Source organism: Kineococcus lubricus (genome assembly GCF_050871965.1).
Lineage (GTDB): Bacteria > Actinomycetota > Actinomycetes > Actinomycetales > Kineococcaceae > Kineococcus.
Window position 1 is genome coordinate 113,299 of sequence record NZ_JBJLSK010000010.1, and the last position, 41,212, is coordinate 154,510.

The 41,212-nt window shown below is 75.7% G+C and carries 39 protein-coding genes (1 of these 39 cut by a window edge); 21 read left to right on the forward strand and 18 right to left on the reverse strand.

Annotated elements, in window-relative coordinates; translation table 11 throughout:
* Positions 1-21: the 5' end (the start) of a DEAD/DEAH box helicase gene (locus ACRYRX_RS09680; protein ID WP_432511648.1), read on the reverse strand. Its footprint begins 1,527 nt before the window's first position; only the first 21 of its 1,548 coding nucleotides appear in the window; the start codon lies at positions 19-21; the stop codon falls past the left edge of the window.
* A 309-nt stretch (positions 22-330) separates the two neighbouring features.
* Here ACRYRX_RS09680 and ACRYRX_RS09685 point away from each other — a divergent pair, with 309 nt between their 5' ends.
* From ACRYRX_RS09685 to ACRYRX_RS09700, 4 genes are read left to right on the forward strand one after another with little or no spacing between them, the layout of a single operon-like run.
* On the forward strand, positions 331-1,395 hold the full coding sequence (locus ACRYRX_RS09685) for a FecCD family ABC transporter permease (protein WP_432511649.1): 1,065 nt from the start codon (positions 331-333) through the stop codon (positions 1,393-1,395).
* Between the two features lie 23 nt (positions 1,396-1,418).
* A complete protein-coding gene (locus ACRYRX_RS09690) occupies positions 1,419-2,528 on the forward strand; it encodes a FecCD family ABC transporter permease (RefSeq protein WP_432511650.1) in 1,110 nt (369 codons plus the stop codon).
* 37 nt (positions 2,529-2,565) lie between these two features.
* Positions 2,566-3,429, forward strand: a complete 864-nt coding sequence (locus tag ACRYRX_RS09695; RefSeq protein ID WP_432511651.1) for an ABC transporter ATP-binding protein — start codon at positions 2,566-2,568, stop codon at positions 3,427-3,429.
* A 45-nt stretch (positions 3,430-3,474) separates the two neighbouring features.
* Positions 3,475-4,413, forward strand: a complete 939-nt coding sequence (locus ACRYRX_RS09700) for an NAD(+)/NADH kinase (protein ID WP_432511652.1) — start codon at positions 3,475-3,477, stop codon at positions 4,411-4,413.
* Here the strand turns inward: ACRYRX_RS09700 and ACRYRX_RS09705 are convergent.
* Positions 4,410-5,270 carry a hypothetical protein gene (locus ACRYRX_RS09705; RefSeq protein WP_432511653.1) on the reverse strand — a complete coding sequence of 287 codons (861 nt, stop codon included), beginning with the start codon at positions 5,268-5,270 and terminating at the stop codon, positions 4,410-4,412. The two genes, ACRYRX_RS09700 and ACRYRX_RS09705, sit on opposite strands and share 4 nt — an antisense overlap.
* A gap of 112 nt (positions 5,271-5,382) precedes the next feature.
* On the opposite strand from ACRYRX_RS09705, the gene ACRYRX_RS09710 reads away from it, so the two are divergent.
* Complete coding sequence (locus ACRYRX_RS09710) at positions 5,383-5,745, forward strand: PRC-barrel domain-containing protein (protein ID WP_432511654.1); 363 nt, start codon at positions 5,383-5,385, stop codon at positions 5,743-5,745.
* A 17-nt stretch (positions 5,746-5,762) separates the two neighbouring features.
* Here ACRYRX_RS09710 and ACRYRX_RS09715 read toward each other — a convergent pair whose 3' ends face one another.
* From ACRYRX_RS09715 to ACRYRX_RS09730, 4 genes are all read right to left on the reverse strand, one after another.
* A complete protein-coding gene (locus ACRYRX_RS09715) occupies positions 5,763-6,815 on the reverse strand; it encodes a hemolysin family protein (RefSeq protein ID WP_432511655.1) in 1,053 nt (350 codons plus the stop codon).
* Positions 6,812-8,179, reverse strand: coding sequence for a hemolysin family protein (locus ACRYRX_RS09720; protein WP_432511656.1), 1,368 nt, complete (start codon positions 8,177-8,179; stop codon positions 6,812-6,814). The genes ACRYRX_RS09715 and ACRYRX_RS09720 overlap by 4 nt, the downstream gene beginning before the upstream one ends.
* A 142-nt stretch (positions 8,180-8,321) precedes the next feature.
* Entirely contained in the window at positions 8,322-9,143 is an 822-nt protein-coding gene (locus ACRYRX_RS09725) for an alpha/beta fold hydrolase (RefSeq protein ID WP_432511657.1), read from the reverse strand.
* A 4-nt stretch (positions 9,144-9,147) separates the two neighbouring features.
* Positions 9,148-10,602 (reverse strand): GuaB1 family IMP dehydrogenase-related protein, encoded by a 1,455-nt coding sequence (locus tag ACRYRX_RS09730; protein WP_432511658.1) that lies wholly within the window; start codon positions 10,600-10,602, stop codon positions 9,148-9,150.
* A gap of 117 nt (positions 10,603-10,719) precedes the next feature.
* Here ACRYRX_RS09730 and ACRYRX_RS09735 point away from each other — a divergent pair, with 117 nt between their 5' ends.
* From ACRYRX_RS09735 to ACRYRX_RS09755, 5 genes are all read left to right on the forward strand, one after another.
* A complete protein-coding gene (locus ACRYRX_RS09735; RefSeq protein WP_432511659.1) occupies positions 10,720-11,499 on the forward strand; it encodes a response regulator transcription factor in 780 nt (259 codons plus the stop codon).
* Positions 11,496-12,674: a sensor histidine kinase gene (locus ACRYRX_RS09740; RefSeq protein WP_432511660.1), complete on the forward strand. Its 1,179-nt coding sequence runs from the start codon at positions 11,496-11,498 to the stop codon at positions 12,672-12,674. The genes ACRYRX_RS09735 and ACRYRX_RS09740 overlap by 4 nt, the downstream gene beginning before the upstream one ends.
* A gap of 137 nt (positions 12,675-12,811) precedes the next feature.
* Positions 12,812-16,624 carry a multifunctional oxoglutarate decarboxylase/oxoglutarate dehydrogenase thiamine pyrophosphate-binding subunit/dihydrolipoyllysine-residue succinyltransferase subunit gene (locus ACRYRX_RS09745; protein ID WP_432511661.1) on the forward strand — a complete coding sequence of 1,271 codons (3,813 nt, stop codon included), beginning with the start codon at positions 12,812-12,814 and terminating at the stop codon, positions 16,622-16,624.
* Positions 16,625-16,754: 130 nt separating this feature from the next.
* Positions 16,755-17,357 carry a GDSL-type esterase/lipase family protein gene (locus ACRYRX_RS09750; RefSeq protein WP_432511662.1) on the forward strand — a complete coding sequence of 201 codons (603 nt, stop codon included), beginning with the start codon at positions 16,755-16,757 and terminating at the stop codon, positions 17,355-17,357.
* 9 nt (positions 17,358-17,366) lie between these two features.
* Complete coding sequence (locus ACRYRX_RS09755; RefSeq protein WP_432511663.1) at positions 17,367-18,089, forward strand: uridine kinase family protein; 723 nt, start codon at positions 17,367-17,369, stop codon at positions 18,087-18,089.
* Here ACRYRX_RS09755 and ACRYRX_RS09760 read toward each other — a convergent pair.
* Positions 17,995-18,750 carry an AAA family ATPase gene (locus ACRYRX_RS09760; protein WP_432511664.1) on the reverse strand — a complete coding sequence of 252 codons (756 nt, stop codon included), beginning with the start codon at positions 18,748-18,750 and terminating at the stop codon, positions 17,995-17,997. The genes ACRYRX_RS09755 and ACRYRX_RS09760 overlap by 95 nt on opposite strands.
* Before the next feature lie 168 nt (positions 18,751-18,918).
* On the opposite strand from ACRYRX_RS09760, the gene ACRYRX_RS09765 reads away from it, so the two are divergent.
* From ACRYRX_RS09765 to ACRYRX_RS09775, 3 genes are read left to right on the forward strand one after another with little or no spacing between them, the layout of a single operon-like run.
* A complete protein-coding gene (locus ACRYRX_RS09765) occupies positions 18,919-19,845 on the forward strand; it encodes an ABC transporter substrate-binding protein (RefSeq protein WP_432511665.1) in 927 nt (308 codons plus the stop codon).
* On the forward strand, positions 19,842-20,813 hold the full coding sequence (locus ACRYRX_RS09770) for an amino acid ABC transporter permease (RefSeq protein WP_432511666.1): 972 nt from the start codon (positions 19,842-19,844) through the stop codon (positions 20,811-20,813). Before ACRYRX_RS09765 ends, ACRYRX_RS09770 begins: the two co-directional genes overlap by 4 nt.
* Entirely contained in the window at positions 20,810-21,583 is a 774-nt protein-coding gene (locus tag ACRYRX_RS09775; protein ID WP_432511667.1) for an amino acid ABC transporter ATP-binding protein, read from the forward strand. Before ACRYRX_RS09770 ends, ACRYRX_RS09775 begins: the two co-directional genes overlap by 4 nt.
* Positions 21,584-21,627: 44 nt before the next feature.
* On the opposite strand, the gene ACRYRX_RS09780 is transcribed toward ACRYRX_RS09775, so the two are convergent.
* From ACRYRX_RS09780 to ACRYRX_RS09800, 5 genes are all read right to left on the reverse strand, one after another.
* Entirely contained in the window at positions 21,628-22,632 is a 1,005-nt protein-coding gene (locus tag ACRYRX_RS09780; RefSeq protein ID WP_432511668.1) for an iron-containing redox enzyme family protein, read from the reverse strand.
* Positions 22,629-22,862, reverse strand: coding sequence for a CDGSH iron-sulfur domain-containing protein (locus tag ACRYRX_RS09785; RefSeq protein WP_432511669.1), 234 nt, complete (start codon positions 22,860-22,862; stop codon positions 22,629-22,631). Before ACRYRX_RS09785 ends, ACRYRX_RS09780 begins: the two co-directional genes overlap by 4 nt.
* Entirely contained in the window at positions 22,862-23,524 is a 663-nt protein-coding gene (locus tag ACRYRX_RS09790; protein WP_432511684.1) for a HemK2/MTQ2 family protein methyltransferase, read from the reverse strand. The genes ACRYRX_RS09785 and ACRYRX_RS09790 overlap by 1 nt, the downstream gene beginning before the upstream one ends.
* A gap of 164 nt (positions 23,525-23,688) precedes the next feature.
* Positions 23,689-24,627, reverse strand: a complete 939-nt coding sequence (locus ACRYRX_RS09795; RefSeq protein ID WP_432511670.1) for a PDR/VanB family oxidoreductase — start codon at positions 24,625-24,627, stop codon at positions 23,689-23,691.
* Positions 24,620-25,405, reverse strand: a complete 786-nt coding sequence (locus tag ACRYRX_RS09800; protein WP_432511671.1) for an MOSC domain-containing protein — start codon at positions 25,403-25,405, stop codon at positions 24,620-24,622. Before ACRYRX_RS09800 ends, ACRYRX_RS09795 begins: the two co-directional genes overlap by 8 nt.
* Before the next feature lie 64 nt (positions 25,406-25,469).
* Between ACRYRX_RS09800 and ACRYRX_RS09805 the strand changes: the two genes are divergently transcribed.
* Positions 25,470-25,988, forward strand: a complete 519-nt coding sequence (locus ACRYRX_RS09805; protein WP_432511672.1) for a DinB family protein — start codon at positions 25,470-25,472, stop codon at positions 25,986-25,988.
* A 58-nt stretch (positions 25,989-26,046) separates the two neighbouring features.
* A complete protein-coding gene (locus tag ACRYRX_RS09810) occupies positions 26,047-28,179 on the forward strand; it encodes a methyl-accepting chemotaxis protein (protein WP_432511673.1) in 2,133 nt (710 codons plus the stop codon).
* On the opposite strand, the gene ACRYRX_RS09815 is transcribed toward ACRYRX_RS09810, so the two are convergent.
* On the reverse strand, positions 28,161-29,030 hold the full coding sequence (locus ACRYRX_RS09815; RefSeq protein WP_432511674.1) for a YhjD/YihY/BrkB family envelope integrity protein: 870 nt from the start codon (positions 29,028-29,030) through the stop codon (positions 28,161-28,163). The two genes, ACRYRX_RS09810 and ACRYRX_RS09815, sit on opposite strands and share 19 nt — an antisense overlap.
* Positions 29,027-30,028, reverse strand: a complete 1,002-nt coding sequence (locus ACRYRX_RS09820; RefSeq protein WP_432511675.1) for a GlxA family transcriptional regulator — start codon at positions 30,026-30,028, stop codon at positions 29,027-29,029. The genes ACRYRX_RS09815 and ACRYRX_RS09820 overlap by 4 nt, the downstream gene beginning before the upstream one ends.
* A gap of 101 nt (positions 30,029-30,129) precedes the next feature.
* On the opposite strand from ACRYRX_RS09820, the gene ACRYRX_RS09825 reads away from it, so the two are divergent.
* Positions 30,130-30,402: a hypothetical protein gene (locus ACRYRX_RS09825; RefSeq protein ID WP_432511676.1), complete on the forward strand. Its 273-nt coding sequence runs from the start codon at positions 30,130-30,132 to the stop codon at positions 30,400-30,402.
* Between the two features lie 4 nt (positions 30,403-30,406).
* Here the strand turns inward: ACRYRX_RS09825 and ACRYRX_RS09830 are convergent, their stop codons facing one another.
* Positions 30,407-31,540: a type IV pilus twitching motility protein PilT gene (locus ACRYRX_RS09830; RefSeq protein WP_459115392.1), complete on the reverse strand. Its 1,134-nt coding sequence runs from the start codon at positions 31,538-31,540 to the stop codon at positions 30,407-30,409.
* 101 nt (positions 31,541-31,641) lie between these two features.
* On the opposite strand from ACRYRX_RS09830, the gene ACRYRX_RS09835 reads away from it, so the two are divergent.
* On the forward strand, positions 31,642-31,716 hold the full coding sequence (locus tag ACRYRX_RS09835; RefSeq protein ID WP_375791718.1) for a 50S ribosomal protein bL37: 75 nt from the start codon (positions 31,642-31,644) through the stop codon (positions 31,714-31,716).
* A gap of 67 nt (positions 31,717-31,783) precedes the next feature.
* Here the strand turns inward: ACRYRX_RS09835 and rsrA are convergent, their stop codons facing one another.
* The 3 genes from rsrA to ACRYRX_RS09850 form a co-directional block, all read right to left on the reverse strand.
* A complete protein-coding gene (gene rsrA / locus ACRYRX_RS09840; RefSeq protein WP_432511677.1) occupies positions 31,784-32,050 on the reverse strand; it encodes a mycothiol system anti-sigma-R factor in 267 nt (88 codons plus the stop codon).
* Positions 32,047-32,670 carry a sigma-70 family RNA polymerase sigma factor gene (locus ACRYRX_RS09845; protein ID WP_432511678.1) on the reverse strand — a complete coding sequence of 208 codons (624 nt, stop codon included), beginning with the start codon at positions 32,668-32,670 and terminating at the stop codon, positions 32,047-32,049. Before ACRYRX_RS09845 ends, rsrA begins: the two co-directional genes overlap by 4 nt.
* Before the next feature lie 169 nt (positions 32,671-32,839).
* Entirely contained in the window at positions 32,840-33,697 is an 858-nt protein-coding gene (locus ACRYRX_RS09850) for an SOS response-associated peptidase (RefSeq protein WP_432511679.1), read from the reverse strand.
* 76 nt (positions 33,698-33,773) lie between these two features.
* Here ACRYRX_RS09850 and ACRYRX_RS09855 point away from each other — a divergent pair, with 76 nt between their 5' ends.
* From ACRYRX_RS09855 to ACRYRX_RS09870, 4 genes are all read left to right on the forward strand, one after another.
* Positions 33,774-34,304, forward strand: coding sequence for a DoxX family membrane protein (locus ACRYRX_RS09855; protein WP_432511680.1), 531 nt, complete (start codon positions 33,774-33,776; stop codon positions 34,302-34,304).
* A 66-nt stretch (positions 34,305-34,370) separates the two neighbouring features.
* Positions 34,371-35,729, forward strand: coding sequence for a 3-phosphoshikimate 1-carboxyvinyltransferase (aroA, locus tag ACRYRX_RS09860; protein ID WP_432511681.1), 1,359 nt, complete (start codon positions 34,371-34,373; stop codon positions 35,727-35,729).
* Positions 35,726-36,793, forward strand: a complete 1,068-nt coding sequence (gene rsgA / locus ACRYRX_RS09865; protein WP_432511686.1) for a ribosome small subunit-dependent GTPase A — start codon at positions 35,726-35,728, stop codon at positions 36,791-36,793. Before aroA ends, rsgA begins: the two co-directional genes overlap by 4 nt.
* A 111-nt stretch (positions 36,794-36,904) precedes the next feature.
* Positions 36,905-41,212, forward strand: a 4,308-nt coding sequence (locus tag ACRYRX_RS09870; protein WP_432511682.1) for a serine/threonine-protein kinase, incomplete at its 3' end; no start/stop codon positions are given.

A 41,212-nucleotide genomic window follows, 5' to 3' on the forward strand; every position in this document is an offset into this window, starting at 1 on the left:
GCGGGACGCGGACGAGTTCACGGGGTGCCTTCCGGTGGGGGTCACGACAGGGTCGGCCGTGGTGCCCGACCGCACCCGTGGACCACCGGGGGACCTGCGCCCGTCGCCCCGCTCGCGGGGCCGGGCTGAACACTCGACCGCGGTCACCGCGTGGTGACCGCCGGCGACCACCTTAGTCGTCGCCTCACCCTGCCCATCGGCAGGTGCGGCCCCGGGCAACAGCCCGGGCCCGGTCCGGCTCTCCCGCGGGCCCTCCGCGGACCCCCGGTCGACCGCCCGTCCGACCGCCCGGTCCCCCGCCGAGGCGTGGAGAGGCTACCCTCACTCGTCGTGGCTCCCACGACCAGCGCGCCGCCCCCGGCGGCGGTCCCCGCCCGCCCGAGACCGGCTCCGCGCCGGGGCGTCAACCGCCCGGCGGCCTTCGCCGTCGCCGTCGGCCTGCTCGTGCTGGCGGTGCTGGCCAGCCTCGCCGTCGGGTCCCGGCAGATCCCGCTGGGGACCGTCCTGGACGTCCTGCGCGGCCTCGGCGCCGGTTCCCAGGACGCGCTGGTCGTGCAGGAGCTGCGCGTGCCCCGCACCCTGGTCGGGATCGTCGTCGGCGTGGCGCTGGGCCTGTCCGGGGCCCTCATGCAGGCCCTGACCCGCAACCCGCTGGCCGACCCGGGCCTGCTGGGCGTCAACGCCGGCGCGGCGGCCGCCATGGTCACCGCGCTCAGCGTCTTCAGCACCACCTCGCGCTCGCAGCTGGTCTGGGCCTCGATGGTCGGGGCGGCGGTCGTCTCGGTCGGCGTGTACGTCCTGGGGGCCACCGGCCGCGGCGGGGCGACCCCCGTGCGGCTGGCCCTGGCCGGGACCGCGATCTCCGCGGCCCTGTACGCCTACACCACCGCCCAGGTCCTGCTCGACACCCAGACCTTCGACCGGTTCCGCTTCTGGCAGGTCGGCTCCCTCGCCGGGCACGACCTGACGGTCTTCCGGCAGCTGCTGCCGTTCTTCGCCGTCGGCACCGCGCTGGCCCTCACCCAGGCCCGGCCGCTGAACGCCCTGGCGCTGGGCGAGGACTCCGGCAAGGCGCTGGGCGCCCACGTGAACCGGACCCGCGTCCTGACCGCCGTCGCCGTCACCCTGCTGTGCGGGGCCGCCACCGCGACCGCCGGCCCGATCGCCTTCGTGGGCCTGGCCGTGCCCCACCTCGTCCGCGCCCTCACCGGCCCCGACCAGCGGTGGGTCCTGCCGTTCTCCTGCATCGTCGCCCCGGCGCTGCTGCTGCTCGGCGACGTCGTCGGCCGGGTCGTGGTCCGGCCCGGTGAACTGGAGGTCAGCATCGTGACCGCCCTGCTGGGGGCCCCCGTGCTGGTCGCCCTCGTCCGCCGCCGCCGGCTGGCCCAGCTGTGAACCGCCGGCGACCCCCGCGGCTCGTGGCCGCCGAGCCCCCGGCGCGGGTGGACCGCGAGTCCGTCCGCCTCCCCCGCCAGCGCGTCGCCGACCGGGCCCGCCGGGGCCGCACCGTCCGCGCCGGGTCGGGGTTCTCCGTGCGCGTGGAGGGCCGCACCCTCACGGTCTGCCTCGGGCTGCTCGTCGCGCTGCTGGCCGTCGTCTCGGTCAGCCTGACGACCGGCGACTACCCCGTCACCGTCCCCGACGTGCTGCGGACGCTGATCGGCCGCGGCGAGCGCGCCGACGAGTTCATCGTCCTGGGGCTGCGGCTGCCGCGCGTGGTCACGGGCCTGCTCGTCGGCTGCGCCCTCGGGGTGGCCGGGGCGGTGTTCCAGCTCGTCACCCGCAACCCGCTGGGTTCCCCCGACGTCATCGGCTTCACCTCCGGTGCCGTCACCGGTGCGCTCGTGGTGCTGCTGGTGCTGCACTCCGGCGGCTGGGCCACCTCCTTCGGGGCCCTCGTCGGCGGCGGGGTGACCGCGGTGCTGGTGTACCTGCTCTCCACCCGCGGCGGCGTGCAGGGCTACCGGCTCATCCTCGTCGGGATCGGCGTCTCGGCCGTCCTGCAGGCCGCGAACAACTACCTGCTGACCCGGTCCCGCGTGGAGGACGCCCAGCAGGCCCAGGTGTGGATCACCGGGTCCCTCAACGGCCGCGGCTGGGAGCAGGCCACCCCGGTGGGGATCGGGCTGGCCGTGCTGCTGCCCGTCCTGCTGCTGGCCGGGCGCTCCCTGACCCTGCTGGACCTGGGCGACGACGCCGCCCGGGGCCTCGGCGTCGACGTGGGCCGCACCCGGCTGCTCGTGCTCGTCATCGGCACGGCGCTCACCGCGCTCGCCGCGATGGCCGCCGGGCCGATCGCCTTCGTCGCCCTCGCCGCCCCGCAGGTCGCGCGCCGGCTCACCGGGGCCGTCGGTCCCGGCCTGGTCGCCGCCGGCCTCACCGGTGCGCTCCTGCTGCTGGTCAGCGACTTCACCGCCCAGCGCCTGTTCGCCCCGACCCAGCTGCCCGTCGGCGTCATGACCGGCGCCGTGGGCGGCCTCTACCTGGCCTACCTGCTCGTCGCCCAGTGGCGTCGCGGCCGCGGCTGACCACGACGGCCCACGCAAGGCTCACGAAAGGACCCCCATGAGCACCGGCAACCGGCTGCGCGGCGAGAACCTCACCCTGGCCTACGACGACCGCACCATCGCCTCCGACCTCGACATCGAGATCCCCGACGGCTCCTTCACCGTCATCATCGGGCCCAACGCCTGCGGCAAGTCGACCCTGCTGCGGTCCCTGGCGCGCATGCTCAAGCCGAAGGTCGGGAAGGTCTTCCTCGACGGCGAGCAGATCCACTCCCTGCCCAGCAAGGAGGTGGCGCGCCGGCTCGGGCTGCTGCCGCAGACGGCGACGGCCCCCGACGGGATCACCGTGGCCGACCTGGTCGCCCGGGGCCGCTTCCCGCACCAGAAGCTGCTGCGCCAGTGGTCGCGCGACGACGAGCGCGCGGTCGACGCCGCGATGGCGTGGACGCAGGTCGCCGAGCTCGCCGACCGCACCGTCGACGAGCTGTCCGGGGGGCAGCGGCAGCGGGTGTGGATCGCGATGGCCCTCGCGCAGGAGACGCCGATCCTGCTGCTGGACGAGCCGACGACGTACCTCGACATCGCCCACCAGATCGAGGTCCTCAACCTGTGCGCGCAGCTGCACGAGGAGCAGGACCGCACGATGGTCGCGGTCCTGCACGACCTCAACCACGCCACCCGGTACGCCACCCACCTGGTCGCCCTGAAGGCCGGGCGGGTCATGGCGCAGGGCGACCCGGCCGAGGTGGTGACGGCCGAGCTCATCGAGGAGGTCTTCGGCCTGCCCTGCGTCGTCATCCCCGACCCCGAGACGGGCACGCCGCTGGTCGTCCCGCGGGCCCGGACCAGCCGCCTGGGCCGCGACTCCCTCGCCGACGCCGCCGGGCGCGGGGCCGGGCGCGGCGTGCGCGAGTCGGCCTGACCCCCGCGCTGCGGTCCGGGGCCGGGGGCGTTTAGCGTGTCGCAGGTGCCCTCCCGACACCTCGGCCGCCTCGGTCTCGTCGTGCACCCGGTCCGCGACACGGTCGAGCAGGCGCTCCTGGTGCAGGCGTGGGCCCGTGAGCACGGCAAGGAGGTCGTGGGGCTGCGCACCGACGCCGCCCGGCTGCCCGGGTCCGTCGCCCTCGTGGGCGTGGAGGAGTTCGCCGCGACCGTCGACGCCGTCGTCAGCCTCGGCGGCGACGGGACGATGCTGGGTGCGCTGCGCCTGCTCGTCGGGCGCGCGGTGCCCGTCCTGGGCGTCAACCTCGGTCACCTGGGCTTCCTCGTGGAGCTCGAACCGCGCGAGCTGCCCGGGGCGCTGGAGCGGATCGCGGCCGGGGACTTCACCGTCGAACCGCACCTGTGCCTGCGCACCGAGCTGCGCACGGGCACCGAGCACCGCGAGGCGGTGGCCTTCAACGACATCGCCCTGGCCCGCACCCCCGGGCGCGGGACGGTGACGGCCGCGCTGTCGGTCGCGGACCAGCGCATCGGGTACCTGCGTTGCGACGCCATCGTCCTGGCGACCCCGACCGGGTCCACCGCGTACAGCTACGCCGCCGGCGGCCCCGTCGTCTCCCCCGGCGCCGACGCCCTGCTGGTCACGCCGGTGGCGCCGATGTCCGGCATCGGCCGGCCCATCGTGCTGGGCGTCGACGAGCCGGTCCGGCTGGAGCTGCTGGAGAAGTCCGGGCCCCCCGTCGTGGAGGTCGACGGCATCGCGGCCGGTGAGCTGCCGCCCGGGTCGGTCATCGAGCTGCGCGTCGAGCGCGACGCCGGCCACGTCATCCGCCTCGACTCCGCCGGGCACGGGCGCCGGGCGCGCGTGAAACTCAGCCTGCTCGACCTGCCGCTGCTGCCCGAGGAGATGCTCGAGCTGGTGCCGGAGGAGCTGCGGCCCAGCGAGACCACCCGCTCCCGCTAGGGAGCTGCGGTCGCCGTCCCCGTCGGCGCGGCGAGCGCGTCGTCGCCCGCCGCCGCCTTCGCGTCCGCGGTGGCCGTCTGCGCCCCGGCCGCGGACCCCGTCGGGGAGGCCTCCTGGGTCGACCGGCCGGTGGCGGTGGCCGTGGCCGACGCCGAACCGGTGGCGGTGCCGTCGCCGGTGGCCGTCGGCGAGCTCGTGGCGGTGCCGGTGGCGGTCGCGGTCTCCGTGGCCGTGGAGGTCTCGGTGCTCGTCGCGGTGGCGGTGCCCGACTCGGTCGCCTCGGACGTCGCGGTGCCCGTCGGCGTGGACGCGGGCGTGGGCGTCGACCGCGGCAGCTCGTTGCCCAGGATGCCCCGCTCGACGGTGGTGGAGGTGGTGCCGCCCTGGACGGTGGCGGCGACGCTGGTCCCGCTCACCGACTCGAACACGAAGATCCCCCCGACGCTCAGCACGAACGCCACGACCCCCAGCACCACGGCGTGCCGGGCGCGGAACCGCCGCCGCGGCGGGGCGGGCAGCGGGTCGGGCCCCGGCGCGGGCTCACCCTCGCCGACGGGCGGCTCGGTGCGGTCGGGGTGCTCGTCCTGCGCGGGCGGGACGGGGCCGGTGCGGCGCTCGCGGGCGCGGCGGGCCGCCTCCAGGACGCGTTCGCGGCTCACGTTCAGGTAGTGCCCGTAGATCGCGGCCGCCGTGGAGGCGATGACGCTGCCGAGCGCCGCCCCGACGAGGGTGCCGTACGTGCCGAGGCTCTTGAGGCTGGCCAGCGCGAACGCCGACGTCACCGCCGCGCCCGCTCCGCCGGCGATCTGGAGCCAGTTGATGGTCAGGGTCGTCCGCTGGGGTGTCTGCTCGCTCATGCCGTCGCCATCGTCTCACCCGGGACGGGCCGGTCCTGGCCGGGCGGCGGGAGGGTCCTGTGAAGGAGGGCTCGCGTGGCGGGCCGGGCACGGCTCGTCCACAGTGAGCGGCATGACGATCCTCGTGCAGGACCTGAACCAGTGGAAGGGCGCCCCCGTCGTCGACGTGAGCGACGCGAAGATCGGCACCCTGGCCGCGGTGTACGTCGACGCGGCCACCGACGAGTGGCTGTTCGCCGCCGTGGAGACCGGCGTCGTGGGGTTCAAGAAGGCCGTGCTCGTGCCCCTCGAGGGGGCGGCCGTGGGCCGGCACGACCTGCGGGTCGCGCACTCGAAGGAGACCGTGAAGGCGGCTCCCGCGTTCGGCACCGACGACGAGCTCGGCCCCGACGACGAACCGAGGGTGTACGCCCACTACGGGATGGACTACTCCCCCGCCGCGACGCCCAGCGGGCGGCGACTGGCCCGGCGCTGAGGGCCGCGCGCCCGCGGTCAGCCGCGGGCGCGCTGCATGGCGTCGCTGACCTCGCCGACGAGCTCCTCGAGGACGTCCTCGAGGAACACCACGCCGATCACGGTGCCGGCCTCGTCCACGACCCGGGCCAGGTGGGCGCCGGTGCGGCGCATGGCCGCGAGCGCGTCCTCGACCTCCTCCCCGGCGCCGAGCGTGCCCAGGGCGCGGATCCGCTTCTCCGGCACCGGTTCGGCGTACCGGTCGGGGTGCTCGGCGGGGTCGGCGTACAGGATGTCCTTCAGGTGCAGGTACCCGTGCAGGTCGCCGTCGGCGTCCAGCACCGGGAAGCGGCTGAACCCGGTCCGCGCGACGAGGGCCTCCACGTCGGCGGGGGTGGCGCCCAGCGGCAGCGTCCGCAGGTGCTCCAGCGGGACGGCGATGTCGCCCACGCTCCGGTCGGAGAACTCCAGGGCGCCGGTGACCAGACCGCCGGAGTCGTCCAGCGTCCCCTCCCGGCGGGACTCGGCGACGATGGACTGCACCTCCTCGACCGTGTACGCGCTGGAGACCTCGTCCTTCGGCTCGACCCCCAGCAGCCGCAGGATCGCGTTGGTGAGGGCGTTCAGCGCCCGGATGAGCGGCCCGGTGACGCGGCCGATGGCGACCAGCGGCGGGGCCAGCAGCAGCACGGCCCGGTCGGGGCCGGCGATGGAGAGGTTCTTGGGGATCATCTCCCCCACCACGACGTGCAGGTACGTCACGATCGACAGCGCGATGACGAGCGCGACGGGGTGGACGAGGAACTCCGGCAGGTGCGCGGCGTGGAACGCCGGCTCCAGCAGGTGCGCCAGGGCGGGTTCGGCCACGGCCCCCAGCCCCAGCGAGCACAGCGTGACGCCGAGCTGGCAGGCCGCGAGCATGAGGGAGACGTGCTCCATGGCCTGCAGCGCGGACCGGGCGCGGGCGCTGGTCTCGGCGAGCGGCTCGATCTGGCTGCGGCGGGCGGACAGGACGGCGAACTCGGCGCCGACGAAGAACGCGTTGCCGAGGACGAGCAGGACCGCCAGGGCCAGGGCCGCCTGGTCGCTCACGAGGTGCCTCCGGGTCGGGTCGGGGCCCCGGCGCTGCGCGCGCCGGGGACGGGCCGGGCCGGGGCCGGCGGTTGCGGCCGCAGCCGCAGCCGCTCGACGCGGCGGCCCTCCATCCGCGCGACGCGCAGCACCGCGCCGTCGACCTCGACCTCGTCACCCACGGCGGGGATGCGGCCCAGGCGGGACATGACGAACCCGCCGACGGTCTCGTAGGCGGGGTCGTCGGGGACGTCGACGCCGGTGGCGTCGCGGACCTCGTCGGGGCGGGCCAGGCCGGGCACCGTCCAGGAGGCGTCGCGGTGCTGGCGCAGGCCCCCGCGGTCGCGGTCGTGCTCGTCGGAGACGTCCCCGACGATCTCCTCGACGAGGTCCTCCAGGGTCACGACCCCGGCGGTGCCGCCGTACTCGTCGACGACCACGGCCAGCTGCAACCCCTTCTGCCGCAGCTGGAGCAGCAGCGGTTCGAGGGTCAGGGAGTCGGGGACGCGGCGGGCCTGGGCCATCAGGGCGGCGGCCGGGACGTCGTGGCGGCGCTCGGGCGGGACGGCCACGGCGGCCTTGAGGTGGACGACGCCGCGCACGTCGTCGTCGTCGTCGCCGGTGACGGGGAACCGCGAGTGGCCGGTGGTGCGGGCCTTGGCGACGACGTCGGCGGCGGTCTGGTCCAGGGTCACGACCTCCATCCGCACGCGGGGGGTCATGACGTCGGCGGCGGTCTGGTCCCCGAACAGCAGCGACCGGCTGATGAGGTTCGCGGTGCCCTCGTCCAGGGTCCCCAGGTCGGCCGAGCGGCGCACGAGGGCGGCCAGTTCCCGCGCCGAGCGGGCCCCGGACAGCTCCTCCTGGGGTTCGACGCCGATGCGCCGCAGGAACCAGTTGGCGCTGCCGTTCAGGACGCGGATGAGGGGGCCGGTGAACCAGGTGAAGCCCCGTTGCAGCGGCGCGACGACCCCGGCGGTGGGCAGCGGGACGGACAGGGCGAGGTTCTTGGGGACCAGCTCGCCGACGACCATGGAGAACACCGCGGCGACGACGACGCTGACGATCCCGGCGACCGTGTCGGCGGGCCCGGGGCCCAGGCCCAGCCCGGTCAGCGGCCCGTTCAGCAGCGCGGCCAGGGACGGTTCGGTGAGGTAGCCGAGGAGCAGGGTGGTGAGGGTGATCCCGACCTGCGCGCCGGACAGCTGCGTGGACAGGGTGCGCAGCGCGGGCAGGACGCCGGCGGCGCGGCGGTCGCCGTCCTCGACGGCCTTCTCGACGGTGAACCGGTCGAGGGTGACGAAGGCGAACTCGGCCGCGACGAACACGGCGGTGCCGAGGGTGAGCAGGACGCCCACGAGCAGCAGCAGCCACTCGGTCAGCACGGGGGGACTCCCGAGCCGGTGGCGGTGGGGGGGTCCGGGTCGGGCCGGGGATCTGAGCTCATGACTCCGCCGATGGTAGACGGTGGCGCCCCGCCGGGCAGCCGGGGAGGCGCCGTCCCGGGGCGTGGTCCGGGGCGGGGTCTCAGAACAGCGTGTCCCCGGCCAGGAACGTCTCCAGCGGGGTCACGCAGCGGCGCGCGGCCCGCAGCAGCGAGTCGTGGCCGCACCCGCCGGCGACCAGCGCCGTCGCGGTCGGCACGGCGGCGGCCATCGCGTGGGCGGCCTCGGCGAAGTAGGCGGGTGAGCGCTCCCCGGTGAGCAGCAGCGCGCGGGCGGGCAGGTCGGCGTAGACCTCGGCGGGCCCGTCGAACTGCAGGCCGGCGCGGGTCTCGGCCAGGACCTGCGGCAGCCGCGCGGCCGTGGAGCGGCCCCACTCGGTGCGGGCCAGGACGCCGCCGAGGAGCCGCTGGACCCGTTCGGAGCGGACGGCCTGCAGCGAGGACGTCCGCAGGTGCCGGTCCAGGTGGGCCAGGGCCAGGTCGGGCGAGCCGGTCGCCAGCGCCCGGGCGGCCTGCTCGATGGCCTCCTCGGGCACCGACCCGTCGATGGGCAGCACCGCGTCGTACACGGCGACGCGGTCGACGCAGCGCTCGAGCAGCCCGGCGGTGGCCAGCAGCGCGACGAGCCCGCCCAGGCCGTGCCCCAGGACGAGCCGGGCCCCGGTGCGGGTCAGCACCGCGCCCAGCAGCGCGACGTCGTCGGCGACGGCGTACCGCGCGCCGCCGCGGCCGGTGTGCTCGCGCTCGTAGCGGTGCACGGTGAACCGGGCCGCGAGGCGGTCGGCGAGGCGGGCGTAGTCGGCGGCCGCGCGGGTGCCGTGCACGAGGACGAGGCCGGGACCGGTCCCGGTCGTGGTGACGTCCACGGGCGACCCGTCGGCCCGGCGCACGCCCTCGAGGATCAAGCGGTCACCACCCCGCGGGCAGCGGGCGACCCTCGTCGTAGCCGGCCGAGGACTGCAGGCCGACGACGGCGCGCTCGGCGAACTCGGGCACCGTGCGGGCGCCGACGTAGGTGAAGGAGGACCGCACCCCGGAGGTGATCTGGTCCAGCAGGTCCTCCACGCCGGGCCGGTGCGGGTCCAGGTGCATGCGCGAGGAGGAGATGCCCTCCTCGAACAGGCCCTTGCGGGCGCGCTGGAACGGGGAGTCGGCGCGGGTGCGGGCCGCGACGGCGCGCGCGGAGGCCATGCCGAAGCTCTCCTTGTACTCGCGGCCGTCGGCGTCGACGGCGAGGTCGCCGGGGCTCTCGTGGGTGCCGGCGAACCAGGACCCCACCATGACCTGCGAGGCGCCGGCGGCCAGGGCGAGGGCGACGTCGCGCGGGTGCCGGACCCCGCCGTCGGCCCAGACGTGACCGCCCAGCTCGCGGGCGGCGGCGGCGCACTCCAGGACGGCGGAGAACTGCGGGCGCCCGACGCCGGTCATCATCCGGGTGGTGCACATGGCGCCGGGACCCACTCCGACCTTGACGATGTCGGCGCCGGCGGCGAGCAGGTCGCGGACCCCCTGCGCGGTCACGACGTTCCCGGCGACCACGGGGACCTGCGGGTCCAGGGCGCGCACGGCGCGCAGGGCGTCGAGCATCTTCTCCTGGTGCCCGTGCGCGGTGTCGACGACGAGGGTGTCGATCCCGGTGTCCAGCAACGCCTTCGCGGTGGCGGCGACGTCGCCGTTGATGCCGACGGCCGCGGCGACGCGCAGCTTCCCGCGCGCGTCGAGGGCCGGGGCGTAGACGGTCGAGCGCAGGGCGCCGGTGCGGGTCAGGGCGCCCACCAGCACCGGCCCGTCGCCGTGGTCGCGCACGACGGGGGCGAACCTGCGGCGCGCCTCGTGCAGCGCGGCGAAGGCGGCCTCGAGGTCGTCCTCGACGGCGGCGTCCACGGTGACGGGCTCGCGGCTCATCACGGTGCCGACCTGGGTGAAGCGGTCGACGTCGGCGCAGTCGGCGGGGGTGACGACGCCCAGGACGTGGCGCCGCTCGTCCAGGACGACGGCCGCCCCGTGCGAGCGCTTGGGGATGAGGGCCAGGGCGTCGGCGACGGTGTCGTGCTCGTGCAGCACGACGGGGGTCTCGAAGACGGGGTGGCGGTCCTTGACCCAGGCCACGACCTCGGCGACGACGTCGAGGGGCAGGTCCTGGGGCAGGACGGCCATGCCGCCGCGGCGGGCGACGGTCTCGGCCATCCGGCGGCCGGAGACGGCCGTCATGTTGGCGACGACGACGGGCACGGTGGTGCCGGTGCCGTCGTGGGTGGACAGGTCCACGTCGAGGCGGGAGGTCACCTGCGAGCGCGACGGTGCGAGGAACACGTCGTTGTAGGTGAGGTCGTGCTCGGGCTGGCGGCCGTCGAGGAAGTGCACGCGCACAGCCTAGGACGGCTGGCGGCGGCGGAGAGGGTGTGCAGGGCTCGTGCACACCGCGGGCGGGGCGGTCGCGGCCGGGGCCGGGGTACCGGGGTCGGTCCTACGCTGGCGCTCATGAGCATCGGAACCCCCTCGGCCCAGGGCGGGCCCGGCGGCCAGCCCGGTCCGGCGACCCCGCCGCGCACGGCCGTGGTCGTCGAGGACGAACCCACGATCGCCGACGCGGTGGCCCGCCGGCTGCGCGCCGAGGGCTACGCGGTCCAGACCGCCGGTGACGGCCCGGCCGGGGTGGAGCTGTGCGAGCGGGTGAACCCCGACGTGGTCGTGCTGGACGTCATGCTGCCGGGGTTCGACGGCCTGGAGGTGTGCCGCCGGGTGCAGGCCTCGCGGCCGGTGCCGGTCCTGATGCTCACCGCGCGCGACGACGAGACCGACAAGCTCGTGGGCCTGGGCGTCGGCGCGGACGACTACATGACCAAGCCGTTCTCGATGCGCGAGCTGGTGGCCCGGGTCAACGGCCTGGTGCGCCGGGTCGAGCGCGCCCGCGCCCTGGTCGGTGCCCCGGAGCCGGCGTCGGAGGCGATGCGCTTCGAGGTCTCCGACGGCGAGCTGGAGATCGACCGCGCGCAGCGGCGCGTCCGGCGGGCCGGTGCGGAGGTCCACCTGACGCCGACGGAGTTCGACCTGCTGGTCTGCCTGGCCGAGTCCCCGCGCACGGTGTTGACGCGGGAGAAGCTGCTGGAGGAGGTCTGGGACTGGGTCGACGCCTCGGGCACCCGGACGGTCGACAGCCACGTGAAGGCGTTGCGCCGCAAGCTGGGGGCGGACCTGGTCCGCACGGTCCACGGGGTCGGGTACGCGTTCGAGCCGGCCGGCGGCCAGGAGGCCCCGTGACGGGTCCGCAGCCGCGGCCGCAGCCGCAGGAGCCGGTCGGGACGGGGCTGACGGGCCCCATCCCGATCAGCGGGGCGGCGCACGACGCGCGCGTGCGGGCGGCCAAGGCCGCCGACCGGACGGCCACGCGCCGGCCGTGGCCGGACGTGCGCCCGCTGGACCCGGTGCACTCGATCAAGACGAAGCTGGCGCTGCTGGTGGCGGCGTCGGTGACGATGGCCTCGCTGCTGGTGTGGGCGGGGTTGCGGCTGGCCGAGATCCACATCGGCCCGCGGTACACGCTGCCGGCCTCGATCGTGGTGACGCTGGTGTTCACGCAGCTGCTGGCGCGGGGCATGACCTCGCCGCTGCGGGAGATGACGGCGGCGGCGCGCGCGATGGCGCGGGGGGACTACTCGCGGCGGGTGCGCTCGACGTCCAGCGACGAGGTCGGGGAGCTGGCGGACGCCTTCAACCGGATGGCCGAGGACCTGGAGGCGGTGGACCGCGAGCGCCGGGAGCTGGTGGCGAACGTGAGCCACGAGCTGCGGACGCCGGTCTCGGCGCTGCACGCGGTGATGGAGAACCTCGTCGACGGGGTGACCGAGCCGGACCACGAGACGCTGAACACGGCGCTGGCCCAGACCGAGCGGCTGGGCCGGCTGGTCGAGCAGCTGCTGGACCTGTCCCGCCTGGACGCGGGGGCGGTGGAGCTGGACCGGGAGTACCTGGAGCTGGAGCCGTTCCTGGGGCAGGCGACGCGGGCGATGTCGATGACGGGCCGGGACGTGGAGTTCGTGCTGGACGTGGACCCGCCGGGCCTGGAGGTGCTGGTGGACTCCGCGCGGCTGCACCAGGTCGTGGCGAACCTGCTGGACAACGCCTCGCGGCACTCCCCGCCGGGCGGGAAGGTGTTCGTCTCGGCCCGCGCGGTGGGCCAGGTCGTGCGGATCACGGTGCAGGACCAGGGGCCGGGGATCGCCGACGCCGACCGCGAGCGCGTGTTCGAGCGCTTCCAGCGCGGCAGCGCCCGCACGGACGGCGGGACGGGGCTGGGGCTGGCGATCGCGCGCTGGGCGGTGCAGCTGCACGGGGGGACGATCCGGGTGGCGCCGACGCCGGAGGAGGGCGGGTGCCGGATCGACGTGCACCTGCCGCGCTTGCTCGACGAGACACCCACCGTCACCGGACGGTGACGGTGGGTGTGACCACGGTCACGGGTCCTCCTCCGGCGCGACCGCAGGGCGGCGGGCGACCGCATACCACACCGGGATAGGGTGGTGGGGCGCCCGCAGTCGGAGAAATCACGAACGAGGAAGAAGGCGACACCGCCGTGCCTCAACAGCCCTCGCACCACGAGGACAAGATCGCAGCGACCTTCGGTCCGAACGAATGGCTCGTCGACGAGCTGTACGAGCAGTACAAGGCCGACAAGAACTCCGTCGACCAGGCGTGGTGGGACTTCTTCGAGGACTACTCCCCCGCCGACAACCCGGCCGGGACGACCCGGTCGGTGGCGCCGGCGGCCAACGGCAACGGCAACGTCAACGGCCAGGCACCAGCGCGGCCGGCCGAGGCGCCCGCACCCCAGGCGCAGCCGAAGCCCGAGCCGAAGCCCGAGGCGAGGATCCAGGTGCAGCCCGAGGCGAGGACCGAGCCGGTGCCGGCACCGAAGACCGCCCCGGGGCCCGCGGCGCAGGACGCACCCGCGCCCACCCCCAAGCCCGTGGCCGCGCCCGCGCCGGCGGCCGAGCCGCAGCCGGCCGCCGACGTCGTCTCCCCGTTGCGCGGCCCCGCCGCGCGCGTGGTGACCAACATGGAGGACTCCCTCGAGGTCCCCACCGCCACCAGCGTGCGCGCGGTCCCGGCCAAGCTGCTGGTCGACAACCGCATCGTCATCAACAACCACCTCAAGCGGGCCCGCGGCGGCAAGGTCTCCTTCACCCACCTCATCGGCTTCGCCGTCGTCGAGGCGCTGGCGGCCATGCCGTCGATGAACGCGGCCTACACGACCGACGCCAAGGGCAAGCCGGCCGTCCTGCAGCCGGCGCACGTCAACCTCGGCATCGCGATCGACCTGCCCAAGCCCGACGGGTCGCGCCAGCTCATGGTGCCCGCGGTCAAGGAGTGCGAGACCAAGAACTTCGCCGAGTTCTGGAGCGCCTACGAGGACGTCGTGCGCCGCGCCCGCGGCGGCAAGCTCACGGCCGACGACTTCGCCGGCACCACGATCAGCCTGACCAACCCGGGCACGATCGGCACCGTCCACTCGGTGCCGCGCCTGGTCAAGGGGCAGGGCGCGATCATCGGCGTCGGCGCGATGGAGTACCCGGCGGAGTACCAGGGCGCCAGCGAGGAGACGCTGACCCGCCTGGCGGTCAGCAAGGTCATCACGCTGACCTCCACCTACGACCACCGCATCATCCAGGGCGCGGGCTCGGGCGAGTTCCTGCGGATCGTGCACACCAAGCTGCTGGGCGAGGACGGGTTCTACGACCGCGTCTTCCAGGCCCTGCACATCCCGTACCAGCCGATCCGCTGGACGCCGGACATCTCGATCAGCCACGACGACCAGATCAACAAGACCGCGCGGCTGGTCGAGCTGATCCACGCGTTCCGGGTGCGCGGGCACCTCATGGCCGACACCGACCCGCTGGAGTACAAGCAGCGGATGCACCCCGACCTCGAGATCGAGACCCACGGCCTGACGCTGTGGGACCTCGACCGCGAGTTCCCCACCGGCGGGTTCGGCGGCAAGGCGCACATGAAGCTGCGCGACGTCCTCGGCGTCCTGCGCGACTCCTACTGCCGCACCGTCGGCATCGAGTACATGCACATCCAGGAACCCGAGCAGCGCAAGTGGATCCAGGACCGCGTCGAGCGCCCGTACGCCAAGCCGACCGCGGCCGAGCAGCTGCGCATCCTGCGCCGGCTCAACGCCGCCGAGGCGTTCGAGACGTTCCTGCAGACGAAGTACGTGGGCCAGAAGCGGTTCAGCCTCGAGGGCGGGGAGTCGGTCATCGCCCTGCTGGACGGCCTGCTCTCGCGCGCCGCCTCGGCCGGGATGGACGAGGTCTGCCTGGGCATGGCCCACCGCGGCCGGCTCAACGTCCTGACGAACATCGCCGGCAAGAGCTACTCGCAGGTGTTCCGCGAGTTCGAGGGCATGCAGGACCCGCGCACGGTCCAGGGCTCGGGCGACGTGAAGTACCACCTGGGCACCGAGGGCACGTTCACGGGCGAGGACGGCGAGCAGACGAAGGTCTACGTCGCCGCGAACCCGTCCCACCTCGAGGCGGTCGACCCGGTGCTGGAGGGGGTGGCGCGCGCCAAGCAGGACCGCATCAACCTCGGCGGCGCCTCGTTCCCGGTGCTGCCGGTCCTCATCCACGGCGACGCCGCGTTCGCCGGTCAGGGCGTCGTGGCCGAGACGCTCAACCTGTCGCAGCTGCGCGGGTACCGCACGGGCGGCACGGTGCACGTCGTCATCAACAACCAGGTCGGGTTCACCACCGCCCCGGCGTCGTCGCGCTCGTCGTTCTACTGCACCGACGTCGGCCGGATGATCCAGGCGCCGATCTTCCACGTGAACGGCGACGACCCCGAGGCGTGCGTCCGGGTGGCGCAGCTGGCGTTCGAGTTCCGCCAGGAGTTCGACAAGGACGTCGTCATCGACATGGTGTGCTACCGCCGCCGCGGTCACAACGAGGGCGACGACCCCTCGATGACGCAGCCGCTGATGTACAACCTCATCGAGAAGAAGCGCTCGGTGCGCAAGAGCTATACCGAGGGCCTCATCGGCCGCGGCGACATCTCCGTCGAGGAGGCCGAGGAGGCGCTGCGCGACTACTCGGCGCAGCTCGAGCGCGCGTTCGCCGAGACCAAGGGCACCGTCAACGGCGGCTCCGGCGACGGGGACAGCCGCGGCGGGCTGGAGAAGCCGTCGGCGCAGGAGGCCGACGAGCAGAAGCCGGTCCAGGCGCGCGAGACGGCCGTCGACGCGGCCGTGCTCAAGCACATCGGCCAGGTCCAGGCGAACCCGCCGGCCGGTTTCACCGTCCACCCCAAGCTGCGGCAGCTGCTGGACAAGCGCGAGCAGATGTCCACCGAGGGCGGCATCGACTGGGGCTGGGGCGAGCTGCTGGCCTTCGGTTCGCTGCTCATGGAGGGCACCCCGATCCGGCTGTCCGGGCAGGACTCCCGCCGCGGCACGTTCGTGTCCCGGCACGCGGTGCTGACCGACCGGGTCACCGGCGAGGAGTGGACCCCGCTGCTCTACCTGGGCCGCGAGGGTGCCGAGCAGGCGAAGTTCTGGATCTACGACTCCCTGCTGTCGGAGTACGCGGCGATGGGGTTCGAGTACGGGTACTCCGTCGAGCGCCCCGACGCGCTGGTGCTGTGGGAGGCGCAGTTCGGCGACTTCTTCAACGGCGCGCAGACCGTCATCGACGAGTTCATCGCCGCCGGTGAGCAGAAGTGGGGCCAGCGCTCCTCCGTCGTGCTGCTGCTGCCGCACGGCTACGAGGGCCAGGGTCCGGACCACTCCTCGGGCCGGATCGAGCGGTTCCTGCAGCTGTGCGCCGAGGACAACATGACGGTCGCGGTCCCCTCGACCCCGGCCAGCTACTTCCACCTGCTGCGCCGCCAGGCCTACGCCCGGCCCCGCAAGCCGCTCATCGTCTTCACCCCGAAGTCGATGCTGCGCCTGAAGGCCGCGACGTCCAGCGTGGAGGACTTCACGACCGGGACCTTCCAGGAGGTCATCGGCGACCAGGGCGGGCTCGACCCGGCGGGCGTCGACCGCGTGCTGCTGTGCTCGGGCAAGGTCTACTGGGACCTCGTCGCCGAGCGCACCGCCCGCGGGGACACCCGCACGGCGATCGTCCGGCTCGAGCAGCTGGCCCCGCTGCCGGTGCAGCAGGTGCTGGCGGTCCTGTCCCGGTTCCCGAACGCCGAGCCGGTCTGGGTGCAGGAGGAACCGGCCAACCAGGGCGGCTGGTGGCACGTCGCGATGGGGCTGTTCCCCTCGCTGGCGGCCAAGCTGCGGCTCGTCTCGCGGCCCGCGTCGGCGTCCCCGGCGGCCGGTTCGGCCAAGCGGCACCAGGCCGAGCAGCGCCGCATCGTCGAGGAGGCGTTCGCCCGCTGACCGGCCCCGTCACCAGGACCCCGTCACCCGTCGCGGGTGACGGGGTCCGTGCGTGGGAGCGACTATCCTCGCCCCGACACCCCGCCCCCCCACGACCGAGGAGCACCACCCGCGTGAGCGAGGACCTGCAGTGAACGGCCGCTACGACGTGCGGGTGTGCCTGATCGGCGACGAGTTCGTGACCGGTGTCGGGGACCCCCGCGCCCTGGGCTGGGTGGGCCGCGTCTCGGCCCGCACCCCGCGCGAGGACCGCGACGTCACGTTCTTCCCGCTCGGCGTCCCGGGCGAGACGACCACCGAGCTGAACAACCGCTGGCGCGAGGAGACGTCCCGCCGGTTCGTCGGCGGCGACGAGCACCGCCTCGTGGTGGGCCTGGGCCACGCCGACCTGGACGCGGGCACCACCCTGGCCCGCAGCCGCCTCAACCTCGCCAACGTCCTCGACGAGTGCGAGGCGCGGGGCCTGCCGACCCTCGTGGTGGGCCCGACCCCGGTCTCCGACGCCGAGCGCAACGAGCGCATCGGGGACCTGGCCGACGCGTTCGCCGACGTCTGCGCGCGCCGCCGGATCGCCTACGTCGACACGTTCTCCCCGCTGCTGGAGCACGAGGACTGGTACGCCGACCTCGCCGCCTCCGACGGCGTCCACCCCGGGCAGGCCGGGTACGGGCTGCTGGCGTGGCTGGTGCTGCACAGCGGCTGGTACGACTGGCTGGGCGTCCCCCAGCCCTGAGGCGGCCCGGTGCACCTGCTCGAGGGAGAACCCGCCGCGGGCCCGTGGCGGCCGGCGTCGGTCGGCGACGTCCTGGACGCGCTGGGGACCGGCGTCGTCGCGGTGGACGGGCGCAGCGCCTCGGGCAAGTCCACCCTGGCCGGCCTGCTGCACGCCGAGGCCCGGCGCCGGGGCCTGACGTCGGTCGTCGTGCACACCGACGACCTCGCCTGGCACCACTCGTTCTTCGACTGGGCCGACCTGCTCGTCGAGGGGGTGCTCGCCCCGCTGCGGCGGGGCGTGGGCGTGGCGTGCACCCCGCCGGGCTGGGCCCCGCACGGGCGCAGCGGGTCCGTCGACGTGCCCGCCGGGACCGACCTCGTCCTCGTCGAGGGCGTGGGCGCCGGGCGCCGCGAGGCGTCGGCGTTCCTGGACGCGCTCGTCTGGGTGCAGTCCGACCACGCCCTGGCCCGCGTCCGCGGCCTGGAGCGGGACGTCGCGTCGGGCGTCAACGGCGACCGCGCCGCGGCCGAGGCGTTCTGGGACGAGTGGGAGCGGGCCGAGCAGCCGTTCCTGGCCGGCCAGCGCCCCTGGGAGCGGGCCCGGCTGGTCGTCGCGGGCACCCCCGTGATCGACCTGGCCCCCGGGCAGCTGGCGGTCAGTCCAGGACCCGGCGCCAGTAGCGCTCCGGGGCGTCCAGGAAGAACCGCCAGTCCCGGACCAGCGGCAGGTCCTCCCACCCGGCGGGCGTGATCCCGTCCGGGCCGACCTGGAGGATCCGCGCCCCCGGCAGCGCCGTCAGCAGCGGGGAGTGCGTCGCGCACAGCACCTGACGGCCCTGCGCGGCCATCGCCGCGAAGGACCGCCCCAGGAGCAGCTGGTTGGTGAACGACAGCGCCGACTCCGGCTCGTCGAGCAGCAGCAGCCCCACCTGCCGCATCCACGCCGCGTCCAGCACCTCCAGGAACGACTCGCCGTGGCTGAGGTGGTGCAGGTCCGCGTGGGCCGGCGAGCCCACGTCGTGCAGCCACGAGTAGAAGCGGTGCATCGTCTCGGCGCGCAGGAAGAAGACCTCCCGCCGGCGGGCGGTGCCGCGCACCACCTCCAGCCGGTCCCCCAGCCCCGAGGCGTCCACCGGGGGCCGGTCGCGGCCCGGCGCGTGCCGGCGCAGGCCCCCCTCGGCGTGCACCCCCAGGGCCTGCCCGACCGCCTCCACGAGCGTGGACTTGCCCGCCCCGTTCTCCCCGACCAGGAACGTCACCCCGGCCGGGACGTCGAGGCCGGTGGTCAGCAGCTGCGCGACGGCCGGGACGTCGTCCGGCCAGCGCCCGGGCTCCACGCGGGTCCCGGCGGCCGGTCCCACGCGGCGCAGCAGGCGGTCGGAGGGGCGGGCGGGGCGGCCGGGAGGGGTCACGGGCCCAGCGTGCCCGCTCGCTCGGACAGTCCCGGCGGGACCGTCCCGGAGCACGTCCCGTGTGACGACCGGGTGACGAACCGGTTTCGGGAGGTGCGCGGTGCGCGGACGCGCGTTCACCTGGTCCACACTGTCCACGCTCCACACCCGTACCCCGGAGGTCCCCCCGTGTCTGCTCGTCCCACCACCCGCCGCCGGCTCCTGGGCGCCCTCGGTGCCCTGACCGTCGCGGGCCTGACCGCCGCCGGCTGCGGCTCCGACACCCTCTCGGGTGACGCCGCCAGCAGCCCGACCACCACGGCCGGCGCGACCGCCTCGGCCGACGCCGCGCTGAAGGCGATGCTGCCGCAGTCGGTGCAGGACTCCGGCGTCCTGCGCGTCGGCACGAACGCCGAGTACGCCCCCAACGAGTTCCTCGAAGGCACCACCGTCAAGGGCATGGACATCGACGTCATGAACGCCGTCGCCGCCAAGCTCGGGGTGCGGGCGGAGTTCTCCGACGCCAGCTTCGACACCCTGCTCACCGGGGTCGTCAGCAACCGCTACGACGCCGCGATCTCCTCGTTCACCATCAACGCCGAGCGCGTGGCGCAGGTGAACATGGTCCAGTACTTCGAGGCCGGCACCCAGTGGGTCGTCGCCAAGGGCAACCCCGACGGCATCGACCCCGACGACGCCTGCGGGAAGATCGTCTCCGTCCAGACCGGCACCACCCAGTCCGACGACGACCTGCCCGCCCGGCAGCAGGCCTGCACCGACGCCGGGAAGCCCCAGATCCAGGTCCTGTCGTTCGACTCCCAGGAGGACGCCACCACGGCCGTCGTCCAGGGCCGCGCCGCCGCGATGCTGGCCGACTCCCCCGTCGCCGCGTACGCCGTGGAGCAGACCGGCGACGAGCTGGAACTGGCCGGCGAGGTCTACGACTCCGCGCCCTACGGCATCGTGGTCCCCAAGACCGAGACCGGCGCCGCCGAGGCGATCTCCCAGGCCCTCGCCGCGATCGCCGAGGACGGCACCTACGCGGCCGCGCTGGCGCCGTGGGGCGGTGAGAACGGCGCCGTGACCGAGTTCCCGGTCAACCCCGCCGCGTCGTGACGACCTCCGGTCACCAGGACGAGGAGGAGCGCCCCGGCCGCATCGACGCGGTCGAGGTGCGCCACCCGTGGCGCTGGGTGGCGCTCGCGGTCATCGCGGTGCTCGCGCTCATGCTGCTGCACCTGCTGCTCACCAACGACAACTTCGACTGGCCGTTCACCCTGGAGGTGATGAACCAGACGATCGTCATCCGCGGCTTCCTCGTCGGGACCCTGCTGACGACCGTGTGCGCCATGGTCATCGGGATCGTCGGCGGGGTGCTGCTGGCGATCCTGCGGTTGTCCGACAACCGGGTCCTGTCGTCGGTGTCGTGGGTCTTCACCTGGTTCTTCCGGGCCGTGCCCCGCTACGTGCTGCTGTCCATCACCGGTGGTCTCGGGGCGCTGTTCGCGACGGGCCTGTCGATCGGCGTCCCGTTCGACTTCCTGCTCACGCAGTGGTTCGGCACCCCGGACCTGCGGCTGCTGACGGTGTCGCAGACGACGTTGTTCGCCCTGTTCGGCGGGGTCTTCGGCGGCATCGTCGGGCTCGGTTTCTCCGAGGCCGCGTACATGGCCGAGATCGCCCGCGCCGGCCTGCTGAGCGTCGACCGCGGCCAGCACGAGGCGGCCGAGGCGCTGGGGATGTCCAAGCGGCTCGCGATGCGCCGGGTGATCCTGCCGCAGGCGATGCGCGTCATCGTGCCGCCCACCGGCAACGAGGTCATCGCCATGCTCAAGGACACCTCGCTGCTGGCCGCGATCCCGGTGTCCACCGAGCTGTTCTTCCGGGTCAGCCAGATCAAGAACCGGACGTTCGAGGTCATGGCCGGGAACATGGCGGCCGTCGCGTACTACCTCATCGCGACGTCGATCCTCATGGTCGGGCAGTACTTCCTGGAGAAGCGGTTCAGCCGCGGGTACGGCACCGGGCCCGCGCGGCGCACCACGGCCGCCGGGGTCGCGATGGGCCCGGGGGGTGCGAAGTGAGCGAACCCCTGGTCAAGGCGCGCAACGTCCACAAGAACTTCGGCCACGTCGAGGTGCTCAAGGGCATCGACCTCGACGTCCACGCCGGGCAGGTCGTGTGCCTGCTCGGTCCGTCGGGGTCGGGCAAGACGACGTTCCTGCGCTGCATCAACTCCCTGGAACGCATCGAGGCCGGCCGCATCTGGGTCGACGGCGAGCTGGTTGGGCTGGCCGAGCGCGGTGGGCGGCTGCACCGCCTCACCGACAAGGAGATCGCGCGGCAGCGCCGGGACATCGGCATGGTGTTCCAGCGGTTCAACCTGTTCCCGCACATGAGCGCGCTGGAGAACGTCGTCGAGGCGCCCGTCCGGGTCCGCGGGGAGTCCAGGGCGCAGGCCCGGCGGCGGGCGCTGGAGCTGCTGGACCGGGTCGGCCTGGCCGACCGGGCCGCCAACTACCCGGCCCAGCTGTCCGGCGGGCAGCAGCAGCGCGTCGCGATCGCGCGGGCGCTGGCCATGCAGCCCAAGCTCATGCTGTTCGACGAGCCGACGTCGGCGCTGGACCCCGAGCTCGTCGGGGAGGTCCTCACCGTGATGCGGGAACTGGCCGCGGACGGCACGACGATGCTCGTGGTGACGCACGAGGTCGCCTTCGCCCGCGACGTCGCCGACCAGGTGGTGTTCATGGACGGCGGGGTCGTCGTCGAGCGCGGGGCGCCCGCGGACGTCATCGCGAACCCGCGCGAGGACCGCACCCGGTCGTTCCTCGCGCGGATGCTCAAGGACGCGTAGCGGACGGTCCTCCCGCACGCCGGGCCGGCGTGCGGGAGGGGGTCCTAGGCGTCCAGGGGGCGGGTCAGCGCCGACTCCCCCGCCGCCCAGCGGGTCATCACGTGCTCGCCGAGCAGGTCGTCGATGAAGGTCGCCGCCTGCATGCCGAACACGACGTCGGCGGCCATCCGCGGGTCGTCCTGCACCAGCGGCGCGATGATCCGGTGCCGCACCACCTGCTCGTGGACGGCGTCCGCCTCGACGTGCTCGGCGTAGAACTCCACGGTGGCCGGCCCGCACCCCAGGCGCTGCGCGGCCGCCACCAGCCGGGCCGACCCCGGCGACGACGTCAGCTCCACCACCGCGAACTGCCCCACGAGCGCGCCGCGCAGGTCGCGGTGCAGACCGGCCAGCGACATGAAGTTGACCTCGGCCAGGACCGGGGCGGGCGCGTGGTCCAGGTAGGAGCCGTACTCGTCGCTCAGCCCGAGCTCGAGCATCATGTCGCCCCACAACCGGGCGTGCATGCGCTCGGGGCGGCCGGCGCCGTACTCGTCGTGCTCGACCGTGACCAGTGCGGCCTTGGCCTCCCCCTCCAGGCGCGGGATCACCCACGCCTGCGGGTCGGCCTCCTTCAGGTGGTACGTCGAGCGCAGCGCCACGTACTCCCGCAGCTGCCACAGCTCCCCGCGCCGCCGCAGGTGGTGCGAGACGCCCCGCGCGGCGGGGTCCTCGGTGACCAGCGCGGCGATCGCCGCGGTCACGTCGTCCCCGCCCGGGACGGCGGCCCGCAGGGCCTGCAGGAACCGCAGCTCCAGCACCCGCCGCAGCGCCAGCAGGTCCGGGTCCCACTCCAGGTCGGCCGCGACCCCGGCGAACCCGCGGTAGTGCAGCTCGTAGCAGGCGTACAGGGCCAGCTGCAGGTCGTCGCCGAACGGGTCGGCGGCGGTCAGGTCGTCCTCGGCGACCACCAGCGGCTGCCCCCGCAGGTACGCCAGGACGGCCGCGCTGAGCGGCCCGCGCTCGGCGGGCAGCAGCGGCTCCCGGGTCAGGACGGTGCTGGTGCTCACGGTTCCTCCTCCGCTTCGGGGACGGCGTTCGCGGTGCGCGGGGCGCCGCGACCGCGGTGGCTGGTGTCGCACAACGGGTACCGGGCGCTGCGGCGGCACACGCACAACGCGGTGACCGGCCGCTCGGAGTGGACCCGCCGGCCGTCCGGCAGGTCGATGTCGACCGGCCCCTCGAGCAGGACCGGGCCGTCGTCGCTGACCAGGACCCGGGCGGCCCCTCCGGCGCCCATCAGGCGGCCTCGCCCGCCGGCGGCCGGACCGCCTCGACGACGACGAGCTCCTCGTGGGTCTGCCCCGGGGCCAGCAGCCCGCGGGCGCGCAGCTCGTCGGCGCGGGCGGTCATCACCGGCCCGAAGGGCTCGTCCGCGCGGGCGACGACGTCGGCGCGCAGCCCCTGCGCCCGCAGCCGCTCCAGGGTGGCCTCCTCCCCGGCCAGGACCGAGTGGACCATCAGCAACCGGCCGCCGGGGACGAGCACGTCCGTGATGCCGGCGCAGATGCGGTCGATCACGGCCCGGCCGTCGCGGCCGGCGTCCCAGGACCGTCCGGGCCGGTGCCGGGGCAGCGCGTCGGTCGCCGCGGGCACGTACGGCGGGTTGGCCAGCACCACGTCGAAGGCGCGCCCGGCCACCGGGGCGAACAGGTCGCCGCGCAGGACCGTCAGCGGCGCCCGGTGCAGCCGGCCGTTGAGCCGGGCGGTCAGGACCGACCGCAGGGAGATGTCCACGGCCGTCACCGTGCGCGCCCCGGCGCGCACCGCGGCCACGGCCAGGGACCCGCCGCCGGTCCCGACGTCCAGGACGTCGCGGTCCACGACGCTGCCGCGCTCGCGGACCGTGCGGGCCAGCAGGAAGGTGTCGCCCTGCGCGGGGTAGGTCCCGGGCAGCCGCAGCACCGGCCGGTGCAGCTGGAGGGACAGGGCCGGGGCGTCGTGGGACGCCGGGGGCAGGGAGGTCGTCATGGAGGGCTCTCCGTCGCGGGGGTGGTGCACGCTGCTGCGTCTCCCCGCCAGCCTGCCCACCCGGCCCCGGTCCCGCACGCGGGAGCGCCCGCGCCTCACGCGGGGGCGATCGTGATCTCCTCCGACAGCGCCCGGGACACGCACGGCATGAGGTGACCGGCCCGCTCGGCGGCGCCCAGGACGAGGTCGCGGTGGTCGACGTCGCCGTCCAGCAGCCGCAGCCGGCAGGTGCCGCAGGTGCCGGACTCGCAGGAGGCGTCGACCTCCACCCCGGCGTCGCGCAGGGCGCCCAGCAGGGTCCGGTCGGCCGGGACCGCCACCCGGGCCCCCGTCGGGGCCCACACGGCCGTGAACGGCGTCCGCCGGCCGCCGAGGGCGTCGACGCCGGCGAAGTCCTCGACGTGGACGCGGCTGGGGCGCCAGTGCGCCGTGAGGGCCTGCACCTCCTCGACGAGCGCGGTGGGGCCGCAGCAGTAGACGCGGGCGTCGTCGTCGGGGTGCTCCAGGTACGGCCACAGGTCGAGGCGGCCGTGCGTGGCGCTGTGGTGCAGGAGCGTGCCGTCGGCGCCGAACTCGTCGAGGAAGGCCGTCTCCCCCGGCTCCCGGGTCAGGTAGAGCAGCTCGACCTGCGCCCTCCCGCGGGCGCGCAGCTCGGCGACCATCGCCCGGACCGGGGTGATGCCGATGCCGCCGGCGATGAACAGGTACCGCTTCGCCGGCCGCAGGGCGAAGGTGTTGGCGGGCCAGGTGACCTCCAGGACGTCGCCCACGTGGACGTCGTCGTGCATGCTGACCGACCCGCCGCGGCCACCGGGGTCCCGGCGCACGCAGACGACGTACTCGCGCGGGGCCCGGCCGCCGGCCTCCACGAGGCTGTAGCTGCGGCGTCCGCCGCGGGGGGTGGTGACGGTGACGTGGGCCCCGCCGCGGTACCCGGGCAGGGCCGCGCCCCGCGGGTCGCGCAGGACGAAGCGGGCGACGGTGGGCGTGAGGTCGGTCTTGCCGGCGACCTGCAGGTGCAGCGGCTCAGGCACCGGGGACCCCCGTCACGCCGTCGCCCACGGCGAGCTGCCCGCCGCTCAGGACCTGGACGTAGAACCCCGTGACCTCGTGCCCGTAGGTGCGCGAGAGCAGCCGCGGGACGGGCAGGTCCCGCCGGCCGGTGCGGGGGTCGACCTCCGTCGCGGCGCAGCGCACGGTCGTCCTCGTCCCCCGCACGCGGACACCGCCGAGGGAGAACTCCTGCCCGACGAGGTCGAACTCGGCCCACGGCTCCAGGCCCTCGACGTGGACGTTGCCGCGGAACCGCAACGGGTCGACGTCGGCGCCGACGCGGTCGGCGAGGTCGCGCACCGAGGCGAGGTTGACGACCGAGACGTACTCCATCTCCTCGTCGGAGCCGTGCGCGGTGTCGGTGAAGCGGCGGCCCTCGTCGCGGGCCACGACCGGTTCGGTGCCCGGCGGCAGGTCCAGGACGCGGGCGTAGAAGGCGCGCAGGCCGGCCAGCCCCTCCTCGGTGCCCAGGTCGGCGGTCAGGACCCGGTGGCCCCGGACGTCGACGGTGAACACGCCGGTCGCGGTGTCGAGGTGGGTGCTCAGCGCGGCGAGCCGCTCCTCGGCGACGAGGACGTAGTACTCGCGCTTGGGGATCCCGTGCCGCATCCCGGGGACGTACGCGCCGCCGGGACGGGCCAGGGCGAGGGTCCGGTCGTGCGGGACGCCGCGACCGGCGGTGAGGGTCACGCGGTCGAGCGGCTGAGCGCTCATGCCCTTGACCGGGTAGACGAACAGGGCGTCGACGTGCGCGCTCACGCCGTGATCGTACGGGCCGGTGCCGGGGTGGTCAGCGCTCCGGTGCCCCCGTAGGGTCCGGTGCATGACGCTCGTTCCGTACACCGCCGGGGAGAAGCCGAGCCTGGTGGCCAGCCTGCAGCGTCACCGCGAGGCCGTCCTGTGGAAGCTCGAGGGCCTCGACGACGAGCAGCTGCGCCGCCGGGTCGTGGGCTCCGAGACCACCCTGCTGGGCACCGTGAAGCACCTGGCCTCCACCGAGTACGGCTGGTTCTGCTCCACGTTCGGCCGCCCGAGCGACGAGATCCCCTCGGCCGTCCTGGACGAGGACCCGCAGGCCGACTGGCGCATCCACCCGTGGGAGACCACCGAGGGTGTCCTGGCCTACTACGAGCGGGCCCGCGCCGCGGCCGACGAGGCGATCCGGGAGCTGAAGACCACCGAGCGGGGCACCGCCTGGCACGGGGCGACGGTCACGCTGCGCTGGGTGCTCATCCACATGATCGAGGAGACGGCGCGGCACGCCGGGCACGTCGACGTCCTGCGCGAGCTCGTCGACGGCCGCACCGGCGACCACCGCGAGGAGCCCTCCCCCGCCGGCTGACCGGGCCCGGGCCGCGATGAGGGCTTGAGTTCCGCTACCGGTGCGCCGATGGCTGGGTGTGGCCTTCTCGTTGCGTCCCCGCTCGCTGCGCTCCCAGCTCCTGCTGCCCGGCGTCGGCGCCGTCGTCGTCACCGCCGGCCTCATGAGCGCGCTGTCGGCGTGGCAGGTCGACGACCTGTCCGAGGACACCGCCGGTGACGTGCGGGCCATGTCCGAGCAGTCCCTGCACGACGCCGGGACCCAGGTGCAGACGACCGTGGCCACGCAGGCCGCGGCCGTGCAGTCCATGCTGGACTCCAACCTGCGGGTGACCACCGACCGCCTCGCCCAGCTGGGCGCGACCGCGGTCGACCCCGCGGAGACCGCGACCTGGACGGCCACCAACCAGGTCACCAAGGACAAGACGACCGTCACCCTGCCGCGGCTGGAGTTCGGGGGCACCTGGCTGGGCCAGCAGGGCGACCCCGCCGCCACGGTGCCCGGGATGGACGCCGCCGCGCGCCTCACCGGCGCCGCCACCACCGTCTTCCAGAAGATGGACGACACCGGGGCCATGCTGCGGGTGGCCACGAACGTCGTCGGGGCCGGCGGCTCGCGCAACATCGGCACCTACATCCCCGCCGTCAACGCCGACGGCGCCCCGAACGCGGTCGTGAAGGCCCTCGCGGCCGGGGAGACCTACCACGGCACCGCGGTCGTCGCCGACCAGCCCTACGTCACCGTCTACGAGCCGCTGAAGGCCGGCGACGAGGTCGTCGGCGCGGTGTTCGTGGGGCTGCCGCAGGCCGACGTCACCGCGGAGCTGCGCGCGGCCCTCGCCGACGCCACCGTGGGGACCTCCGGGTACTTCGCGGTGTTCTCCGACGCGGCCGCCTCCGCCGGCACCGCCGTCGTCGCCCCCGAGGGCGCCGCCGACGGCGACGCCATGATCGACGCCACCGACGCCGACGGGCAGCCGTACGTCGCCGACCTGCTCGCCGCCGCGAAGGACCTGCCCGCCGGGGAGTTCACCACCCGCGACGTCACGCTGGCCGACGGCGCCTACACCGTCGGCATCACCCGCTACCCCGCCTACAACTGGGTCGTCACCAGCTGGCTGCCCGACGCCGACACCGCGGTCGTCACCGACCGCGTCTCGGCCGGCGGCGCGAGCCTGGTCCGCAACACCGTCCTCGTCGGGGCGGGCGTGGCGCTGGTGATGGCCGGCGTCATCGCCCTGCTGGCCCGCACCCTGGTGCGGCGCATCGGGCGGCTCACCGACGTGCTGCGCCGCGTCGCCGCCCGCGACCTGTCGGCCCGCGCCCTGGGCGAGGGCGAGCAGCACGGCGACGACGAGATCGGGACGATGGGCGTGGCGCTGGACGAGGCCACCGGCGCCGTCCGCGACGCGCTCGTCGCGATGAGCGAGGGCGCGGCCCGCGTCACCGCGGCCGCGGGGTCCCTGGACGGGGCCAGCGACCGGCTGGCGGGGGCGGCGGAGTCCACCGCCGCCGAGATCGGGCAGGTCACCGGCGACGCCACGACCGTCTCGGCCGGGGTGCACGAGGTGTCCGACGCGGTGGAGCAGCTGCGCGCCGCGGCCGACGAGGTGTCCGCCACGACGAGCAACGTCACGGTCGTCGCCGGCGAGGCGGTCCACCTCGCGCAGACCGCGACCGGCACCGTCGAGCGGCTCGGGGCCAGCTCGCAGCAGATCGCCGACGTGCTGCGCACCATCACCGCGATCGCCGCGCAGACGAACCTGCTGGCGCTGAACGCGACCATCGAGGCCGCGCGCGCCGGGGAGGCCGGTGCGGGCTTCGCGGTCGTCGCCGAGGAGGTCAAGGAGCTGGCGCGCCAGACCGCGCAGGCCACCGAGGAGATCGCCCCGACGCTGACGGCCGTGCAGTCCGAGGCGGCGGCGGTGCGCGCCGACATCGCCCGGATCACCGAGACGATCGCCCACATCGACGAGCTGCAGGCCACCATCGCGGCCGCGGTCGCGCAGCAGCTGGCGACCACGACGTCGGTCAGCGGCACCCTGCACACGGCCGCAGGCCGCTCCACGGGGATCGCGGCGGCCCTGGAGGGCACCGTCGGGGCCGTGCAGGGCACGACCCACGAGGTGCGGGCCGTGCGCGGTTCGGTGGGTGAGCTCGCCGAGGTGGCGAAGGACCTGGACGCCCAGGTGCGTCAGTTCACGGTGCGCTGAGGCCGGGGCTGAGGCCGGGGCCGCCGGTCCCGGCGGCGCTGCAGCTCCAGCGTCACCGCGTACCCGTAGACGGTCAGCGCGGTGAAGACCCACAGCCACAGGCAGACCGCGACCGCTCCCCCGACCTGGGTGTACCCGCCGAAGGGTGCGCCCAGGTCGACGGGGATGGCCAGGAACAGCACGAAGCCCTGCAGGAAGCCCGACACGAACGCGCCGGTGGCGTAGCCGCCCCACAGCGCCGCCCACCACCCCGGCCGGACCGGACCGAGCACGCGGTAGACGTAGACCAGCACGGGTGAGACGACCAGCCAGTCGACGTTCAGCGCGACGTAGACCCCCAGCGCGGAGCCGGGCAGGCCGCTGCCGAAGAGCCGCACCAGGAACGGGGCGACCTCCAGGACGGCGAGGAAGCCCGCGGGGGCCAGCAGCAGCAGCGGCAGCGCCTTCAGGCGCACCTTCCACGCCCCGACCCGTCCCCGCACCGCCGGCGGGGCCGGCTCGGGGTGGCGCACGCTGACGCGGGCGAAACCCCGCCGCAGCCCCTCGCCGTAGACCGTGGCCGGGACCAGCGCGACCAGCGCGGGCACCCAGCCCACGTCGACGGCCGTCGCGGCGAGGTCGCGCACGACCGCCCCCGCGCTCTGGGCGGTGGGCAGCGCCCGGCCGACCGCGTCGGCGAGCTCGAGGACCTCGGCCGGGCCGATGACGGCGGCCAGGAGCCGGACGACGACGACGAGCGAGGGCACCAGGGCGATCGCGGCGTAGAACGTGACCCCGGCCGAGACGAGGAAGAGGTCGTGGCCGTGCAGCCGCGAGCGGACGTCGGCGAACAGCTGGCGCAGGAACGTCATGCGGTCGGCAGCAACCTCGTGGCGGCCGGCGACCGCGCACCGCGGAAGGTGCGCCGGTAGGCGGTGGGGGTGGTGCCGACGAGCCGGAGGAAGTGCTGGCGCAGCATCGCGGCGGACCCGAAACCGCACCGGCGGGCCACGACGTCGATGCCCTGGTCGCCGTCCTCCAGCAGCAGCCGGGCCGCCGCGACGCGCCGTTCCAGCAGCCAGCGGTGCGGGGTGACGCCGGTCTCGGCGCGGAACCGGCGGGCGAACGTGCGCGGCGACATGGCCGCCGCCCGCGCCCAGGCGGCGACGTCGATCTCGGTGTGCAGGTTCCCCGCGGCCCAGTCCAGGGCGGCGGCCAGGGACTCGTCGGCGCACGGGCGCACGGGCGCGTCGACGTACTGGGCCTGCCCGCCGTCGCGGTGCGGGGGCACCACCATCCGGCGGGCGATGGCCGTGGCCACGGCGGTGCCGTGGTGCTCACGGACCAGGTGCAGCGACAGGTCGATGCCCGCGGAGGTGCCGGCGCTGGAGGCCAGCGCCCCGTCCTCGACGTACAGGACGTCGGGCACGACCTCGACGAGCGGGAAGCGGCGGGCGAGCTCGGCCGCGTACCGGTAGTGCGTGGTGGCGCGGCGGCCGTCGAGCAGGCCGGTGTGGGCGAGGGTGAAGGCGCCGCTGCAGAAGCTCGCGACGGTCGCCCCGCGGTCGGCGGCGGCGCGCAGCCGGTCGGCGAGGTGCTCGCTGGGCGGCCCGAAGCCGAGCTCGGACGGGGTCACGATGACGAGGTCGGCGGTGTCGAGCCGGTCCAGGCGGTGGTCGGTGGTGAGGCTGAACCCGTGCCGGGAGACGACGGGACCGGCGTGCTCGGTGCAGGCGGCGAACCGGAACGGCGGCACGCCGTCGTCGGTGCGGTCGATGCCGAACACCTCGCAGGCCACCGAGAACTCGAACGCCGAGAACCCGGGGCCGACGACCGCCGCCACGTCGTGCAGGTCACCCCTCGTCCCCATGCGGGGCAGTCTGCCAGCCGCCGGACGAGTTGGCAGGATCTGCACGGACCTCGGCAGAGCTGCCACTCGTCCGGGGTGGGGGCGACGGCGACGCTGGAGGGGTGTCCAACGACCTGACCGCCCTCGTGGTGCTGCTCGTGCTCGTGGTGCTGGCCCTGGCCGCACCCCGCTTCGGCGTCGACTCCCGGACCTCGCGCGAGTGGTCCGAGGACGGCGGCGTCCCCCGCCCCGCTCCCCCCGGGCACCGGGCCCGCGCCGACCGCCCGGCGCGCGTCCGCCGGGCCGCGGGTCGTCCCCGGCCGCCCGCAGCGGCGACCCCCGCGGCGACCCCCGCGGCGACCCCGTGCTCGCCGGGGACGCGGCTGACGGCGTGACGCGTCAGACGACCAGGCCCAGGCGGCGCAGCTCCACGGCGAGGTCGTGCGGGCTGGAAGCGGCGTCCTGCGCGTCCTCCAGCGTCACGATCCCGTCCCGGACCAGCTCCACGAGGTGCTGGTCGAACGTCTGCATCCGGTAGTACCCGCCCTCGCGGATGAGGTCGGTGATGAGGTTCGTCTTGTCCGGGTCGGCGATCGCGTCCGCGATGCGGCCGGTGTTGACGCAGATCTCCATGACCACGCACCGGCCCGCCCCGTCCGCGCGGGGCACCAGGCGCTGGCAGACGATGCCGCGCAGCGACCCCGCGAGCGCCAGCCGCACCTGCTTCTGCTCGTGCGGGGGGAAGAAGTCGATGATGCGCGAGATCGTCTCGGCCGCGTCGATGGTGTGCAGCGTCGACATGACGAAGTGGCCGGTCTCGGCGGCCGACAGGGCCGCCTTCACGGTCTCCTGGTCGCGCATCTCCCCGACGAGGATCACGTCGGGGTCCTGCCGCATCGCGGCGCGCAGCGCGGTGCTGAAGTCGGCGGTGTCGAGGCGCACCTCGCGCTGGCTGATCATCGACCGGTTGTCGGTGTGCAGCACCTCGATGGGGTCCTCGATCGTCACGACGTGGCTCTCGCGGACGGTGTTGATGTGGTCGATCATCCCGGCGAGCGTGGTCGTCTTGCCCGAGCCGGTGGGGCCGGTCACCAGCAGCAGGCCGCGGTGCTCCAGCGCGAGCTGCTCGATGACCGGTGGTACGCCCAGCCCGGCCAGCGGCACGGCCTGCGCCGCGACGCGCCGCAGCACCAGGCCGACGGACCCGCGCTGGCGGAAGGCGTTGACGCGGAACCGGCCCGCCCCCTGCGGCAGGCTGTAGGCGAAGTCGGCCTCGTGGGTGCGGGCGAACTCCTCGACGAGGTCGGGACGCAGGATCTCCTCCAGCATCCGCTCGGTGACGTCGGCCGTCAGCGGCGGGGCCTGCAGGACGCGCAGCCGTCCGTCGATCCGGATCCGCGGCGGCGACCCGGCCTTGCAGTGCAGGTCCGACCCGCGCAGCTCCACCAGCGCCCGCAGGTAGGGGGTGATGAGCGGCTCGGCGGGGGGCGCGGCGTGCCCGGTGCTCTGGCCGGCAGCGGGACCCTGCGTGATCGTCACCCCTGCGGCATCGGGTGCGGCCGGGGCGACCTTGAGCACCCCTCACCCCGTGGGACGATGGACGCCGAGATCCATCGACCACGGAGGAGGACACCATGAGCAAGCGAGGCCGCAAGCGCCGCTCGCGCAAGGGCAACGGCGCGAACCACGGCAAGCGCCCCAACGCCTGAACCGGCGCACCGGAGCGACGGAGGCCCCGGATCCCTCAGGGATCCGGGGCCTCGTGGCGTGTGCGGCTCAGCGCGCGGTGGCGCTGATCTGGGTGAGGGAGACGACGATGCGGGCCCGCAGGGTCTGCGGCGCCTCCTCGCAGGGGCACCCGTCCCGGATGACCTGCTTGAGCTTCTCGTCCTCGGCGAGCTGCGCCAGGCAGCTGGCGCACTCCTCCAGGTGGGCCCGCAGCTGCTCGCAGTCCAGGTCGGGCATCTCGCCGTCGAGGTACTCGAACGCGCGGTCGAGCACCTCCTGGCAGTGCTTGGTCCCGTTCCGGTCGGTCCCGCTCACGACGCACCCCCCTGCTGGGCGGTGGCCCCGCTGACGCCCCGGTCCACGGCGTAGTCGCGCAGCAGCTCGCGCAGCTGGCGCCGGCCGCGGTGCAGGCGGGACATCACCGTCCCGATGGGCGTGCCCATGATCTCGGCGATCTCCTTGTACGCGAACCCCTCGACGTCGGCCAGGTACACCGCGAGCCGGAAGTCCTCCGGGACCTGCTGCAGCGCCCGCTTGACGTCGGAGTCGGGCAGGTGGTCCAGCGCCTCGGTCTCGGCCGAGCGCAGCCCCGTGGAGGAGTGCGACTCGGCCCGCGCGAGCTGCCAGTCCTCGATCTCGTCCGAGTGTGACTGCTGGGGCTCGCGCTGCTTCTTGCGGTACGTGTTGATGTACGTGTTGGTCAGGATCCGGTACAGCCACGCCTTGAGGTTGGTGCCCGGGGTGAACTGGTGGAACGCGCCGTACGCCTTCGCGAAGGCGTCCTGGACGAGGTCCTCGGCGTCGGCGGGGTTCCGGGTCATGCGCAGGGCCGCGGAGTACAGCTGGTCGAGGAACGGCAGCGCGTCGCGCTCGAAGCGCGCGGCCCGTTCGTCGGCTGTCTCCTGCGGAGCGACCTGCTCGGTCTGTTCGGTCATCGCGATCGAGCCTAGGCCCTGCGCGGGGGCCACGCTCACGCGCGGACCCCGGACGTCACGGCGACCGGGCGGACCGGCGGCACCGCGACGCGGCGCGCGCGGCTCGACCCGGCGGGCGGGCTCGAGGGCTGGGGCGAACGGCATGTCCGGGTCAACGCGGGCGCCCCCGTCACCATTCCGTCACCGCCCGGCCGTCGCGGGCACCGTCCCGGGCACCGGCTCGGCCACCGATCAGCTCCCCCGCGCGCAGGTCCACGACGCCTCCCAGCTCGGCGAGCGGCACGGGGTCGAGCAGGTCCTCGCCCTGGTTGCGGACGTCCCCCACCGCGCGCGAGACCGGGTGCGCCTCGAGCGCTCCGCCGAGGAACTGGTCGCGCGGCACGGCGTCGACGAGGGACCGCACGTCGTCGGCGTCGTCGAGGGAGGGGTCCAGCCAGGCGTCGCGCAGGTCGCGCGGGACCACCAGCGGCATCCGCTCGTGCAGCCGGTCCAGGCCCTCCTCGGCGGCCGTGGTGACGATCGCGAACGAGACGAGCCAGCGGGAGGGGTCCTCCGGCGCCTTCGACCCGTCCTTCCAGAACTCGTAGACCCCGGCCAGCGACAGCACCGACCCGTCGGCGGACCCGACGGCGAACGGCTGCTTGCGCGTGGCGCCGTCCGCGGCGGTGGACGTCTGCCACTCGTACCAGGCGTCGACCGGGACCAGGCAGCGGCGGGCGGTCGCGGCCTGCGCGAACGCCGGCTTGGACAGCAGGGTCTCGGCGCGGGCGTTGACCATCCGCGCCCCGCCGGAGGCGTCCGGCGACCAGCTGGGGACCAGGCCCCACCGCAGCGCCCGCAGCGAGCGGGTCGGCGGGGCGTCCGGTTCGCCCCTGCGGAAGCGCTCGAGCACGACGGGCGGGGTCGTGGTCGGGGCGGTGTTGGTGGACAGGGTGACCGCACCCCCGCCGGCGAGGGTGTCGTCGTCGACCTCGAACTCCTCCACCAGCTCGTCGAGCTCCCGACGCAGGGCGTAGCGACCGCACATGGGGCCCCACCCTGCCACCGACCTGCGACACGGCCCCGCGGTCGCGGTGATCACGCGGGTGCGGTAGGCAACTCCCATGACTGTGGTGCGACGTGTAGCCCGCCCGATGCTCGCGGCGATCTTCATCAAGAACGGCATCGACCAGGTCCGGCACGCCGGCGACCTCGCCCCGTCGGCCGAACCGCTGGTGCACCGCGTGGCCGGTCCGCTGCGCCTGCCCGACGACCCGGTGCTGCTCGTCCGCCTCAACGGCGCGGCGATGGCCGGCGCCGGGGTGCTGTTCGCCCTGGGCCGGGCCCCGCGGCTGGCCGCCACCGTCCTGGCCGCCACCGCGGCGCCCAGCGCGTACGTGAACCACCCGTTCTGGTCCGAGAAGGACCCCACCGTGCGCCGGGAGGTCCTCGACGACTTCCTGACCGACCTCGGCCTGCTCGGCGGGGCGCTGCTGGCCTCGGTCGACACCGCCGGCAAGCCCGGGGCGCTGTGGCGGGGCAAGCGCGCCGGCCGCGACGCCAAGCGGCTGGCCCACCTCGCCGCCCGCGAGGCCGTGCACGCCGCCGAGCTCGGCAAGAAGGACGTCCAGCTGGCCGCCGCCAAGATCGGCTGAGACGCCCGCAGCACCCCGGCCACGGCCCCGACCACCGTTCGACCCGTGTCCGGGGCGGCTGCGAGGATGCTCCCCGTGACCCCGAACGATCCGTCCAGCGCACCGTCCAGACCGGCTCCGGACCAGGAGCTGTGGGCCGCCCCGACCGCGGCCGGCCCCCTGGACGCCGTCGTCGCGGTGCCGGGCTCGAAGTCGCTGACGAACCGCTACCTCGTGGTGGCCGCGCTGGCCGGGCGGTCCTCGGTGCTGCGCGCGCCGCTGGTCTCGCGGGACACGCTGCTGATGGCCGACGCGCTGCGCCAGCTCGGGGTCGACGTCGTCGAGGGCTCCCGCGCCGGGGACGGCGTGGGCCCGGACGACTGGGTGGTGCGGCCCGGCCCCATCACCGGCGGGTCGCGCATCGACTGCGGCCTGGCCGGGACGGTCATGCGCTTCCTGCCGCCGGTCGCGGCCCTGGCCGACTCCCCCGTGGAGTTCGACGGCGACGACCGCGCCCGCGAGCGCCCCATGGGCGCCGTCGTCGACGCGGTCCGCCAGCTCGGCGCGGTCGTGGAGGACGGCGGTCGCGGTCTGCTGCCGTTCAGCGTGCGCGGCCCCGCCGGCGGCCTGCGCGGCGGCACGGTCCGCATCGACGCCTCCGCCTCCAGCCAGTTCGTCACCGCGCTGCTGCTGGTCGGCGCCCGCACCCGCGAGGGGCTGGAGGTCGTCCACGAGGGCCCGCCCGTCCCGAGCCTGCCGCACATCCGGATGACCGTGGAGGTCCTGCGGGACGCCGGCGTCCTGGTCGACGACTCCACCCCGGGCCGCTGGTTCGTCGAGGCCGGGGAGGTCAACCCCCTCGACGTCCACGTCGAGCCGGACCTGTCCAACGCCGGGCCGTTCCTGGCCGCGGCCGCCGCGGTCGGCGGCCGGGTGCGGGTGCCGGGCTGGCCGCAGTCGACGACCCAGGCCGGGGACGTCCTGCGGGACGTGCTGGACCAGATGGGCGCCGAGGTGACCCTCGACCGCGACGGCCTGCTCGTGGAGGGCACCGGGGAGCTGTACGGCGTGGACCTGGACCTGCACGAGGCGGGTGAGCTGGCCCCGGTGATCACGGCGCTGGCGGCGCTGGCCTCCTCCCCCACCCGGCTGCGCGGCATCGCGCACCTGCGCGGGCACGAGACCGACCGGCTCGCGGCGCTGGTGACGGAGGTCAACGCGCTGGGGGGCCGCGCCGAGGAGACCGCCGACGGTCTGCTGGTGCACCCGCAGGCCCTGCACGGCGGGGTCTTCCGCACCTACGCCGACCACCGGATGGCGACCGCGGGCGCGGTGCTGGGCCTGCGCGTGGAGGGCGTGCTGGTGGAGGACGTCGCCACGACCGGCAAGACGCTGCCCGACTTCCCCGGGATGTGGGCCGCGATGCTGGCGGGGGTCGGCGCCTGAGCCCGCGGCAGCGCGGTCCCGTCGGGCGCTTCGACGAGGACGACGTCCGGATCCGGCCCAACCGGCGCGGGTCCCGGCCGCGCACCAAGGACCGCCCCGCGCACGCCGACGCCGTCGAGGCGTTCGTGGTGGCCGTGGACCGGGGCCGGTCCACCTGCCTCGTCGGGGAGGGCACCGCGCAGCAGCGCGTCGTGACGGCCATGCGGGCCCGGGAGCTGGGGCGCACGGGGGTCGTGGTGGGCGACCGGGTGGGGCTGGTCGGCGACGTGTCGGGGACGACCGACACGCTGGCCCGCATCGTCCGGATCGAGGAGCGCCGCACGAAGCTGCGCCGCTCCGCCGACGACACCGACCCGATCGAGCGGGTCGTGGTCGCCAACGCCGACCTGCTCGTCGTGGTGACGGCGGTGGCCGACCCCGAACCGCGGTCGCGGCTGGTGGACCGCTGCCTGGTCGCGGCCTACGACGCCGGCATGCAGCCGCTGCTGTGCCTGACCAAGGGCGACCTGCGGCCGGCGGCGGAGGTGCTGGACACGTGGGCGCCGCTGGGCCTGGACGCGGTGGTGACCTCCCGCGGGCCCGAGGGGCTGGTGGGCCTGGAGGACGTGCGCGCGCGGCTGGCCGGGCGCACCACCGTCCTGGTGGGGCACTCGGGGGTGGGCAAGTCGACGCTGGTCAACGCGCTGGTCCCCGACGCCGGGCGGGCCACCGGCCACGTCAACGCGGTCACCGGCCGGGGCCGGCACACCTCCACCTCGATGGCGGCGCTCGCGCTGCCCGGTGGCGGCTGGGTCATCGACACCCCGGGCGTGCGCTCGTTCGGGCTGGCCCACGTCGACCCCGAGGCGGTGCTGCGCGCGTTCCCGGACCTGCTGCCGGGCGAGGAGGGCTGCCCGCGCGGGTGCACCCACGACGAGCCCGACTGCGGCCTGGACGCCTGGGTCGGCTCGGGGCGGGCGGGGGCGGCCGGGGTGGCCCGGCTGGAGTCCTTCCGCCGCCTGCTGGCCGCGCGACGCGGCGCCGGGGAGGACCCCGGCCCGGACGAGCACCGACCGGGGCGCTGAGCCGTCGGCCGTGCGATCGGACCCCCTTCGGACGCGCACTCGCCGTGGATCACCGATGCCCTAGGGTGACCGTCGGTCCGAGTTCGGTCGGAGACGAGGGAACGGCTGCTGATGGCGGAATCGCGTTCCACCCGGCCCGGTGCGCCGACGGTCCCCGGCCGGGGCGTCGTGCCCGGTCCCGCACCCGCACCCGGTTCCCTCGCCGGTCCCCTCACCGGCCCCGAGCCGGCCTGGACCGTCCTGCGCGAACTGGGCCGCGGCGCGGGCTCGATCGTCCACCTCGCCGCGCGCGGGGACCGCGAGTACGCCGTCAAGCGGCAGCGCCCCGGCGCGTCCCCCGTCGAGCAGGCCGAGGGCGAGCGCACCCTGCGCCGCGAGGCCGCCCTGCTGGCCAGCGTCCACCACCCCGGGCTCACCCGCGTCCACGCGGTCGCCGAGGTCGACGGCCGGCTCGGCATCGTCATGGACGCCCACGACGGCACGTCCCTGGCGGACCTGCTGCACTCCCCGCCGCCGCGCGGCGGGGACCCGGGCACCGGGGAGCTGCCGGCGGGCCTGCTGTCGGTGACCACCACCGTGCGCCTGGTCGTCGACGTGTGCGACGCCCTGCACGCGCTGCACGCCTCCGGCCTGGTCCACCGCGACGTCAAACCCGCCAACGTCCTGGTGACCCGCTCCGGGCGCGGCGTCCTCGTCGACCTCGGCGTCGCGCACCTGGACACCGGCTCACCCACCCGGCCCGTGCGCGCCGACGGTCCCGAGCGCCGCCGCGCCGACCCCCGCGGCCCGGCCGGCGACGCCACCGACGCCGAGGCGGGGGCCCTGCTGTACCGGTCGCCGGAGCAGGCCGGGGTCGTCCGCAGCCCCGTCGACCACCGCTCGGACCTGTACTCCGTGGGCGCCCTGCTGCTGGAGTGCCTGACCGGGCGCACGCCGGTGGAGGGCGCCGACGCCGCGCAGGTCCGCCGGCGCCTGGCCCGGCTGCAGCCGCTGGACCCGGACCTGCTCGGGCCGGGCGTGCCCCGCCCGCTGGCCCTGCTGGTGCGGCGGCTGCTGTCGCCGGACCCCGAGGACCGGCCCGGGGACGCGGCCGCCGTCGCCGACGAGCTGAGCCGCGTCGTCGCCGACACCGCCCCCGACGTCGCCCTGGGCCGGCGCAGCTGGGCCGACCCGACCGAGGGTCCGCTGCTGGAGCGCGGGCAGCAGTGCGCCCTGCTCGACGCCGCCTGGGACAACGCCCGCGCGGGTTCCGGCAGCGTCGTCGTCGTGCGCGGGGCCGCCGGTTCCGGGCGCAGCGCGCTGGTCGACCGCTCGCGCCGCCGGGCCGCGGCCCAGGGGGCCGCGACGGTCGTCCTCGACAGCACCCGGTCCCCGAGCTCCCCGCTGAGCGCGCTGCGGCGGGCGATGGCGGCCGGGGGCCTGACCCCGGCCGACCCGGCGCACGACCCCTCGCCGGACCCCGACGACCCGCGCCCGCAGGCCCTGGCCGAGGAGCTGCTGCAGCACGCCGCCCGCACCGGCCCGCTGCTGGTGGTCCTCGACGACACCGAGCACGCCGACGCCTCCACCCTGGCGGTGCTGCGCCGGGTCGCGGGCGAGTGCGCGGACCTGCCGCTGCTGCTGGTCCTGGTCGACCGGGCCCCCTCGGGGGCCGACGACCCCGGGACCGTCGGCGGGCTCGACACCGCCCGCGCCCTCGTCCTGGACGTCCCCCCGCTGTCCGACGCCGCCGCCCGTGCGGTCGTGCGCCGGCGGCTGCCGGGGGCGGTGGTCACCGACTCGGTCGCCACGGCGCTGGTCTCCCGCTCGGCGGGCAACCCCGGGGCGCTGCTGGCCCTGCTGACCACCCTGCTCGACGGCGGCGGCCTGCTGCCCGACTGGGGGCACTGGCGGCTGGAGCACGCTGCGCTGGAAGCGGTGCCGGTGGCGCCGCGGCTGCTGACGGCGCTGCTGCGCCGGGTGGACGACCTGGCGCCGGGGCACCGGGAGGTGCTGCGGCTGGCCGCGGCCTGCGGCCGGTCGGTGGACGACCACCTGGTGCTGCGGGCCGCCGTCCCGCAGCTGGAGCCCCAGGACGTGCACGCCGGGCTGGCCGCGGGGGTGACCGCCCGGCTGCTGCGGCCCCTGCCGCACGGGCGGCACGAGTTCCTGCACCAGCAGGTCGTCGACGCCGTCCTGGACGGCGTCGAGCCGGTCGGGCGCCAGGCCCTGCACGCCCGGCTGGCCCGGGTGCTGCGGGCCGACACCCGCGCCGGCGTCGACGACGGCGACCGCGACGCCCTGTTCGCCTGCGCGCACCAGCACCTGCGCGCCGGGGACGCCGTGGCCCCCGGCGACGTCGTCGACGCCTGCGCGGCGGCCGGGGTGGAGGCGGCCCGGCGGTTCGCGCCGGAGGAGGCGGTGGCGCTGCTGACGCAGGCCGTCGGCGCGGCCGAGGCCGCCGGTCTGGACCTGGACCCGCGGCTGCGGCGGCTGCTGGCGGCGTGCCTGGCCCGGCAGGGGCGGCACGCCGAGGCCCACGCGCACCTCGAGCGGCTCCTCGGCTCGGCCGGCGACCCGGTGGAGCGGGCGGTCGTGCTCGGCGAGGTCGCCGTCCTGCACCGGCACGAGCGCGCCGCGACCGCCCCGGACCGCGCCGGGGCCGCGGCGGCCGACGGCCTGGCGGTCCTGGGCGCTCCCCGTCCGGCGCGGTGGCCGGGGTGGGTGGCCTCCACGCTGGTGTCGCTGCTCGCGCTGGTGGGCGCGGTCGCCGGGCAGGGCCGGCGGCGGGCCAGCCGGCACCGGCTGGACTCCCCGCGCGAGGTGGAGCGCTCCACCGCCGAGGGGGCGCGCGCGGTCCTGCTGCGGGAGGCCGCGGCGGCCGACCTGGAGCGGGGCCGCCCCCTGGCGGGCGCACCGACGGCGCTGGCCGCGTGGGCGCACGCCCTGCGGGCGCGGCGGGCCGACCTGGCCCGGGACGCGCGGTGGACGCTGCGGGCGGCGCTGGCCCAGGCCCTGACGGGGCGGCTGACGCTGCTGCCGGTCCGGCTGCCCGGCACGGCCGGTCTGGTCGGGCGGCCGCTGACCGCCGCCGGCGCGCGCGAGGTCGAGACCGACCCGGTGGTCCTGGCCTCCCTGCGGCTGGCCCGGGGCCTGCACCGGCTGGGGTCCGGCGGGACCTGGCGGGCGGTGGCCGAGGTGCTGGAGCAGGACGGCCAGTGGCTGGACCTGCCCGCGTACGTCGTCGGCGCTCAGGCGGTGGTGGTCGAGCGGCTGGCCGCCGGTCACGTCGCGACCGCCGCGTCCTGGCACGCGCGGGCGGTGCGCCGCGTCCCCGAGGGGGGTGCCGTCCCGGCCGGGCTGGACCTGCTGCGCAGCGCGCTGCTGAGCGCGAAGGGCCGGCCGGGCGAGGCCGGTGACGTGCTGGAGGCGGTGGGCCGGGACGGCGGCGACGCCCCCTCGCGGCACGGCTGGCAGGTGCTGCTGGCCACCGCAAACTGGCTGGTCCAGCAGGGCGACCTCACCGAGCGGTTCGACCACCTCGCCGCGCAGGTGCTCGCGGCGGCCCGCCGGACGCGCTCGCGCGGTGCGCCGGAGGTCGGGTGGACGCTGGTGCTGCTGGTGTGCGGGCGGCTGGCGCAGCTGCGCGCGGCCGTCGACGTCGGCGACCCCGCGGCGGTGCGCGCGGGCCGGGCCGGGCTGCGGGAGGCGCTGCGCGCGCTGCGCCGGGTGCGGCGGTCGGCGCCGGGCGGGCGCGGCGGCGCCGTCCAGCGGGCGGTGCTCGACGCGGTGCGGGCCGACGCGCTGCACCGGCTGGGGGCGCGGCGGCGGGCCCGGTCCCTGCTGCGCCGCGCCGAGGTGCGCGCGGCGCCCCTGGACGCCCCGCTGCTGGGCCACCACCTCCTGCTGCTGCGGGCCGAGCGGCTGGAGGAGGCCGGGGCGGGCGCGGACGCCGACCGGCTGCGGTGGATGGCGACGGCGCTGGCCGAGCGGCAGGGGTGGGTGACGCTGGTCCAGCGCGGCCGGGGCGGCGCCGCCGGGGGCCGGGCCCCGGTGGGTGGGCAGCCCGCGGGACGGGCCTCGTGGACCCCGGCCCCGGGGCGCCGGCGCCGGCTGCTGTCGGCGATGCGCGACGTGGGCAACGCCGCGCAGGTGCTGGACCCGCAGGACGTGGTGCGCCTGGCCCTGGACCAGGCGTGCGAGGTGCTCGGCGCCGACCGCGCGGTCCTGGCCGTCCTGGACGGCGAGGACGAGCTGGTGGTGTTCTGCGGGCGGACCCGTACGGGCACGGACCTGCCGACGACGACGGCGGTCGACCCCGCGGCGGTGCGGGCGGCCCGGACGGGGCGCCCGGTGCTGCGCAGCGCACTGGACGCCGCCGCGTCCGGGGCCCGGGCCCGCCGGGGCGCGCGGGGGGGCGGCGCGGGGGGGGGGGCGCTG

What these genes read in the sequence shown, in the direction of transcription:
- ACRYRX_RS09695 (WP_432511651.1), top strand. Translation starts at nt 2,566, where the DNA reads ATGAGCACCGGCAACCGGCTGCGCGGCGAGAACCTCACCCTGGCCTAC.
- ACRYRX_RS09705 (WP_432511653.1), bottom strand. Translation starts at nt 5,270, where the DNA reads ATGAGCGAGCAGACACCCCAGCGGACGACCCTGACCATCAACTGGCTC.
- ACRYRX_RS09710 (WP_432511654.1), top strand. Translation starts at nt 5,383, where the DNA reads ATGACGATCCTCGTGCAGGACCTGAACCAGTGGAAGGGCGCCCCCGTC.
- ACRYRX_RS09735 (WP_432511659.1), top strand. Translation starts at nt 10,720, where the DNA reads ATGAGCATCGGAACCCCCTCGGCCCAGGGCGGGCCCGGCGGCCAGCCC.
- ACRYRX_RS09785 (WP_432511669.1), bottom strand. Translation starts at nt 22,862, where the DNA reads ATGGGCGCCGGAGGGGCCGCCCGGGTCCTGGTCAGCGACGACGGCCCG.
- ACRYRX_RS09805 (WP_432511672.1), top strand. Translation starts at nt 25,470, where the DNA reads ATGACGCTCGTTCCGTACACCGCCGGGGAGAAGCCGAGCCTGGTGGCC.
- ACRYRX_RS09815 (WP_432511674.1), bottom strand. Translation starts at nt 29,030, where the DNA reads ATGACGTTCCTGCGCCAGCTGTTCGCCGACGTCCGCTCGCGGCTGCAC.
- ACRYRX_RS09820 (WP_432511675.1), bottom strand. Translation starts at nt 30,028, where the DNA reads ATGGGGACGAGGGGTGACCTGCACGACGTGGCGGCGGTCGTCGGCCCC.
- ACRYRX_RS09845 (WP_432511678.1), bottom strand. Translation starts at nt 32,670, where the DNA reads ATGACCGAACAGACCGAGCAGGTCGCTCCGCAGGAGACAGCCGACGAA.
- ACRYRX_RS09850 (WP_432511679.1), bottom strand. Translation starts at nt 33,697, where the DNA reads ATGTGCGGTCGCTACGCCCTGCGTCGGGAGCTCGACGAGCTGGTGGAG.
- ACRYRX_RS09855 (WP_432511680.1), top strand. Translation starts at nt 33,774, where the DNA reads ATGACTGTGGTGCGACGTGTAGCCCGCCCGATGCTCGCGGCGATCTTC.
- aroA (WP_432511681.1), top strand. Translation starts at nt 34,371, where the DNA reads ATGCTCCCCGTGACCCCGAACGATCCGTCCAGCGCACCGTCCAGACCG.